The organism is Streptomyces sp. HD (assembly GCF_028369295.1).
Classification (GTDB): Bacteria; Actinomycetota; Actinomycetes; order Streptomycetales; family Streptomycetaceae; genus Streptomyces.
In genome coordinates, this window is the sequence record NZ_JAQMYP010000012.1 from 1 (window position 1) to 57,006 (window position 57,006).

Annotated in this window: 48 protein-coding genes, 2 tRNA genes, 3 pseudogenes and 1 riboswitch (1 of these 54 only partly in view); of the genes and pseudogenes, 27 read left to right on the forward strand and 26 right to left on the reverse strand. The window is 70.0% G+C overall.

Features of this window, described 5'->3' with window-relative positions; genetic code table 11:
• The 3 genes from POF73_RS13970 to POF73_RS13980 form a co-directional block, all read left to right on the forward strand.
• A partial coding sequence (locus tag POF73_RS13970; protein WP_272115037.1) for an AIM24 family protein occupies positions 1–1,027 on the forward strand: 1,027 nt, incomplete at its 5' end.
• Positions 1,028–1,040: 13 nt separating this feature from the next.
• Positions 1,041–1,721: an AIM24 family protein gene (locus POF73_RS13975; RefSeq protein ID WP_272115038.1), complete on the forward strand. Its 681-nt coding sequence runs from the start codon at positions 1,041–1,043 to the stop codon at positions 1,719–1,721.
• Positions 1,722–1,740: 19 nt separating this feature from the next.
• Positions 1,741–2,496: an AIM24 family protein gene (locus tag POF73_RS13980; RefSeq protein WP_272115040.1), complete on the forward strand. Its 756-nt coding sequence runs from the start codon at positions 1,741–1,743 to the stop codon at positions 2,494–2,496.
• 65 nt (positions 2,497–2,561) lie between these two features.
• Here POF73_RS13980 and POF73_RS13985 read toward each other — a convergent pair whose 3' ends face one another.
• Both POF73_RS13985 and POF73_RS13990 read right to left on the reverse strand, forming a co-directional pair.
• Positions 2,562–3,083, reverse strand: a complete 522-nt coding sequence (locus POF73_RS13985) for an NUDIX hydrolase (protein ID WP_272115042.1) — start codon at positions 3,081–3,083, stop codon at positions 2,562–2,564.
• Positions 3,080–4,510 carry a zinc-dependent metalloprotease gene (locus POF73_RS13990; RefSeq protein ID WP_272115044.1) on the reverse strand — a complete coding sequence of 477 codons (1,431 nt, stop codon included), beginning with the start codon at positions 4,508–4,510 and terminating at the stop codon, positions 3,080–3,082. The genes POF73_RS13985 and POF73_RS13990 overlap by 4 nt, the downstream gene beginning before the upstream one ends.
• A gap of 193 nt (positions 4,511–4,703) precedes the next feature.
• Here POF73_RS13990 and POF73_RS13995 point away from each other — a divergent pair, with 193 nt between their 5' ends.
• From POF73_RS13995 to POF73_RS14010, 4 genes are all read left to right on the forward strand, one after another.
• Complete coding sequence (locus POF73_RS13995) at positions 4,704–5,816, forward strand: SDR family oxidoreductase (protein ID WP_272115045.1); 1,113 nt, start codon at positions 4,704–4,706, stop codon at positions 5,814–5,816.
• A 182-nt stretch (positions 5,817–5,998) separates the two neighbouring features.
• Entirely contained in the window at positions 5,999–6,460 is a 462-nt protein-coding gene (locus tag POF73_RS14000; RefSeq protein WP_272115046.1) for a molybdenum cofactor biosynthesis protein MoaE, read from the forward strand.
• Between the two features lie 174 nt (positions 6,461–6,634).
• Entirely contained in the window at positions 6,635–6,799 is a 165-nt protein-coding gene (locus tag POF73_RS14005; RefSeq protein WP_272115047.1) for a hypothetical protein, read from the forward strand.
• A gap of 85 nt (positions 6,800–6,884) precedes the next feature.
• Positions 6,885–7,982, forward strand: a complete 1,098-nt coding sequence (locus POF73_RS14010) for a YlbL family protein (protein WP_272115048.1) — start codon at positions 6,885–6,887, stop codon at positions 7,980–7,982.
• Between the two features lie 91 nt (positions 7,983–8,073).
• On the opposite strand, the gene POF73_RS14015 is transcribed toward POF73_RS14010, so the two are convergent.
• Entirely contained in the window at positions 8,074–8,616 is a 543-nt protein-coding gene (locus tag POF73_RS14015; protein WP_272115049.1) for a PPA1309 family protein, read from the reverse strand.
• A gap of 164 nt (positions 8,617–8,780) precedes the next feature.
• Between POF73_RS14015 and POF73_RS14020 the strand changes: the two genes are divergently transcribed.
• The 4 genes from POF73_RS14020 to POF73_RS14035 all read left to right on the forward strand — a co-directional run bounded on the left by POF73_RS14020 (position 8,781) and on the right by POF73_RS14035 (position 14,205).
• Positions 8,781–11,735: a UPF0182 family membrane protein gene (locus POF73_RS14020; protein WP_272115217.1), complete on the forward strand. Its 2,955-nt coding sequence runs from the start codon at positions 8,781–8,783 to the stop codon at positions 11,733–11,735.
• A gap of 57 nt (positions 11,736–11,792) precedes the next feature.
• Positions 11,793–11,866 (forward strand) — tRNA-Met (locus POF73_RS14025).
• A gap of 227 nt (positions 11,867–12,093) precedes the next feature.
• Complete coding sequence (locus tag POF73_RS14030) at positions 12,094–14,013, forward strand: tetratricopeptide repeat protein (protein ID WP_272115050.1); 1,920 nt, start codon at positions 12,094–12,096, stop codon at positions 14,011–14,013.
• 118 nt (positions 14,014–14,131) lie between these two features.
• Positions 14,132–14,205: transfer RNA gene (locus POF73_RS14035), tRNA-Met, on the forward strand.
• 49 nt (positions 14,206–14,254) lie between these two features.
• Here POF73_RS14035 and POF73_RS14040 read toward each other — a convergent pair.
• The 6 genes and pseudogenes from POF73_RS14040 to hisN form a co-directional block, all read right to left on the reverse strand.
• Positions 14,255–15,350 (reverse strand): annotated as a pseudogene (locus POF73_RS14040) (ABC transporter substrate-binding protein).
• Between the two features lie 125 nt (positions 15,351–15,475).
• Entirely contained in the window at positions 15,476–16,339 is an 864-nt protein-coding gene (locus tag POF73_RS14045) for an ABC transporter permease (RefSeq protein WP_272115051.1), read from the reverse strand.
• Positions 16,336–17,197, reverse strand: a pseudogene (locus POF73_RS14050) (ABC transporter ATP-binding protein). Before POF73_RS14050 ends, POF73_RS14045 begins: the two are co-directional and overlap by 4 nt.
• A 214-nt stretch (positions 17,198–17,411) precedes the next feature.
• Positions 17,412–17,828 carry a Fur family transcriptional regulator gene (locus tag POF73_RS14055; RefSeq protein WP_272115052.1) on the reverse strand — a complete coding sequence of 139 codons (417 nt, stop codon included), beginning with the start codon at positions 17,826–17,828 and terminating at the stop codon, positions 17,412–17,414.
• A gap of 202 nt (positions 17,829–18,030) precedes the next feature.
• The gene (locus POF73_RS14060) at positions 18,031–18,423 is read right to left on the reverse strand and encodes a CBS domain-containing protein (RefSeq protein WP_272115053.1); all 393 of its coding nucleotides are present in this window, start codon (positions 18,421–18,423) and stop codon (positions 18,031–18,033) included.
• Between the two features lie 255 nt (positions 18,424–18,678).
• Entirely contained in the window at positions 18,679–19,479 is an 801-nt protein-coding gene (gene hisN / locus POF73_RS14065) for a histidinol-phosphatase (RefSeq protein WP_272115055.1), read from the reverse strand.
• A gap of 651 nt (positions 19,480–20,130) precedes the next feature.
• Between hisN and POF73_RS14070 the strand changes: the two genes are divergently transcribed.
• Positions 20,131–20,742 carry a TetR/AcrR family transcriptional regulator gene (locus tag POF73_RS14070; RefSeq protein WP_272115218.1) on the forward strand — a complete coding sequence of 204 codons (612 nt, stop codon included), beginning with the start codon at positions 20,131–20,133 and terminating at the stop codon, positions 20,740–20,742.
• A 75-nt stretch (positions 20,743–20,817) separates the two neighbouring features.
• On the opposite strand, the gene POF73_RS14075 is transcribed toward POF73_RS14070, so the two are convergent.
• The 4 genes from POF73_RS14075 to POF73_RS14090 form a co-directional block, all read right to left on the reverse strand.
• Entirely contained in the window at positions 20,818–21,141 is a 324-nt protein-coding gene (locus POF73_RS14075; RefSeq protein WP_272115056.1) for a DMT family transporter, read from the reverse strand.
• A 188-nt stretch (positions 21,142–21,329) separates the two neighbouring features.
• Positions 21,330–22,340 carry a ribosome small subunit-dependent GTPase A gene (gene rsgA, locus POF73_RS14080; protein WP_272115057.1) on the reverse strand — a complete coding sequence of 337 codons (1,011 nt, stop codon included), beginning with the start codon at positions 22,338–22,340 and terminating at the stop codon, positions 21,330–21,332.
• 11 nt (positions 22,341–22,351) lie between these two features.
• Positions 22,352–23,668: a 3-phosphoshikimate 1-carboxyvinyltransferase gene (aroA, locus tag POF73_RS14085; protein ID WP_272115058.1), complete on the reverse strand. Its 1,317-nt coding sequence runs from the start codon at positions 23,666–23,668 to the stop codon at positions 22,352–22,354.
• Positions 23,669–23,768: 100 nt separating this feature from the next.
• On the reverse strand, positions 23,769–24,491 hold the full coding sequence (locus POF73_RS14090) for a M50 family metallopeptidase (protein ID WP_272115059.1): 723 nt from the start codon (positions 24,489–24,491) through the stop codon (positions 23,769–23,771).
• A gap of 50 nt (positions 24,492–24,541) precedes the next feature.
• On the opposite strand from POF73_RS14090, the gene POF73_RS14095 reads away from it, so the two are divergent.
• On the forward strand, positions 24,542–25,357 hold the full coding sequence (locus tag POF73_RS14095) for an SOS response-associated peptidase (RefSeq protein WP_272115060.1): 816 nt from the start codon (positions 24,542–24,544) through the stop codon (positions 25,355–25,357).
• A 282-nt stretch (positions 25,358–25,639) separates the two neighbouring features.
• On the opposite strand, the gene POF73_RS14100 is transcribed toward POF73_RS14095, so the two are convergent.
• The 3 genes from POF73_RS14100 to POF73_RS14110 are packed head-to-tail and all read right to left on the reverse strand — an operon-like array spanning position 25,640 to position 28,146.
• The gene (locus tag POF73_RS14100; protein WP_272115061.1) at positions 25,640–26,353 is read right to left on the reverse strand and encodes an aspartate/glutamate racemase family protein; all 714 of its coding nucleotides are present in this window, start codon (positions 26,351–26,353) and stop codon (positions 25,640–25,642) included.
• 1 nt (position 26,354) lies between these two features.
• On the reverse strand, positions 26,355–27,131 hold the full coding sequence (locus POF73_RS14105; protein WP_272115063.1) for a sulfite exporter TauE/SafE family protein: 777 nt from the start codon (positions 27,129–27,131) through the stop codon (positions 26,355–26,357).
• On the reverse strand, positions 27,124–28,146 hold the full coding sequence (locus tag POF73_RS14110) for a TauD/TfdA family dioxygenase (protein WP_272115065.1): 1,023 nt from the start codon (positions 28,144–28,146) through the stop codon (positions 27,124–27,126). The genes POF73_RS14105 and POF73_RS14110 overlap by 8 nt, the downstream gene beginning before the upstream one ends.
• A 299-nt stretch (positions 28,147–28,445) precedes the next feature.
• Here POF73_RS14110 and POF73_RS14115 point away from each other — a divergent pair.
• A pseudogene (locus POF73_RS14115) lies at positions 28,446–29,480 on the forward strand (benzoate/H(+) symporter BenE family transporter); the annotation flags it as partial.
• A 12-nt stretch (positions 29,481–29,492) separates the two neighbouring features.
• On the opposite strand, the gene POF73_RS46225 reads toward POF73_RS14115, so the two are convergent.
• Complete coding sequence (locus POF73_RS46225) at positions 29,493–30,557, reverse strand: helix-turn-helix domain-containing protein (protein WP_443049513.1); 1,065 nt, start codon at positions 30,555–30,557, stop codon at positions 29,493–29,495.
• Between the two features lie 166 nt (positions 30,558–30,723).
• Between POF73_RS46225 and POF73_RS14125 the strand changes: the two genes are divergently transcribed.
• The 9 genes from POF73_RS14125 to POF73_RS14165 all read left to right on the forward strand — a co-directional run bounded on the left by POF73_RS14125 (position 30,724) and on the right by POF73_RS14165 (position 39,950).
• The gene (locus POF73_RS14125) at positions 30,724–31,350 is read left to right on the forward strand and encodes an alpha/beta hydrolase family protein (RefSeq protein WP_272115219.1); all 627 of its coding nucleotides are present in this window, start codon (positions 30,724–30,726) and stop codon (positions 31,348–31,350) included.
• A 257-nt stretch (positions 31,351–31,607) separates the two neighbouring features.
• Positions 31,608–32,303 (forward strand): RNA polymerase sigma factor SigR, encoded by a 696-nt coding sequence (sigR, locus tag POF73_RS14130; RefSeq protein WP_272115220.1) that lies wholly within the window; start codon positions 31,608–31,610, stop codon positions 32,301–32,303.
• Positions 32,300–32,602, forward strand: a complete 303-nt coding sequence (gene rsrA, locus POF73_RS14135; protein ID WP_093906706.1) for a mycothiol system anti-sigma-R factor — start codon at positions 32,300–32,302, stop codon at positions 32,600–32,602. Before sigR ends, rsrA begins: the two co-directional genes overlap by 4 nt.
• A gap of 107 nt (positions 32,603–32,709) precedes the next feature.
• The gene (locus POF73_RS14140; RefSeq protein WP_272115068.1) at positions 32,710–34,020 is read left to right on the forward strand and encodes an HD-GYP domain-containing protein; all 1,311 of its coding nucleotides are present in this window, start codon (positions 32,710–32,712) and stop codon (positions 34,018–34,020) included.
• Positions 33,933–35,270, forward strand: coding sequence for an HD-GYP domain-containing protein (locus tag POF73_RS14145; RefSeq protein WP_272115069.1), 1,338 nt, complete (start codon positions 33,933–33,935; stop codon positions 35,268–35,270). Before POF73_RS14140 ends, POF73_RS14145 begins: the two co-directional genes overlap by 88 nt.
• Before the next feature lie 109 nt (positions 35,271–35,379).
• The gene (locus POF73_RS14150) at positions 35,380–36,360 is read left to right on the forward strand and encodes a tetratricopeptide repeat protein (protein ID WP_272115070.1); all 981 of its coding nucleotides are present in this window, start codon (positions 35,380–35,382) and stop codon (positions 36,358–36,360) included.
• A 180-nt stretch (positions 36,361–36,540) separates the two neighbouring features.
• Positions 36,541–37,191: a peptide deformylase gene (gene def, locus POF73_RS14155; RefSeq protein WP_272115071.1), complete on the forward strand. Its 651-nt coding sequence runs from the start codon at positions 36,541–36,543 to the stop codon at positions 37,189–37,191.
• 297 nt (positions 37,192–37,488) lie between these two features.
• Positions 37,489–38,574: an epi-isozizaene synthase gene (gene cyc1, locus POF73_RS14160; RefSeq protein WP_272115221.1), complete on the forward strand. Its 1,086-nt coding sequence runs from the start codon at positions 37,489–37,491 to the stop codon at positions 38,572–38,574.
• On the forward strand, positions 38,571–39,950 hold the full coding sequence (locus tag POF73_RS14165; protein ID WP_272115072.1) for a bifunctional albaflavenone monooxygenase/terpene synthase: 1,380 nt from the start codon (positions 38,571–38,573) through the stop codon (positions 39,948–39,950). Before cyc1 ends, POF73_RS14165 begins: the two co-directional genes overlap by 4 nt.
• A gap of 29 nt (positions 39,951–39,979) precedes the next feature.
• Here the strand turns inward: POF73_RS14165 and POF73_RS14170 are convergent, their stop codons facing one another.
• Positions 39,980–40,945 (reverse strand): helix-turn-helix domain-containing protein, encoded by a 966-nt coding sequence (locus tag POF73_RS14170; RefSeq protein ID WP_272115073.1) that lies wholly within the window; start codon positions 40,943–40,945, stop codon positions 39,980–39,982.
• Between the two features lie 92 nt (positions 40,946–41,037).
• Between POF73_RS14170 and POF73_RS14175 the strand changes: the two genes are divergently transcribed.
• Positions 41,038–41,277, forward strand: a complete 240-nt coding sequence (locus POF73_RS14175) for a hypothetical protein (protein ID WP_272115075.1) — start codon at positions 41,038–41,040, stop codon at positions 41,275–41,277.
• Here POF73_RS14175 and POF73_RS14180 read toward each other — a convergent pair.
• The 3 genes from POF73_RS14180 to POF73_RS14190 all read right to left on the reverse strand — a co-directional run bounded on the left by POF73_RS14180 (position 41,190) and on the right by POF73_RS14190 (position 45,411).
• The gene (locus POF73_RS14180; protein ID WP_272115076.1) at positions 41,190–42,203 is read right to left on the reverse strand and encodes a ribonucleotide-diphosphate reductase subunit beta; all 1,014 of its coding nucleotides are present in this window, start codon (positions 42,201–42,203) and stop codon (positions 41,190–41,192) included. The two genes, POF73_RS14175 and POF73_RS14180, sit on opposite strands and share 88 nt — an antisense overlap.
• Positions 42,203–44,590 carry a ribonucleoside-diphosphate reductase subunit alpha gene (locus POF73_RS14185; protein ID WP_272115077.1) on the reverse strand — a complete coding sequence of 796 codons (2,388 nt, stop codon included), beginning with the start codon at positions 44,588–44,590 and terminating at the stop codon, positions 42,203–42,205. The genes POF73_RS14180 and POF73_RS14185 overlap by 1 nt, the downstream gene beginning before the upstream one ends.
• A 125-nt stretch (positions 44,591–44,715) precedes the next feature.
• Positions 44,716–44,852, reverse strand: a riboswitch (cobalamin riboswitch).
• A 52-nt stretch (positions 44,853–44,904) separates the two neighbouring features.
• Positions 44,905–45,411: a GNAT family N-acetyltransferase gene (locus tag POF73_RS14190; protein ID WP_272115078.1), complete on the reverse strand. Its 507-nt coding sequence runs from the start codon at positions 45,409–45,411 to the stop codon at positions 44,905–44,907.
• 154 nt (positions 45,412–45,565) lie between these two features.
• Between POF73_RS14190 and POF73_RS14195 the strand changes: the two genes are divergently transcribed.
• Entirely contained in the window at positions 45,566–49,093 is a 3,528-nt protein-coding gene (locus POF73_RS14195; protein WP_272115080.1) for an ATP-binding protein, read from the forward strand.
• A 294-nt stretch (positions 49,094–49,387) separates the two neighbouring features.
• Here POF73_RS14195 and mctP read toward each other — a convergent pair whose 3' ends face one another.
• From mctP to POF73_RS14220, 5 genes are all read right to left on the reverse strand, one after another.
• On the reverse strand, positions 49,388–50,986 hold the full coding sequence (mctP, locus tag POF73_RS14200) for a monocarboxylate uptake permease MctP (protein ID WP_272115081.1): 1,599 nt from the start codon (positions 50,984–50,986) through the stop codon (positions 49,388–49,390).
• Positions 50,983–51,249 (reverse strand): DUF3311 domain-containing protein, encoded by a 267-nt coding sequence (locus tag POF73_RS14205; protein WP_272115082.1) that lies wholly within the window; start codon positions 51,247–51,249, stop codon positions 50,983–50,985. Before POF73_RS14205 ends, mctP begins: the two co-directional genes overlap by 4 nt.
• 126 nt (positions 51,250–51,375) lie before the next feature.
• Positions 51,376–51,591, reverse strand: coding sequence for a YbdD/YjiX family protein (locus POF73_RS14210; protein ID WP_272115083.1), 216 nt, complete (start codon positions 51,589–51,591; stop codon positions 51,376–51,378).
• A complete protein-coding gene (locus POF73_RS14215; RefSeq protein WP_272115085.1) occupies positions 51,545–53,701 on the reverse strand; it encodes a carbon starvation CstA family protein in 2,157 nt (718 codons plus the stop codon). Before POF73_RS14215 ends, POF73_RS14210 begins: the two co-directional genes overlap by 47 nt.
• A gap of 229 nt (positions 53,702–53,930) precedes the next feature.
• A complete protein-coding gene (locus tag POF73_RS14220; protein ID WP_272115086.1) occupies positions 53,931–54,695 on the reverse strand; it encodes a GntR family transcriptional regulator in 765 nt (254 codons plus the stop codon).
• Between the two features lie 307 nt (positions 54,696–55,002).
• Here POF73_RS14220 and POF73_RS14225 point away from each other — a divergent pair, with 307 nt between their 5' ends.
• Together POF73_RS14225 and POF73_RS14230 are read left to right on the forward strand one after the other, a co-directional pair.
• A complete protein-coding gene (locus POF73_RS14225) occupies positions 55,003–56,280 on the forward strand; it encodes an extracellular solute-binding protein (protein ID WP_272115089.1) in 1,278 nt (425 codons plus the stop codon).
• A gap of 101 nt (positions 56,281–56,381) precedes the next feature.
• On the forward strand, positions 56,382–57,006 hold the 5' portion of the coding sequence (locus POF73_RS14230) for a carbohydrate ABC transporter permease (protein ID WP_272115091.1). Its footprint extends 362 nt past the window's final position; the window shows 625 of its 987 coding nt (coding positions 1–625); its start codon is at positions 56,382–56,384; the stop codon falls past the right edge of the window.

Sequence of the window (57,006 nt, forward strand, 5' to 3'; positions counted from 1 at the left end):
GTCGGTGCACGCCCAGCCCACCATCGTCGCGCCCATGACGCCGCCCGGCGGCGCCCCGCCGCCCCCGGCTCCGGCGCCCGCACCCTACGGACAGCCGGGCCAGCAGCCGTACGGTCAGCCCGGGCAGCAGCCGCCCTACGGCCAGCCCGGACAGCAGGCGCCGTACGGCCAGGCCCCCGCTCCGACCGCTCCGCCGCCTCCCGGCTATGCCCAGCCCCAGGCCCCGCAGGCCCCGGCCCCGCCGCCCGGTTACGGCCAGCCGACTCCGCCTCCGGGTTACGGTCAGCAGCCGCCTTACGGCCAGGCCCCGGGCCAGCCGGCACCCTACGGAGCCCCTCAGGGTGCCCCTCAAGGCGCGCCTCAGGGCCCCGGCGTTGCCGCCGCGCTCCAGCAGTTCAAGGAGACGCCCACCGGTCAGCGCTGGACGCAGCAGAACAAGAAGCTGGTCCGGGTCGACCTCGGTATCGGCGGCCAGCCCGTGCTGGCCCGCCAGGGCAGCATGGTGCTCTACCAGGGCAAGGTGGATTTCAGCTACAAGGGAGCCGGCTTCGCCGGCCGGATCGTGGGCAACGCGACCGGCCAGGAGATGCAGCTGATGCGCTGTACCGGCCAGGGCCAGGTGTTCCTCGCCGAGAACTCCACAATGCTGCACCCCATCGAGCTCCAGGGCGACGGCCTCTGTGTCTCCGCGGAGAACGTCCTCGCCTTCGACGAGAGCCTCCAGTACGAGGTCCGCCGCATCGAGGGGCACGGCATCCCCGGTGGCGCGCTGTTCACGATGCAGTTCACGGGCACCGGCACGATCGTCGTCAAGACGCACGGCACGCCCGTGGTGCTGCCGGTGACGCCCACGACGTTCGCCGACTGCAACGCCGTCGTCGCCTGGTCGTCGGCCGCCCAGGTGGTCGTCTCCAGCCAGGTGCGTATGCGCCGCAACGCCTACCCCGGCGACACCGGAGAGAGCGTCAACCTCCAGTTCCGGGCCGCTCCCGGCAACTTCATCGTCGTCCAGCCGTACGAGATCTGAGGGAGAGCCCGTCATGAACCAGCCGCTCGCGGGCTACGCCCCCGCACCCGTCACCGCCCGCATGGAGAACCACGGCAACCACATGCTGAAGGTCGCCATGCAGACCGGGCACGACCTCCTCGCGCGCGTGGGCTCGATGGTCGCCTACGAGGGCTTCGTCCAGTACGAGCCCAACCCGCCGGCCGTGCGCCAGATCGCCAAGGACTGGCTCACCGGCGAGGGCGCGCCCCTGATGAAGTGCTCCGGTGACGGCCTGCTCTACCTTGCCGACTACGGTGCCAACGTCGTCGTGATCAACCTCAACGGCGACGGCATCTCCGTCAACGCCACCAACCTGCTCGCCTTCGACGCCCACCTCACCTGGGGCGTCGAGCGGGTGAAGGGCCTGGCGAAGTTCGCCGGGCAGGGGCTGTGGAACACCAAGATCTCCGGGCAGGGCTGGGTCGCGCTGACCTCCCGGGGCAAGCCGATCGTCGTCGACTGCGGCGGCGGCGAGGACGAGACCTACGTCGACCCGGACGCGCTCGTCGCCTGGTCCCCGAACCTCAAGGTGAAGGGCAAGCGCAGCTTCAAGGCGCAGTCGCTCATCGGCCGGGGCAGCGGCGAGGCCTACCAGATGGCCTTCTCCGGCCAGGGCATCGTCGTCGTCCAGCCGAGCGAGGACAGTACCGACCGCCTCCGGGTCCGGGGCTGAGGGGGAGCACGAGAACGCCATGCAGAGCCCGATTTTCGCCTTCAACGACCAGCAGACCCAGGACCGCTGGAGCCTGCAGAACAAGCAGATGCTCCGCGTCAACCTGGAGGGTCACGACGACATCCTCGCCCGCAAGGGCACGATGGTCGCCTACCAGGGACTCGTCGAGTTCGACGCCGAGTACCAGAGCAACCAGCAGGGACGCGCGCGTGCGCACACCGGCGAGGGTCTGGACCTCATGCGCTGTCACGGACAGGGCACGGTCTACCTCGCCAACCTCAAGCAGCACGTCCACCTCATGGACGTCGACCAGGACGGGCTGACCGTCGACAGCAGCTATGTGCTGGCGATGGAGTCCTCGCTGCATCACGAGGTCATCGCGGTGGACAGCCTCTACGGCATCTCCGGCTCGGGGAAGTACCAGCTCAACATCACCGGCCGCGGCAAGGTCGCCCTCATGACCTCCGGCATGCCGCTGATGATGCAGGTGACGCCCGACAAGTACGTCAACTGCGACGCCGACGCGATCGTCGCCTGGTCCACCTCGCTGCGTGTGCAGATGCAGGCCCAGACGCACTCCTCCGGGGTGTGGCGGCGTCGCGGCAGCACCGGTGAGGGCTGGGAGCTGAGCTTCATGGGCTCGGGCTACGCGCTCGTCCAGCCCAGCGAACTGCTGCCGCCGCAGAACGCCCAGATCGGCTCGGGCCTCGCCGCGCAGTACGGCATGGGACAGCAGGGGGCCCGGGGACAGAACCAGGGCAACGTCTGGAGCTGATCCGACGGGGCCGTCCGGAGAGCAAACGTAAGGGGCGACCGTCCTTGTGGTCGCCCCTTACACGTTCAGATGCGGGCGCGGGTCGTTTCCAGCAGTCGTACGACCGACTCGTCCGCCACGTCCGCCACCTCGTCGTAGGCGAACCAGCGCAGGTCCAGTGACTCGTCGCTGATTGCCTGAACGGCGTCCGGCGGGGCCATGACCGCGTACTGGACGTCGTAGTGCCAGTGGCACGGTGCCGGGATCGGATGCCGGTCGAGGCGCACGGGGCCGCCCGGCAGCAGCGCCAGCCCCTCGATGCCGGACTCCTCCGTGGCCTCGCGCAGCGCCGCCGCCTCCAGGCTGGTGTCCCCGGGTTCGCAGTGGCCGCCCATCTGAAGCCACATCCGCAGCTTCTTGTGGAGGGTCAGCAGGACCCGCCCGCGCGACGGGTCGATCACCAGCGCGCTCGCCGTGACGTGCCCGGCGCGGCACGCCTTCCACATGCCGTCCGGGTGTTCCGCGAGATGGTCCAGGTAGGCCTGGCGCAGCTCTTCCTGGTCCTCGTACCCCTTGAGTACGAGGACCGCGTCGTCGTGAAGGCTCACTCGGCGTCGTCGCCCTTGTCGTCCTCGTCCTTCTTCAGGTTCGGCTTCTCGGAGCCGCCCGCGGCCTCGCCGAGCATCTTGTCCAGCTCGGAGAAATCCAGGTGCTCGCGGTGCACGAAGCCGTCCGGGTCGTCGAGGTCGGTGGCCGTCGGCAGCATGTCCGGGTGGGCCCACAGGGCGTCCCGGCCGTCGACACCGCGCGCGTCGGTGAGCGAGGCCCACAGACGGGAGGCGTCGCGCAGGCGGCGGGGACGCAGCTCCAGGCCGATCAGCGTGGCGAACGTCTGCTCCGCCGGGCCGCCCGAAGCGCGGCGGCGGCGCAGCGTCTCGCGCAGGGCGTCCGCGGACGACAGACGGGGCTTCGCGGCCGCGTGCACCACGGCGTCCACCCAGCCCTCGACGAGCGCCAGAGCCGTCTCCAGACGGGCCAGGGCCGCCTTCTGCTCCGGGGTGTCCTCCGGCTGGAACATGCCCTGCTGCAGGGCGTCCTGCAGCTGCTCCGGGTTCTGCGGGTCGAACTGGCCGACCACGTCCTCCAGCTTGGCGGTGTCGACCTTGATCCCGCGCGCGTAGCCGTCGACAGCGCCGAACAGGTGCGAGCGCAGCCACGGCACATGCGCGAAGAGGCGCTGGTGGGCGGCCTCGCGCAGGGCGATGTACAGCCGCACCTCCTCCTTCGGTACGCCGAGGTCCTTGCCGAACGTCTCGATGTTCACCGGCAGCAGCGCCGCCTTGCCTGCCGGGCCGAGCGGCAGACCGATGTCGGAAGAGCCGACGACCTCGCCCGCGAGCACGCCCACGGCCTGCCCGATCTGCGTGCCGAACATGGCGCCACCCATCGAGCGCATCATGCCGATCAGCGGGCCGGCCATGGCCTGCATCTCCTCGGGCAGGACGTCGCCCATCGCCGTGCCGACCCGCTCGGCGACCGGGTCGACGAGCTCCTGCCACGCGGGCAGGGTCGCCTCGACCCACTCCGCGCGGCTCCACGCGACGGCGGTGCCGGCGCCGGACGGCAGTGACGTCGCGTCGTCGAGCCACAGGTCGGCCAGGCGGACGGCCTCCTGGACGGCGGTGTGCTCGGTCGGGCCGATGCTCGCGTCCTTGGTGCCGTCCGCGGTGCCCTGGGAGACCGTCTGGCGGGCGATCTGCTTGGCCATGTCCCAGTTCACCGGGCCGCCCTCGTAAGAGAGCATCTGCCCCAGCTGCTGGAACGCGGCGCCCAGGTCGGTGGGGTTCAGCGAACCGAACATGGCCGCGAACGGATTGTCCGCGCCGCCCCCCGGGCCCCCGGCACCGGGCGACCCGAAACCGAACGGGTTGGCCGGCCCCTGACCACCACCGCTCTGCTGGTCCTTCTTCTTGCCCTCGTCGCCGTCTTCCGGCTCCTCCGGCGGAAGGCCGAATCCGAATGGGGTGTCACTCACGGGATTCCTCGGCTGGTAAGGCCACCGGTCTGGAACCGGCGGCACGACTGCCCGATAACACCACCCAGCGTAGACACCGCGAGCCGTTCGGGCCTCGGTGCTTCGCCGACTCTTGGCCTGCGGCAGGATGGATGCCACCTGGTACGTACGCGTCACTAGCGTTCGTACTGAAGACAACCGCTGGAGACGCCCGGTGAGTTCCCCTGATCCGCAGGTTCGCGCAGCGCGAAACCGGTCAACCCCGCCCGCCGCCCGCGGGCCCGTCGTCGCGGTGACCGGTGCCGCGTCCGGTATCGGTGCGCTGCTCACCGAGCGGCTCGTCGAGTCGGACGAGGTCAAGCAGGTCATCGCCATCGACGAGCGGCGTGGTGAGTGCGCGGCGGCGCAGTGGCACATCCTGGATGTGCGGGATCCTGCCATCGCCGAGAAGCTGCGGGGTGCGGACGTGGTCGTGCACCTGGCGCTCGACCTGGATCTGGAGACGGATTCAGCCGCGCGCACGGCTTACAACGTTCGGGGGACGCAGACCGTGCTGACGGCCGCGGCGGCGGCCGGGGTCCACCGGGTGGTGCTGTGCACCTCCTCGATGGTCTACGGGGCACTGCCCGACAACGAGTTGCCGCTGTCCGAGGACGCGGAGCTGCGGGCGACGGCGGAGGCCACTGGCGTCGGCGACCTGCTGGAGATCGAGCGCCTCGCGCGCAGGGCGCCGCGGGCCCACCCGGGACTCAATGTCACCGTTGTGCGGCCGGCGGTCCTGGTCGGCGGCACCGACACCGCGCTGACCAGGTACTTCGAGTCACCGCGGCTGCTCGTCGTGGCCGGGTCGCGGCCCGCCTGGCAGTTCTGCCATGTCGAGGACCTGTGCAGCGCCCTGGAGTACGCCGTCCTGGAGAAGGTCGACGGGGAGCTCGCCGTCGGATGCGACGGGTGGCTGGAGCAGGAGGAGGTCGAGGAGCTCAGCGGGATCCGGCGCATGGAACTGCCGTCGACGGTCGCCCTGGGCGCGGCGGCCCGGCTGCACCGGATCGGGCTGACCCCCTCACCGGCCGGGGACCTGGCCTACACGATGTATCCCTGGGTGGTCAGCGGTAGCCGGCTCCATGACGCGGGGTGGCGGCCGCAGTGGACCAACGAGGAAGTGCTCGCGGAGCTGCTGGAGGAGGTCTCCGGACGGCACACGGTCGCCGGCCGGCGGCTGGGTCGCAAGGACGCGACGGCGGCCGGAGCCGCGGGCGCGACGGTGGCCCTGCTCGGTGCGGCGGCGGTGGTGCGGCGGGCGCGGAAGGCCCGGCGGCGGATCTGAGGGGCCGGGCTCGCGCGATGGCCCGTACCGCTCGGCGTCCCGCTGACGCTCCACGGCCTGCCGTCGCTCGACGCTCTGCCCGACACCTTGCCCGCCCCCTGTAGGAGGCTCCAACCCGCACGCGCGTGTGCCGGGCGATGACGCTATTCCCCGTCCTCGCGCGTGTGGGGCACGATGGAGCCATGGCACCTACCAACGATCACCCCGGTGAGCAGGGCGCTCAGGACCCCATCAAGCTCATCGGCATTCGCGAGACGGCCCTCTCCCTGGACGAGGTCTTCCGGGCCGTCGGGGACGATGCCGCCGGTGGGACCGCGCTGTTCGTGGGGACCGTGCGGAACCACGACGGGGGTGCCGATGTCGACGAGCTCGGCTACTCGTGCCATCCCAGTGCCGAGGCCGAGATGCGGCGGATCGCGGAGAAGGTCGTCGCCGAGTATCCGGTGCGGGCGCTCGCGGCCGTCCATCGCGTCGGCGATCTCCAGGTCGGGGACCTCGCCGTGGTCGTCGCCGTCTCCTGCCCGCACCGCGGTGAGGCCTTCGAGGCGTGCCGGAAGCTGATCGACGATCTCAAGCACGAGGTGCCGATCTGGAAGCATCAGAAGTTCTCGGACGGCACCGAGGAGTGGGTCGGCGCCTGCTGATCGCGCCGTCCGGTTCCCCCTGATTGGGCCGCCCGGCCCTCCTTGATTGCGCCGCCCGGACCCTTCCGTACCACTCAGGTTGCGTAACCGCACCCCTGGCGTGAGCGTTGTCAGTGCCAGTGGTTAATCTGCTGATCAGTCAGTTGCGGTCGCTCATGGGGATGGGAGGACGGCATGGCGGCGCTAGCCTGGTTGTTGATTCCGCTCGGGGCTGCGGTCGGCGCCGGTCTGTGGGGCAGTTGGGCCAACCGAACCCGGAAGGCCCGGGGCGACGGACCGGAGCTCGACGGGTATGCCCGGTTCCGCGAGGCCATGGAGAAGCCCACCTCCCGTACATGATCGCGGTGGGGGGCCACTGAGCCGGCAATTCACTGTCGGGCGGCCCTGACGGGGCGCTGACAGGAGTGTCACGTACTGTCTTGTCATGCCACGCCGCACCGCGACGATGCTCGCCTCCACCTTGATGCTGATCGCGCTCCTGTGCGCGGGAGTGTTCATCACCGTGCCGTACTCGGAGATGTCCCCGGGGCCGACGGTGAACACCCTCGGCGAGCATGACGGCGAGCCGGTGCTGCAGGTCTCCGGGCACAAGACCTACCCGACGACCGGTCACCTCAACATGACCACGGTCCGGGTCACCAGCGCCGACTACAAGATGAACCTCGTGGAAGCCGTGTACGGCTGGCTCGCGCACGACAACAAGGTCGTGCCGCACGACACCCTCTACCCGGACGGAAAGACCGAGGAGCAGTCCACCCAGGAGAACGCCGAGGAGTTCAGCCAGTCCCAGGAGAGCGCCAAGGTCGCCGCCCTGAAGGCGCTGGACATCCCGGTGCAGAGCTGGGTGATCGTCGCGACCGTGGTGAAGGGGACGCCGGCCGAGGGCAAGCTGCACGCCGGTGACGTGATCAAGGCCGTCGACGGTACGGCGGTGAAGGAGCCCGCCGACGTCGCGAAGCTGGTGACCAAGCACAAGCCCGGTCAGGACGTCGTCTTCACGATCGTGCCCGCCAAGGAGCAGGTGGCCGCCGAGAAGGAGCGCAGGACGCCGACGAAGACCGAGAAGATCACCATCAGGACCGCCGAGTCCGACGACAGCTCCGAGAAGCGCGCCATCGTCGGGATCTCCGCCGGGACCGATCACACCTTCCCGTTCAGCATCGACATCAAGCTCGCCGATGTCGGCGGCCCCAGCGCCGGCCTGATGTTCTCGCTCGGGCTCTACGACAAGCTCACCCCGGGCAGCCTCACCGGCGGCAAGTTCGTCGCCGGTACCGGCACCATCGACGACGAAGGCAAGGTCGGCCCCATCGGCGGCATCGAGATGAAGACAGTCGGCGCACGCGAGAAGGGCGCCCAGTACTTCCTCACCCCCGCCGACAACTGCGCGACCGCCGCCAGGGACGTCCCCGACGGCCTCACCCTCGTCAAGGTCGGCACCATCTCCGACGCCCTCGACGCACTGAAGGACATCCGCTCCGGCGACACCGCCGACCTGCAGAAGTGCACCACCAAGGGCTGAGACAGACCTGGGTACGACGACGGGGGCGCCCTTCACCTCAAGGGCGCCCCCGTCGTCGTACCGCAGGAGTCGGTCCTCGTACCGGAAGAACTCAGTCCGCGAACGTCGCCGACAGTGCTTCCGCCAGGCCGGGGACCAGGTCCGGGCCGGTGAGGACCTCCGTCGGGGTGTCCTTCTCGCGCAGGCGCAGGGCCGACTCGCGGCCGCCGTCGCGCAGGACCGCGACCGTCATCCGGACCTCCTGGCGGTCCGGATGGTCCGCCACCCACTTCGTGAGCTTGGACCCGCTCAGGCCCTGCGGGACCTGCGCCTCGGCGGACGGGGGCAGCATCAGGCGCTCGACGGTCAGCGCGCAGCCGACCACCGCGTCGGGCCAGGCGATCGTGCCGAGGAACTCGTCGAGCGCCTTGCCCGTTGGAAGTTCGTCCTGCTCGATCGGGGTCAGGCCGGAGGACTCCTGCTCGTCCCCCAGGCCGAGCTGGGCGGCGAGGCCGGGTTCCTGGACCTGCAGCCGTGCGGTGTCTACGAGGGCGAAAAGGCGGGCGGGCTGGTCCCAGCCGAGGCCGGAGGCGTACTCGTCGATCTCAAGAACGGCCCGGGTCAGCGGGCTCGCCGCCATGGGAGTGTTGGACATGGTCACAATCCTGCCTCGTTCATGGCCGGAATCGGGAACTGAGTAAACGGTGAGTAAGTTGCATAGGTGTGGGCCCACGATCACGGGGGGCCACGGAGGGTCCACGAAGACGCGGGCCTGACGGACCAACAGCGAACCTCGGGGTGCGAACCTTGGCTTTCCAGATGCCGGACCGCGGCGGAGGCCCGACCGGGCCACGGATCAGAGTGGGCCGCCCGTCCCGGCGTGTCCGGACGCTGCTCATGACACTGGGCGTCCTCGCCGTCCTCGGCATGGTCTTCACCATGTTCGCGGGGTTCTGGACGGACTGGCTCTGGTACCGGTCGGTCAACTACTCGTCGGTGTTCACGACGACGCTGTGGACGAAGATCGGGCTGTTCTTCGTCTTCGGTCTGTTCATGGCCCTCGCGGTCGGCTTCAACATCTGGCTGGCGCACCGGCTGCGCCCGCCGCTGAGCGCCATGTCCATGGAGCAGCAGAACCTCGACCGCTACCGCATGGGCATCGCGCCGTACAAGAAGTGGCTGCTGCTCGCGATCACCGCCCTGGTCGGCCTGATCGCCGGCGCCTCCGCCTCCAGCCAGTGGCGGACCTGGCTGATGTGGGTCAACGGCGTGCCGTTCGGCGAGAAGGACCCCCAGTTCCACCTCGACGTCGGCTTCTACGCCTTCGACCTGCCCTGGTACCGGTTCCTGCTCGGCTTCGGCTTCGCCGCCGCGATCCTCTCCGTGATCGCCGCCGCGCTCACCCACTACCTGTACGGCGGGCTGCGCATCACCAGCCCCGGCGCGCGCGCCACGGCCGCCGCCACCGGCCACCTCTCGGTCCTCATCGGCATCTTCGTCGCCCTGAAGGCGGTCGCGTACTGGCTCGACCGGTACGGACTGGCGGTGAAGTCCAGTGACTTCAAGGCGACCGACAACTGGACCGGCCTGAGGTACGTCGACGCCAACGCCTATCTGCCGGCCAAGACGATCCTGTTCTGCATCGCCGTGATCTGCGCGCTGCTGTTCTTCGCCACCCTGTGGCGGCGCACTTGGCAGCTGCCCGTCATCGGCTTCGGCCTGATGGTGCTGTCGGCGATCCTCATCGGCGGCCTGTACCCGGCGATCGTGCAGAAGTTCCAGGTCCAGCCCAACGAGCAGGCCAAGGAAGCGCCGTACGTCGAGAAGAACCTGAAGGCGACGCGCGAGGCGTACGGCATCGACGGCGCCCAGGTCACCGAGTACCCGGGCACGAGCAGCACCCAGGACAAGACCCAGCTGCGCGACGACGTGGACTCCACGGCGAGCATCCGGATCATGGACCCGAACATCGTCTCGCCGACGTTCCAGCAGCTCCAGCAGATCAGGAACTACTACGCGTTCCCGACCAACCTGGACGTCGACCGGTACACCCAGGGCGGCAAGGACCAGGACACCGTCATCGGTCTGCGTGAGATCAACCTCAACGGCATTCCGAAGCGGAACTGGATCAACGACCACTTCCGTTACACCCACGGTTACGGTGTGGTCGCCGCCGAGGGCACCAGCGCCGACTCCCAGGGCCGGCCGGACTTCACCGAGTCAGATCTGCCTTCCAAGGGTGACCTCGGGAAGTACCAGCAGCGGGTCTACTACGGTGAGAAGACCACCATGTACTCGATCGTCGGCGGTCCCCAGAAGGAGATCGACTACTCCGACGACAGCGGTGAGAAGACCTACAGCTACCAGGACGACAGCGGGGTCAGCCTCTCCAACCCGGTCAACCGGGCCGCGTACGCGGTGGCGTTCGGTGAGCCGCAGATCCTGTACTCCGGTGCGATCGGCGACGGTTCGCGCATCCTGTACAACCGCACGCCGAAGGAGCGCGTCGAGGCGGTCGCCCCGTGGCTGACCATCGACGGTGACGCCTATCCGGCGGTCGTGGACGGCCGTATCCAGTGGATCGTCGACGCGTACACGACGACGAACGGCTATCCGTACTCCTCGCGCACGACCCTCGGCGACACGACGGCCGACTCTCTCACCGCCACCAACAACAACCGTGCGGTGGTGGCCCAGCAGAACCAGGTCAACTACATCCGCAACTCGGTGAAGGCGACCGTCGACGCCTATACCGGCGAGGTCAAGCTCTTCCAGTGGGACACCAAGGACCCGGTCCTGAAGACCTGGATGAAGGCGTTCCCGGACACGGTGGAGCCCAAGAGCAAGATCTCCAAGTCGCTGATGGCCCATCTGCGGTACCCGCAGGACCTGTTCAAGGTCCAGCGCGAACTGCTCACCCGCTACCACGTGAAGGACGCCACGACGTTCCTCAGCGGCAGCGAGGTCTGGCAGGTGCCGGACGACCCGACCAACAAGTCGGGCAGCGCGGTGCCGCCGTACTACCTGAGCATGAAGATGCCCGACCAGAAGGCACAGGCGTTCTCGCTGACGACGACGTTCACGCCGAACGGCCGGGACAACCTCAGCGCGTTCATGGCGGTCGACGCCGAGGCGGGCACCCCCGACTACGGCAAGATCAGAGTTCTCAAGCTGCCGACCAACACCACGGTCAACGGCCCCAGTCAGGTCCAGAGTCAGTTCAACTCCGAGCAGAACATCGCCGAGACGATCAGGCTGCTGAGAGGCGGCGACTCGGAAGTCGAGTACGGCAACCTGCTGGCGGTCCCGCTCGACGGCGGACTGCTCTACGTGGAGCCGGTCTACGTACGCGGTGGCGGGCTCAAGTACCCGCTGCTGCGGAAGGTGTTGGTGTCCTACGGCGGCAGCACCGCTTTCGAGGACACCCTCGGCGAGGCCCTGAACAAGGTCTTCGGAGCGGAGGGCCCGACCACCGAGCCACCGGACGAGGGCGACCAGGACGGCGGCGGTACGAAGCCTCCGCCGACGTCGACCAACCCGACGGTCCAGGACGCGCTCGACGACGCCCAGAAGGCCTTCACGGCCGGCCAGGACGCCCTGAAGAAGGGTGACTGGGAGGCGTACGGCAAGGCGCAGAAGGATCTTGAGGACGCCCTGAAGCGGGCCGAGGACGCGCAGGCGCAGGCCGACAAGACCGGCGGCGGTGGCGGCAGCGGCAGCAGCGCGAAACCGAGTACGAGTCCGAGCCCGAGCAGCAGTCCTACCGGCACTTAGGGACGACGGTTGATCAAATAGCTCCCCCCGCGCCGTGATACGGTTGCTTCACAACGGCGCGGGGTGGAGCAGCTCGGTAGCTCGCTGGGCTCATAACCCAGAGGTCGCAGGTTCAAATCCTGTCCCCGCTACTGAAGTCGGCGAATATTTCGTACGACAGCGAAGGCCCGGATCCTCCAAGGATCCGGGCCTTCGTGGTGTGCGAACGCATGTGCCGCGGGGCGAGGCGGCCACGCCACCGAGGGGAGTTCGGGGAACTGTGTTTGACTTGTCTCTCTGTGGGCATGTCGACAAAACGCTGAAGTGACCTCACTGGCTGCGGTATACCAGGTGTACCCAGGTTGCAGGTGGTGCGACGATGGACGTTATGGGGGACAAGGCAACTCTGTTGGAGACAGGGCGGTTTGTGCAGCCTGCCGACTTTGTGCGGCCGACAGGCGATTTCGTGCAGCCGACGGACAGTGCCTCGCAGCCGGTGGGTGACCTCGCGCAGCCGGAGGGCGACTTCGCCTTTGACCGGCCGGTCGACCGGGACGAGGCGGGGGATGTGGTCGAGGAGGCGAGGCAGCGGCTCGCCGCCGAGACCGGCGACGTCGAGGCCATGAGCGTCCTCGGGGCCATGCTGCTGCGTCGTGGTGATCTCGACGGAGCCGAGCCTCATCTGCGTGCCGCCACCGCCGCCGGGGACCGGGCCGCCGCCAACAACCTGGGAGTCCTTCTTCATCAGCGTGGATACGCCGACGAGGCCGCCGGCTGGTGGCGGATCGCCGCCGTGGCCGGGTCGGCCGCGGCCGCGCACGCGCTGGGACGCCATCACCGTGAGCGGGGCGACGAGCCGGCCGCCGAGTACTGGCTGCGGCAGTCCGCCGAGCAGGGGCACACGCTGGGCGCGTACGCGCTGGCCGATCTGCTGGAGCACCGCAGTGACGGCGGGGCCGAGCGGTGGATGCGGGTCGCGGCGGAGCGCGGGCACCGTGAAGCGGCGTACCGGCTGGCGCGTGTGCTGGACCGACAGGCGGTGCGGGCGGGCGAGGACGGGGCCGACAACGGTGTCGACGCGGACGAGGCGCTGCTCGACCAGACCGAGCAGTGGTACCGGCAGGCCGCCGCACGCGGGCACCGCAGGGCCGCGCTGCACCTCGGGGCGATCCTGGAGAAGCGCGGGGAGCTCAAGGAGGCCGGGCGCTGGTATCTGACGTCCGCCAAGGACGGGGAGGCGAGGGCCGCCTGTGCGCTCGGGTTCCTGCTGCGGGACGCCGGGGACAGCGAGAGCGCCGCCGTGTGGTGGCTGCGGGCCGCGCAGGACGGTGACGGCAACGCCGCGAACGCGCTGGGCGCGCTGCACGCCGAGCGCGGCGAGACGCAGACCGCCGAGCGGTGGTACCGGGCCGCGATGGACGCCGGTGATGTGAACGGGGCGTACAACCTCGGGCTGCTCTGCGCCGAGCAGGGCCGTATCGCGCCCGCCGAGCAGTGGTACCGGCGGGCGGCTTACGCCGGGCACCGTGAGGCGGCCAACGCGCTGGCGATCCTGCTGCTCCAGGGTGGGGACGCGACCGGCGCCGAGCCGTGGTTCTCCAAGGCCGCGGAGGCGGGGAGCGTGGACGCCGCGTTCAACCTGGGGATCCTGTACGCCGGGCGGGGCGAGGAGCGGGCCGCGCTGCGGTGGTACGAGCGGGCAGCTGCCGCCGGGCACACGGAGGCCGCGCTGCAGGTCGGGATCGCTCGGCTGCGGGACGGTGACGAGGCCGCGGCGGAGCGGCATCTGCGGTGCGCGGCCGGGGGCGGCAGCGCGGAGGGGGCGTATCGGCTGGCGACGCTGCTGGACGCCCGGCGGCCGCCCGAGCCGGCGCATGAGCTCGGGGAGCAGGTGCACGAGAAGACCGAGTGCGAGGAGTGGTACGAGCGGGCGGCCTCCCAGGGGCATCGGCGCGCGCAGGTGCGGGTCGGGATGCTGGCGGCCGCGCGCGGGGACGTGGTGGAGGCGGCCCGGTGGTATCGGGAGGCCGCGGAGGCAGGGTCGCGCAACGGCGCGTTCAATCTGGGGCTGCTGCTTGCCCGGGAGGGCAGTGAGCCGGAGGCCGCGGTGTGGTGGACACGGGCGGCTGACGCCGGGCACGGGCGGTCGGCGTTGCGGCTCGCTCTGGTCTACGCGCGTCGCGGTGAGCTGGCGGAGGGGCAGCGGTGGGCCGACCGGGCCGTGACGCTGGGGCCCGGGGAGGTTTCCGAGCGGGCTGCCCGATTGAGGGATGCGTTGCGAGAAGAGCTTTCGGCCTGAGGCCGTTGTGCGGCTGCCGCGCCGTTGTGGCTGGTCGCGCAGTTCCCCGCGCCCCCAGGGGGTGGAGTTAAGCGATTTGCTTCTTGCTGCGTCCCTCACGTAACGTTGCATTCAACGACGCGGGGTGGAGCAGCTCGGTAGCTCGCTGGGCTCATAACCCAGAGGTCGCAGGTTCAAATCCTGTCCCCGCTACTGAAGGCCTGGGGCCGGAATCCGAAAGGGTTCCGGCCCCAGGTTGTTTTCAGGGTTTGTGGCCCACCGCCTCCTCGTACAGGGCGCGGGTCACCGTCTCCGACTCCGGCAGCGGGCTGCCCTCGGCCACTCCCTGGGCCTCGTAGGCCGACTGGAGGCGTGTGGTCGTGCCGTCGCGGATCTCCCAGTCCATGCGCAGGGGTGGCGTGGACTTGAGGATCGGCTCCTCTGTCTTGAGGAGTTTGGAGAGGTATGTGACGAAGGTCGCATCCTGCTTGTAGTCCGACGCGAAGTAGGTGTTCACCGTGCGGATGTAGGCCCTGAGCAGGGCCACGCCCGCATCCACGTCGTCCTGGAGGAGCGCGTGGCCGTAGAGCATGCCGCCCAACGGTTCGCCCGGCGGCTGGCCGCCCAGGAAGGCGTAGCCCTTGTCGCCGTCCACCTTGCGCCAGACCGGGTCCAGTAGCCATGCCGAGTCGACGCCGCCGTTCTGCAGGGCGGTGAGGACGTCGGCCGAGCCCAGTTGTTGGTACTGGATGTCGGCCAGGCCGCCGCCGTGCTTCTGCAGGGCCTTCTCCATGGGGTAGGCGATGACCGAGCCCTTGCCGATCATCGTGCCCAGCTTGCGGCCGGCCATGGTGACGTGGGTCGCGCTCTCGCCCTCCTTCACACGGACCCACAGGCCGCACTTCGACTTCGGGTCGGGTGAGAAGTTCCCCGCGACCCACTTGATGTCGAAGCCGCCCTTCACTCCGTTCATGACCGCAGCTTCGGGGGCCGCCCACAAGGCGTCGATGTCGCCCTTGGCCAGCAGGGGGAGCGCGTCCGGGGTCGGGAGGACCTGCAGCTTGACGTCCAGGCCCTCCTTCTTGAACTCGCCCTTGTCGAGCGCCACTTGGAGCGGGGCGACGTATTCGGCGCTCAGCGTTCCCGTCGCGATCGTCAGCTCGCGGGGCTCGGGCAGGGGCCGTGGGGCGGGGGCTCCTGGGGCGCAGCGGGCCGGGGTGCGGGTCGGGGAGAGGTCCTTCGGGGCCGTCCAGGACTTCGCGCCGCAGCCCTTGACCGGGCGGATGGTGCGGTGGGCTGCCGCCGCCTTCGACGAGGAGGCCGAATCGTGGGGGGGACGAGCACGCTGTCGAGACCAGGAGCGCCGTCGTGGCTACAGCGGTGCCGTAGGCAATGCCGCTTCCGCTCCTGCTCCACCTGCCCCAGCTACTCCACCTGCCCCAGCTACTCCACCTGCTCCAGCTACTCCACCTGTTTCTCCCTCTCATGACTGGCCCCTTCCCTGGTCCCTCGGTGCCCACGGGGTGAGCAGGCGGCCCGCGAAACGGATCAGTTCGGAGAAGAGGACTCCCAGGATCGCCACGCAGACGATGCCGACGAACATCACGTCGTTCTGGAACAGTGCGCGCGAGTCGAAGATCAGATGCCCGAGGCCGTTCGTCGCGGCGATCTGCTCCGACGCGACGATGACCAGGACCGCCACGCCGGCCGCGATACGTGCCCCCACCAGGACCGACGGCAGTGACGCGGGGAGGAGTACATGGCGGAACATCTGCCGACGTGAGGCGCCGAAGACCTGGCCCGCGTCTCGGTGTCCGGAGGGGATCGCGATGACCGCGGACATGGTCGAGATCCAGACGAAGAAGAAGACCGTGGTCGCCACCAACGCCACCTGCGGGCCCTCGCCGAGGCCGAACATGTTCAGGAAGATCGGCAGCAGGGCCAGTTTCGGTACGACGTACAGGGCGTCCAGTAGTGGTTCCAGTGCTGCTCGTACCAGGGAAAGGGAGCCCATCAGCAGGCCCAGGGCGTAGCCCGTCGCCGTGCCGGCCGCGTATCCGGCCAGGACTCGCTTGAGCGTTGCCCAGACGTCCGGCCACAGGTCGCCGGCCGCGGCGCGGTCCCAGCCGTCGGCGAGGATCGTGGACGGGGCCGGGTAGACGCGGTCGTCGATCCAGGCCTGGGTGGCCGCCAGTTGCCAGAGCAGGATCAGCGACAGGGGGACGGCGAGTGCCAGCGAGAGCTCCAGCGCGCGTCTGCGGCGGTGGGTGCGTGTGGGGTGGAGTTCCTGTGGGCCGGGGCGGCGGATCAGGACCGCGTCGGCGGGTGGCTTCGTGAGGGTCGTCATGCCGGTACCGCCTCCTTTCGGAGCAGATCCCACAGTTCGCTTCTCAGAGCGGTGAACTCGGGTGTGGCGCGGATGTCGCCGGTGCGCGGGCGGGGGAAGGGCGGGCGGTGCTCGGCGATGATCCGGCCGGGGCGCGCGGACATGACCAGGACGCGGTCGCCGAGGACGATCGCCTCCTCCAGGCTGTGGGTGATGAAGAGGGTGGTCGTCCGCAGGGACTGGGTGATGTCCAGGAGTTCGTCCTGGAGGATGGTGCGCAGTTGGGCGCCCAGCGCCGCTGGGGGCACCTCCCACGCCCGTTCAGGGCAGTGGGGGAGGCTCGTCCATCAGCAGGAGTTCGGGTTCCACCGCCAGGGCGCGGGCGATCGCCACGCGCTGGCGCATACCGCCGGAGAGGGTGGCCGGGTAGGCGTCCGCGAAGTCCGACAGGGCCATGCGGGCCAGCCAGTCGTCGGCGCGGGTGTTGGCCTCGCGGCGCGGGACGCGCTGGATGTCCAGGCCGAAACGGACGTTCGCGCGGACGGTCTTCCAGTCGTAGATGCCGTAGTCCTGGAAGATCATGGCCGCGGGGCGCCGGTTCGAGGTGCGGATCTCCAGGGTGCCGGTGCTCGGGCGGAGCAGGCCTGCGGCGATGCGGAGGAGGGTCGACTTGCCGCAGCCGGAAGGGCCGACGACGCAGACGAACTCGCCGGGGGCGACGGTCAGATCGAGGGGGCCGAGGGCTTGGACCGTGCGGGGCGTTCGGCCGAAGGTTCGGGTGAGGTCGTGGGCCTTGAGTTTGGGGTGCGGTGGGTGGGGCGGGTGAGGTGCGTGTGGCGGCTGCGGCTCTCCGGGGGCAGTCGGTGTCGGCTCTCCCACTTCGGTCTCCTCGCGGAGTGCGGACGGACGTGTGGGTGTGTGGGGGTGCGTGGGGGTGACGTACTGGTGGGTGTCGTTGACCATATGACGACCCGTCAGATTCTGGAACCCCGTACGTGGGCGGAGCCGGGAGCGCCCTGCGGGTGCGCGTCTCCGTGTGTGCGCAGCACAAAGCCCCGGCGCACAGCGGTGCCGGGGCTCGTGGGTGGCTGTATCAGGCCGTCGCGCAGTTCGGGCAGATGCCGCGGTACGTCACCTCGACGTCCGAGACCGTGAAGCCGAAGCGCTCGGTGTCGGGGAGGTCGGCCATCGGGTTGCCCGTCGGGTGGACGTCCCGGATCGCGCCGCACTGGGCACAGACCAGGTGGTGGTGGGGACGATGGGCGTTCGGGTCGTACCGCTTCGCCCGCTTGTCGGTGGAGACTTCGAGCACCTCGCCGAGGGTGACCAGTTCGCCCAGCGTGTTGTAGACGGTCGCCCGGGAGATCTCGGGCAGCTTGGCGACGGCTCGCGCGTGCACCTCGTCGGCCGTCAGATGGACGTGATCGCCGGCGAGCACCTCGGCCACGACGCGTCGCTGCGCGGTCATCCGCCATCCGCGTCCGCGCAGCCGTTCCAGAAGGTCACTCATGGAGAACACCTTAACAGCAGAGCGACCAGGTTCCGAATGGGTGTGAATTTGGAGGTCGACTTGATTTAGATCAAGTCCAGTGTGGAATGGAAGCCGACTTTGCCTGCCGGGGGGCGGTCCGCTTCGAACGGGAGTGGAATCCGGTGGGGTCCCCCATGCCCTTTTGGGGCTGTGGGGGACGGTAGGCGGCAGGTGTGTGTGCTCAGGCGGGGGCGTGCTGGCGGACCGGGGCCCAGCAGCGGATGATGTCGCGGACCGAGACGATGCCGACGGGTTCGCCGTGGTCCAGGACGATCAGATGGCGGAAACCGCCGTGCGCCATGGCGCGGGCCGCCTCCTCCAGGGTCCATGACGGGGCCGCGAACACGACGTCCGTAGTGGTGTGGTCGTGGGTGCGCTCGATGTCCGGGTTCTGTCCGAGGCCGACGGAATTGAGGATGTCGCGTTCGGTGAGGATGCCGATACCGCCGGCGTCGGGGTCGTGGACCACGGCCGCGCCGACCCGACGGGCGGACATGAGCGCGGCGGACTGGCGAAGGGTGTGAGTGGGGCCGATGGTGAGGACCACGGTGCTCATGGCGTCACGTACGAGCATGGATGGAGCCACCTCCTGAAGTGCCCCCGCACCGTTTGTTCACCGATTCACAAATTCACAAGTGGGGGGACTCTCAGGTTGGCAGGTAAAGCGCGGGTCAACAAGGGGGCGCGTGAAGCTGGGTTCGGGGCGTATGGAGCACTCGGTGCGCGTGGTGCGCCCGAGCCAGGGCAATAGCGCTGGTTGCCGCTTCGGTGGCGCTGGGCGCTGCCTCGGTAATGCCAGTGACGCTTGAACGCTGGTGACGCTCGAACGCTAGTAACGCTCGTTGAGGTATCCCAGGAGCTCGTCGTGCAGTACGCCGTTCGACGCGGCCGCGTTGCCGCTGTGCGGGCCCGGGCGGCCGTCGAGGCCGGTGAAGGTGCCGCCGGCCTCCGTGACGACGATCGCGGTGGCGGCCATGTCCCAGAGGGAGAGCTCGGGCTCGGCGCAGATGTCCACCGATCCCTCGGCGACCATCATGTACGGCCAGAAGTCGCCGTACGCGCGCGTGCGCCACACCTCGCGGGTGAGGTCGAGGAAGCCGTTGAGGCGTCCCTGCTCCTCCCATCCGCTCAGCGAGGAGTACGCGAACGAGGCGTCCGTCAGTTTCGAGACGCGGGAGACCTGCAGGCGGGTGGCGGAGGAGAGGCTGCGGCCGGAGAAGGCGCCGTGGCCCTTCGCGGCCCACCAGCGTCGGCCCAGGGCGGGTGCGGACACGACGCCCACGACCGGCTGGAAGCCGCCCTCGCCTGCCTCCATCAGGGAGATGAGGGTGGCCCAGACCGGGACGCCGCGTACGTAGTTCTTGGTGCCGTCGATCGGGTCGATGACCCAGCGGCGGGGGCCGGTGCCCTCGACGCCGTACTCCTCGCCGAGGATCGCGTCTCTTGGGCGGGCGCGCTGGAGTTGACCGCGGATCAGTTCCTCGGCGGCCTTGTCGGCCTCGCTCACCGGGGTCATGTCCGGCTTGGTCTCGACCTTGAGGTCGAGGGCCTTGAAGCGGGCCATGGTGGCGGCGTCGGCGGCGTCCGCGAGGACGTGGGCGAGGCGTAGGTCGTCGAGGTAGTCCGGCATGGGACGAACCGTATCTGTCGTGCTTGGGGTGGGGCTACATGGCCGGGGATCATGGGCGGGTTGCGTGACGGGGGATTTCGCCCCCGCCGCCCCTACCCGTCCCATCCGCCAGGGGCGCTGCCCCTTCGACCCCGGGGGGCTTCCGGGGGCTGCCGCCCCCAGACCCCCGCTTCGGCCCCTGAAGGGCCTTGTCCTCAACCGCCGGACGGGCTGGAAGGGGCTGGTCGGCGTTGGGGAGTGGGCGTGCTTGTGGGTGGGGGCGGTGGGTCTCTGTCCTCAACCGCCGGACGGGCTGGGAGGGAGTTGGCCGGTGTTGGGGAGTGGCCGCGCATGCCTCCGAACGCGGATGGCTGCGGGATGTGGGCGGCGTTCTGAGTCGGGCGGTGAGGGTTTGGGGTGGAGTCTGTCGGGGGTGCGTGAGGGCTGGAGTGGCGTGGGTTTGTTCTTGGGGGTGGGGCGGCTGAATTGTGTGGGTCGGGCTGAGGGTCCTGGTGGGTCGTAGCGGGCTGACGGGCTAGTCCCTGCCCCTGTCCCGGTGTCGGAGGCCCGCGCGTCGCGGTGGAATGGCGCCCCCGCATGCGCTCGCGAACCCTTGACAGTGCCTCCGTGCGCGTCAAATCTGGGCGCAGAGCCGCTCGGTCCTGGGAGGCGATGATGCCTGCAGCGCGGGAATCTCTGCTGGACTCCGCTTATACGGCGCTGGCGCGCCGGCCGTGGTCCGCCGTGCGGATGGTGGACGTGGCCTCGGCGGCCGGAGTGTCCCGGCAGACGCTGTACAACGAGTTCGGGAGCAAGGAAGGCCTCGCCCGTGCGCTTGTGCGCAGGGAGGCCGACGGTTATCTCGCCGGTGTGGACCGCGCTCTCGCCACACACAGCGACGCCCGCGATCGCCTCACCGCCACCGCCGAGTGGATCGCCGGACTCGCCCGCGACAACGCCCTGGTCCGCGCCATGCTCACCGGCTGCTGGAGCGAGCGCCTGCCCTCGCCGACCCTCTCCGCCGTGCCGTCCTCCTCCGCCGTACCGGCGCAGCGGCGGGCCGACGGGCCGCTTCCGTCGCCCGGCGACTTCGTGGCCCTCGTCCGCGACCGCGCCGTGTCGGTCCTTTCCGGGCCCGGCGTCAACAAGTCCGACAGCGCCGACCTCGCCCGCTCCTGCGAACTGGTCGTCAGGCTGGCGCTGTCCTGCGTCGCCGCGCCACCCGGGGAAGGGGGTGTCTCCGATCTCGTGCGGAGCGCGTTGCACCGGCAGTTAGCCGGCTGACCGTCCCGCGGCGGCCTGCCCGTTGACCCGCGGCGGTCTGCCTGTCGCGGCCTGCGGTGTTCCCGGGGGACCCTCTCAGTGCGACGAGCCCGACAGTTGCAATCCGATGACGCCCGCGATCACCAGGCTGATCGACACGATCTTCAGCGTCGACACCAGGTCCCCGAGGAAGATCATCCCGTAGATCGCCGTACCCGCCGCTCCGATGCCCGTCCACACCGCGTACGCGGGGCCCACGTCCAGTTTCTTCAATGAGAGCGTCAGGAGTCCGAAGCTGCCGAGGGCGAAGATGCAGAAGGCGACGGTCGGCCAGAGTCGGGTGAAGCCGTGCGACAGCTTGAGGCAGACGGCGAAGCCGGTTTCGAGCAGACCCGCCACTATGACCAGCAGCCACGCCATGTGCTGTCCTCCCGTGTCCCCGCGTACCTGTGACCGCTTCGTCAGGCTTTGGTCAGGCTTGCATCCGGCTTGGTGCGATTATGCCCTTACCGGACTCGCAGGGAGACAAACAACGCGGAGGTCAACCGACTGGTCAACCGGCTTCCTCGGTCCCCTTCCCAGGGTCCCCTTCCCCCGGGTCCTCTTCCTCAGTCCCCCTCCGTGCGCTCCCGCGTCGCCAGCAGTCGGCGCAGTGAGTACAGGCGGGCCGGGTCGGCGTGCCCCTCTTCCACCCACTGGTCCAGCGCGCACTCCGGCTCATCATGACTGCACGCACGCGGACAGCCCTCGGTTCCCGGTTCCAGGTCGGGGAACGCGTGGATCACCTGGGACGGATCGATGTGGGCCAGACCGAAGGAACGGACGCCCGGGGTGTCGATCACCCAGCCGTCGACATACGTCAGCGGCAGCGCCAGCGCGGACGTCGTGGTGTGCCGGCCGCGCCCCGTCACCGCGTTCACATGCCCGGTCGAGCGCCGGCGCTCCTCCGGCACCAACGCGTTCACCAGCGTCGTCTTGCCCACGCCGGAGTGGCCGACGAACGCCGTGACCTTGCCGTCCAGATACTCCCGGACCCGGTCCGCGGCGCCGCCGTCCGCCAGTTCCTCGCGGCTGGTGACGACATGGGGAATGTCCAACGCCCCGTACAGCTCCAGGAGTTTGTCCGGCGGCGCCAGGTCCGACTTCGTCATCACCAGCAGCGGTTCCAGACCGCCGGCGAACGCCGCCACCAGACAGCGGTCGATCAGCCGAGGCCGCGGTTCGGGGTCGGCGAGGGCGGTGACGATGGCGAGTTGGTCGGCGTTCGCCACCACGACCCGCTCGAACGGGTCGTCGTCGTCCGCGGTACGGCGCAGCAGCGACGACCGCTCCTCGATGCGCACGATGCGCGCCAGCGTGTCCTTCTTGCCGGACAGGTCGCCGACCAGGGCCACCCGGTCCCCGACCACCGCCGCCTTGCGGCCGAGCTCGCGGGCCTTCATCGCCAGTACGATCCGGTCCTCGACCAGGCAGGTCAGCCGCCCCCGGTCGACGGTGAGGACCATGCCCTCGGCGGCGTCCTCGTGCTTGGGCCGGATGTTCGTCCGGGGGCGGGTGTTCCGACGTCCGGGGCGGGTGCGGATGTCGTCCTCGTCGGTGTGCTTGCCGTAGCGGCGCATGGCGGTGTCCCCTACGCCCCGAGCATCCCGGTCCACAGCTCGGTGAAGTCCGGCAGGGTCTTCGCCGTCGTCGCCACGTTCTCGATCCGGACGCCCTCGACCGCGAGGCCGATGATCGCGCCGGCCGTCGCCATGCGGTGGTCCTCGTAGGTGTGGAAGACACCGCCGTGCAGTCGACGCGGGCGGATGTGCAGGCCGTCGGCGGTCTCGGTGACGTCGCCGCCGAGCTCGTTGATCTCCTTGGTGAGGGCGGCCAGGCGGTCCGTCTCGTGCAGGCGCAGGTGCGCGACCCCGCGGAGCGTGGACGGGGAGTCCGCGAGGGCGGCGACCGCCGCGATGCCCGGGGTGAGTTCGCCGACCTCGCTCAGGTCCACGTCGATGCCGTGGATGGCACCCGAACCGGTGAACACGAGCCCGTACTCGGTGAGTTCGCAGGAACCGCCCATCTCGGTGAAGATCTCCCGCAGCCGGTCACCGGGCTGGGTGGTCCGGGACGGCCAGTCCGGGACGAGGACCTTGCCGCCGGTCACCAGCGCCGCCGCCAGGAACGGCTGGGCGTTGGACAGGTCCGGCTCGATCGTCAGATCGCGGCCGAGCAGGGCGCCCGGCGTGACCCGCCAGACGTTCGGCTCGCCGCCCGACTCCGGGGTGTCCACCTGGGCACCGACCGAGCGCAGCATGTCCACGGTCATGCGGATGTGCGGCATGGACGGCAGGGCGGAGCCGATGTGGCGGACCTCCACGCCCTGGTTGAAACGCGGGCCGGACAGCAGCAGCGCCGACACGAACTGGGACGACGACGAGGCGTCGATCTCCACCGGGCCGCCCTCCAGCGCACCCCCGCCGTGCACCGTCAGCGGCAGCGCGCCCCGGCTGTCGTCGTCGATCCGGGCGCCGAGGACGCGCAGGGCGTCGATCACGCCGTTCAGGGGGCGCTCGTACGACCTCGGGTCGCCGTCGAAGCGGATGGGGCCGTCGGCCAGCGCGGCGACCGGCGGCAGGAAGCGCATCACCGTGCCGGCGTTGCCGACGTCGACCGTGGCCGGGCCGCGCAGCCCCGCGGGGAGCACGCGCCATGCCTCGCCGGTGCCCTCGGGGCCCACGCCCTCCTCGATGCCGACGCCCATCGCGCGCAGGGCGCCGGCCATCAGCAGGGTGTCGCGGGAGCGCAGCGGGCGGCGCAGCCAGCCTGGTTCGCTCGCGAGGGCGGCGAGGACGAGGGCTCGGTTGGTGACCGACTTGGACCCGGGCACGTGGACCGTCGCGTCGACGGCTCCGCTCGCGTGCGGGGCGGGCCAGAGGGCGGTGGGTGCGTCGTTCGGGGCCATGGCCCCCACTTTATAAGCAGGCGGTCGTTCGGGTGCGGCGCCGTTGGGGCTGGTCGCGCAGTTCCCCGCGCCCCTATGACCTGCGCCCCTTCGGGGCGCGTCATAGGTCCAAAAGCCACCTTCCCCCGCCTATCAGCGAGCACAGCGACACCGCGTGGAACAGGAAGAACCACAACCCCGCCGGTACGTGCGTCAACCGCGACAGCTGGTCCGCGTCCGAGTCGCCGGCTCCTCCCCGCGCCCTCTTCGCCTGCAGCTCGAACGCCGGCCTGACCCCGCCCAGCAGCAGGAACCACACCACCACGTACGCGAACGCCGCCTGCACCTGTGGCCCCGTCAGCCAGCTCACCAGGACGAACGTGCCGCCTGCGACGAACACGGTCAGGGCGCCGTACGCGTTGCGGATCATCACCAGCATCGCCACCAGCAGGGCCGTCGCCAGCCACAGGAGCAGGGTGATGCGGCCGGCGGCCAGCAGGGCGGCGCCGCCGAGGCCCAGGAGCGGGGGAGCCGTGTAGCCGGCGGCCGCGGTGAGGATCATGCCGATGCCGTGCGGCTTGCCACGGCTGACGGTGAGGCCGCTGGTGTCGGAGTGCAGGCGTATGCCGGTCAGCGTCCGGCCGGTCAGTAGCGCGACCAGACCGTGGCCGCCCTCGTGGGCGATGGTGATGGCGTTGCGCGAGATGCGCCACAGGCCGTGCGGGACGATCACGACGAGCGCCACGACCAGGGTGACGATCACGACCCACACATCGGGGTCGGGCTGAGTACCGGAGACCTCGTCCCAGAGGGAGGCGAGGGAGGCGGATGCGGTCCTGTCCATGTGCGGTGATGGCTCCCTGTGGTCGTCTGGAATCTGGCAGTGTTGCACGTATGTGCGGACGGTATGCAGCCAGTCGTGGGCCCGAGGATCTCGCAGGAATCTTTGAGATCGAGAAGTGGGAGCCCGAGGAGACCCTTGAGGCGGACTACAACGTGGCTCCGACCAAGGAGGTCCACGTCGTCCTCGACCGTCCCTTGAAAGACGTGGCCGAGCCGCGGCCGGTTCGACAGCTGCGCAAGCTGAAATGGGGGCTGGTGCCCAGCTGGTCCAAGACCCCCGAGAGCGCCTTCAAGATGATCAACGCGCGCGCGGAGACGGTGCACGAGAAGCCGTCGTACCGGCGGGCGTTCTCCTCCCGGCGCTGCATCATCCCCGCCGACGGCTACTACGAGTGGGTCACCGGTACGCAGGAGCGGGACCTGGAGGTCGAGGGGAAGAAGAAGCGGCCGCGCAAGCAGCCGTACTTCGTGCTGCCCGCCGACGGGTCGGTGTTCGCGATGGCGGGGCTGTACGAGTTCTGGCGGGACCGGACGCTGCCCGACGACCATCCCCAGGCCTGGTGGGTGACCTGCTCCGTGATCACGACCGAGGCGGAGACGACCCCGCTCGCCGTGGCGCCCGAGGAGGGCCCGCACACGCTCGCCGAGATCCACCCCCGGATGCCGCTGATGCTGACCCCGGACCGCTGGGACGCCTGGCTCGACCCGAGCCGCACGGACTCCGAGGACCTGCGCACCCTCCTCGACCCGCCGCCGCCCGGCCTGATGCGCGCCTACCCGGTCTCCACGCTGGTCAGCAACGTCCGCAACAACGGCCCCGAGCTGCTGAAGGAGCTGGACGGGCCGGAAGAGGGCACCCTTTTCTGACCTGACACCCGCGTCCGACGTGACACCCGCGTCCGACGTGACGACCGTGTCCGACGTGACATCCGTGTCCGACGTGACATCCGCGTGCGACGTGACATCCGCGTGCGACGTGACGACCGCGTGCGACGTGACGACCGCGTCCGACGCGACATCCACGTCCGACGTGCGACCGAGACCGTCGGTACGGACGCGAATGCGCGCCCGGCGCGGCGGTGGGAGGACACCATGCCACGCCGAGCGCACGCGGACCGCACCCACGCGGACCGCCGGGACCGGGGCCGCTCAGGCGGCGCCGGCCGGAGTCAGGGCCGTCAGGGCCTCCCGTACCGTCGCCCGGGCCAGCGCTGCCGTGGGGTCCACCACCGGGAGGCCGGCGCTCAGGTCACCGAGCAGCAGGGGCAGCTCGGTGCAGCCCGCCACCAGCAGGCCCGCCCCTCGGGCCGCCAGTTCCTCGGCGGCGCGCTCGATCAGGCAGACCGTGGCCGGGCCGAGGTCGCCCGCTTTCACCCGGCGGATGGCGCCCGTAACGGCCTCGCCCTGGGAGAGCTCGCCGGGCACCACCACCCGCAGGCCCGCCGCCGCCAGGGCGCGCTGATAGAGCTCGGCACGCACCGTGCCGGTCGTGGCCAGGAGCCCGACGGACGCGACTCCCTGGTGGTGGCGGCGGATCTCGGCGACCGTCTCCGCGATCATGTCCAGCATCGGGACGCGCACGCTGCTCCGTACCCCGTCGAGGAAGGCGTGCGCGGTGTTGCACGGGGTCGCGATGACCCGCGCCCCCATCGCCTCCAGCCGGTGCGCACCGCGCACGAGCCAGGGCGTCGGGTCGGGGCCGCGCCCGGTCAGCGCCGCCGAGCGGTCCGGGACCGTCGGGTCGGCCCAGACCACGACCGGCAGATGGTCCTGGTCGACGCCGGCCGGGGTCGCGTCGATGACCTTCCGGTAGAAGTCGACCGTGGCCAGCGGGCCCATTCCGCCCAGGATTCCGATGGTCATCTCACGTTCCCCATTGGTCGAGTGCCAGCTTGCCGACCAGCACGGTCACGACGACGAGCAGCACCGCCCGCACGAATCCGCTGCCGCGCTTGAGTGCCATACGGGCGCCCACCGAGGCGCCCGCGAGGTTGAACAGCGCCAGGAAGGGCGCGAGCGCCCACAGCACCGTTCCCTGGTACGCGAACATCGCGAGCGCGCCCAGGTTCGTCCCGACGTTGACGACCTTCGCCGTAGCCGAGGCCGTGACCATGTCCATGGACAGGACCGCGACCAGGCCGATCACCAGGAACGTCCCGGTGCCGGGGCCGAGCAGCCCGTCGTAGAAGCCGATGCCCGCGCCGACGACCACGACCGCGGTCAGCACCCGCTGCCGGGTCACGGCGCCGCCGGGCCGCTGTCCGAACTGCGGCTTCAGGACGACGAAGGCGGCGACGGAGACCAGCAGCACCATGATCACGGGGCGCAGCACCTCGCTGTTCACCCCGGCCGCGAAGAACGCCCCGCCCACCGCCGCCAGCGCCGCGACCGAGCCGAGCCGGGCCGCGAGCCGCACGTCGACGCGGGCTCTGCGGGCGTACGTCACCGCGGCCGCCGAGGTGCCGACGACGCCGACGGCCTTGTTGGTGCCGAGGGCGTACGCCGGGGCCAGATGCGGGAAGGCGATGAGCAGGGCGGGCACCTGGAGGAGCCCGCCACCGCCGACCACCGCGTCCACCCAGCCCGCGAGCGCGGCGGCGACGCAGAGCAGCACCGCCGAGGTGAGGGTCAGGTCATGCACGGGCGTAGCTGTCCTTGCTGAGCACGCGGCCCCCGGCCCGCACCAGGACCTCGGCCCGCAGCTCGCCGGGGTACGGGTAGAACCGGCGCAGCCAGCGGTCCTGGCCGTCGTAGCGCGGAGTGAAGTCACTGCGGCCGTGCACCACGATCCGGTTGTCGACCAGGAGCAGTTCACCCCGGTCGGCGCGCACCGCGCGGTGCACCGTGTGCATGGCACGGTTGAGGCGCTCCAGGGCCGCCTGCGCCTCGGGGTCCGTACCGAAGGTGTTGTGCATGTTGAACCGCACCCGGGTGCCGGGGGCGTCGGCCGGGCCGTCCATGAGCACCGGGTGCGGCTCGGTCACCGGTCGCTCCTCCTCGGCGAGCCCTCGGGTGAAGGAGAGGGGGAAGCGGCTGCGGTAGCGGTCGGTGCGCAGCAGCTCCCGGTCGGCGGCCGTGAGCAGCGGCTCGGCCTCGCGGACCGAGGCGACCATGGTGGCGGCCCGCCGGTCGTGGTCGGGGCGCAGGCACAGCAGGCCCAGGTGCGAGGGCCGTACCGGATGGTGGACGTTCTCGGTGTGGAAGTCGAAGAGCGTGGAGCCGGAGTTCAGGGGCTTCGCCGCGTCGGTGGGGACCGGGTACACGTCATGCACGAGCGCCCCGGACTTCTCGTCCTCGTAGCCGATCAGCCCGCCCAGCGGGTGGGCCACCAGGGCGACGAGCAGGCTGGAGGGGTGCGTCTCGCCGAGGACGTTGGAGCCGTACGCCGACGGGGTCGTCGGGATGTCGCCGACGGGCAGTCCGCGCACCACGAGCAGGCCGTGGTCCGGCGGGGTGTCACGGAAGGACTCGATGCCCTCGCGCAGCCGGGCCGGCAGCCTCTCGGCGAGCACGGCGAAGGCCTCGGTCTGCAGGCTCTCTTCCAAGGGCCCCGTCAGCCGCGCCGCGACCTGGACCAGCCCCTCCAGGCGCTTGGTGTCGGCCGGGTCGAGGGTGAGGGCGGCGAGGTCCGCACGGGGTTCCGCAGTAGTCGTCATGCCGAAGATCATTCGGCCCCAACAAGTGCTGTGACCAGGGGAGTTGATCGTCCGGAAACGTCCATGACCCGCACCGGTCACACCTGGCACCTGTCCGGTAGGGGACGCGGCCTGATGCGGACGCGCCCCGGCATGTCGTCGCCTGCGTGCGGTGCGGCAGCATGTGGGGTGGCGCGGCAATGTCTTCGGGGGAGGTGTCCGCCATGTCTGAAGTTTCCTTGTTCTCCTTCATATGGGGATGATCGGTGCGATCGATGCGGTCCGTGTCCTTGTCCGCGGTCAATGCCGGCGTGGTGGCGATGGCGGTCTCCTACGCGGGACCGCTCGCCCTGGTCCTGGCCGCCGCCGACGCGGCCGGTCTGAGCCCGGCGCAGAGTTCGTCGTGGGTGTGGGCGATATCCATCGGCGCGGGCCTGACCTGCGTGGGGCTCAGCTGGTGGAGCCGCACCCCGGTCATCACGGCGTTCTCGACGCCGGGGGCGGCCATCCTGGTCACGGCCCTCGCCCAGCACGACTACGCCGAGGCCGTCGGCGCCTTCCTCGTCGCGGGTGTCGCGGCCACGGTGCTGACCGCCACGGGGGTGTTCGCCCGGGTCCTCGCCCGGATTCCGGACGGAATCGTCTCGGCGATGCTCGCCGGGATCCTCTTCTCGTTCGGCACGGCGATCTTCACGTCGCTGCGCTCGGCCCCGCTGCTCGCGGGCGCTATGGTGATCGGCTACCTGGTCGCCAAGCGGCTGTGGCCGACCTACGCCGTGATGTGCGCGCTCGCCGTGGGGCTCGCCGTCGCCGCGGCCGACGGCGGTCTCGGCCTGGACATCGAGGGCCCCGGCCTGGCCGTGCCGCACCTCACGACCCCGCACTTCTCGGTGGGGGCGCTCATCGGCATCGGCGTACCGCTGCTCGTCGCCACGCTCGCCGGGCAGTACGCGCCGGGCATGGCGGTGCTGCGCGCGGACGGCTACCAGCCCCGTGAGCGCGTGATCTGCGGTACGACCGGTGCGGTGTCGACCCTGCTCGCCCCCTTCGGCTCGCACGCGATCAACCCGGCGGCCATCACCGCCGCGATCTGCACCGGCCCCGAGGCGCACCGAGACCCGGCCAGGCGGTGGATCGCCGGCGTGAGCTGCGGCGTCGGCTATCTGGTCGTGGGCTGCTTCGGCTCCACCCTCGTCGCCCTGTTCACCGGACTGCCGCGGGCGCTCGTGGCGACCCTGGCCGGAGTGGCGCTGCTCGGCGCGCTCTCCGGCAGCCTGGCCCGTACGGTCGCCGACGAACGCCACCGCGAGGCCTCCGTCATCACCTTCCTCGCGACCGCCTCCGGAGTGACGGTCGCCGGCATCGGCTCACCGTTCTGGGGACTGCTCGCCGGGGTCCTCGCGCACGTCCTGCTCAAGATCGGCGGACGCGAGCCAGCCGGCCCGCTCGGCGAAGACGGCGACCTGGAACCGGCTGGTGGCGCCGAGCACGGACGTCAGCTCGTTGACCATGCGGCGGACGGTGCGGTCGGAGACACCGAGGCGCCGAGCGACCGCCTCGTCGGTCAGCCCCTCCGCCAGTAGCCGCAGGACCGCCCGCTGCCGCCGGTCGGGCCGGCCCTCCGGGGCCTCGTCCCCGGCGGTGCGCGCCCCGGTGTCGAAGGCGGCGGCGTGCGCCCATGCGTGCTCGAACTGGCTGCGGAACACCTCGACCAGGGAGGGGTCGTAGACGACGACGGCCGCCTGCTGCCCGTCCGTGCCGGTGGCGGGCACGATCGCCAGATGCCGGTCGACGACGATGAGCCGGTGCGGCAGCGTCACGGCGGTACGCACCTGCCCGCCCGCCTTCCGCAACTCCCGTAGATACGCCGCCATATGGGGCAGCGCGGCCGTCGAGGCGAGATGCACGGTACGCATCACGACACCGCGCCGCAGCGCCCGCCGGTCGCGCGCGAGCCCCTCCTCCACCATGTACTCGGGCACCCCGCGGCCCGGGTGCAGCGAGATCACCTCGTCGTGGGCCTGCTGGGCGGCGTCCTCCAGGGCGGCCGCGATGTTGGTCGTGCCCTCAACGAGCTGGGCCTGGGTGCCGGACAGACGCATGGCGTGGATGGGATGGAAGTCGGTGAGCATCCGCACCATCGCCTCGCGGGTGCGGGCGGTCTGCTCGATGAGCTCGGCGACGCGGCGGGCATCGGCGGCGAGGAGGTGGTCGAGCGCGGACTCGGACGACACACAGGCCCACCCGCTGGGCGTGGCGGTGGTCCGCACCAGCAGGCCGAGCCCGGACAGGACCTGGATGGCCACCGCGTACTCGTCGCTGCTCCAGCCGAGCCGCCGGCACACGGCCGCCGGTGTCCAGCCGGCGTCCTGGACGGCGATCCCGTAGAGACTCTGCCCGAGCTTGTGCTCCAGCACGGTGCTCCTGGTCACTGCTTCCCCCTCGTCGACGCTGCCCCCGGACGCGAGGAAAGGCCGCCCTTCCCGCCCGGGGACGTGACGGCCTCGTCACACAGCCGATCACCCTACGCCGAACGGAGCGGGCGGCATCGGCCCGCAGAGGGCAGACTCTTCTGACGTGACGACCGAGTCTGACGTGATGACTGAGATCATCGGTACGGATGCGGGGGACGCCCGCATCACCTGGCACCGGGCGCAGCAGCCCCGGCTGGTCCTGGCGGTGAGCCATGGCGCCGGCGGCGGCATCGGGGCGCGGGACCTCGTGGCGCTCGCGAGAACCCTCCCGGCCCAGGGAGTGACCGTCGCCCTCGTCGAGCAGCCCTGGCGGGTGGCCGGCAAGAAGGTGGCGCCCGCGCCGAAGACGCTGGACGTCGGCTGGCGGGGCCTGTGGCCCGCGCTCGCCGCGCCCGGGCTGCCCGTGATCTCCGGCGGGCGCAGCGCCGGGGCCCGCGTCGCCTGCCGTACGGCCGTCGAGCTGGGCGCCCGTGCCGTGCTCTCCCTCAGCTTCCCCCTGCACCCGCCCGGCAAGCCCGAGAAGTCCCGCGCCGACGAGCTGCTCGGAGCCGGGGTGCCCACCCTCGTCGTCCAGGGCGGGAACGATCCGTTCGGCAAGCCCGAGGAGTTTCCCGAGGGCGATCACGAGCTGGTCGAGGTGCCGTACGGCGATCACGGGTTCGCCGTGCCCAAGCGGGCGCCCCTCGATCAGGACGAGGCCGTGGCGATCGTCACGGACGCGGTGGCCAAGTGGGTCGAGTCACTCGGGTAAAGGTTCGGGAATGTCTCAGACCCGGCCTTGGTTGTGGCGGACAGCGGTGCTGAACCACCAGCGCCGACGTCGTAGGAGAGGAAGTCCGCCGCATGGGTTCGACCTTCTGCCCGGCCCGCAGCAGCCGTTCCGACCTGGACTGGACGGTGCTGCACGCGGCCAGGACCGCTCCTATTCGAGGGGCGGTCGGTACGGCAGGTCGTCTATCCTCCGATTCAGGCGGGACCGGATTCGGCCCTGCCCGCAATCTTGAGGAGGTGGGTCCGGTTCCCGGTACCGACGCAGGGACCGACAACGGCCAGGCGGAGCAGCCCGAGGGCCTGGGCACGAGCGTGGACACGTCCACGGAGTCGACCGCCGAGCGCAGCGCGCGCTTCGAGCGGGACGCGCTCGAATTCCTCGACCAGATGTACTCGGCCGCGCTGCGCATGACGCGCAACCCGGCCGACGCCGAGGACCTGGTGCAGGAGACCTACGCCAAGGCGTACGCGTCCTTCCACCAGTTCCGCGAAGGCACCAACCTGAAGGCGTGGCTGTACCGGATCCTCACCAATACCTTCATCAACTCCTACCGCAAGAAGCAGCGTGAACCGCAGCGTTCGGCGGCGGAGGAGATCGAGGACTGGCAGCTCGCGCGCGCCGAGTCGCACATGTCGACCGGTCTGCGCTCCGCCGAGTCGCAGGCGCTCGACCACCTGCCCGACTCGGACGTGAAGGAAGCGCTCCAGGCGATCCCCGAGGAGTTCCGCATCGCTGTCTACCTCGCCGACGTAGAAGGCTTTGCGTACAAGGAGATCGCGGACATCATGGGGACACCCATCGGTACGGTGATGTCCCGGCTGCACCGGGGCCGCCGTCAACTGCGCGGCATGCTTGAGGACTACGCCCGTGAGCGCGGCATGGTCCCGGCCGGCGCCGGAGAGTCGAACGAAGCGAAAGGCTCGGGCTCATGAGCTGCGGAGAGCCGCACGAGACGGATTGCAGTGAGGTACTCGATCATCTCTACGAGTTCCTCGACCGTGAGATGCCCGACGCCGACTGCACCAAGTTCGAGCAGCACTTCGAGGAGTGCTCGCCGTGCCTGGAGAAGTACGGGCTTGAGCAGGCCGTGAAGAAGCTGGTCAAGCGGTGCTGCGGCCATGACGACGTGCCGACCGACCTGCGCGCCAAGGTGCTGGGGCGGCTCGACCTGATCCGTTCCGGCCAGGCCGTGCCCGAGCACGACGTGACCGCGACGCCGCAGGAATCCTGAACGAACAGTCGTCACTCGAACGTGCTAATCCCCCGGTCATAAGACCGCGGACCTCCCCCTGGCCGCTCTAGGCTTCCGTGCTTGAAGCGCGTGGCCGGGAGGGGCGTATGGAGGCGACACCCGCACCGGCACATGTCTACGTCGGCTGTGTCGTGCTCGCTGCCCTGTACTGCCTGCACCCGATGGCGTCGACTCCCGTCCCCTGGTGGGCGGTCGCCCTGCTCGCCGCGCTGTATGCCGGGGGCGAGCGGATCGCCGCCCGGGGCAGGCTCTCGGGCACCTTCTATCCCGTGCTCCTCGCCGGGGCCTTTCTGCTGCCACCGGCCGCCGCCGCGCTGGTCGCCATGCCGGGGGCGCTGGTCGCCCCGGTCGGCGGACGGACGCGTCTGCTGCGGCGGGTGTGGCGGGCGGCCCAGCTCGCGGTCGCCGTGTGGACGGCGGCCCGGGTGCACTGGACGCTCGGCGAGCACGACGCCGTGGACGCCTCCGACTTCCCGTACGAACTCGCGCCCGCCGGAGCCGCGGTGCTCGCGTTCTGCCTGGTCCTCACCGTGCTGGACGGCGGCATCCTGGCGCTCGCCGAGCGGGTGCCCGTCCGGCGCGCCTGGCGGGGGCTGTTCCTGCGCTCCCTCGCCCCCATCGCCGTACACGGACTGGCCGGGCTGATGATGGCCGTGCTGTGGCGCAGCCCGTACGGCCCGGTCGCCGCGCTGCTCGTGCTGCTGCCGATGTGTGTGTCGTGGTGGGTGTTCGCCCAGTACCACCGGGAACGCGCGGCGCATCAGGCGACCATCCGGGCGCTCGTCCAGGCCGTCGACATCAAGGACGGCTACACCCGCGGCCACAGCGAGCGGGTCGGGCAGGCCTCGATGATGATCGCCCGTGAGCTGGGCATGGAGGACGAGCGCGTCGAGGTGGTGCGGTTCGCCGGGATCCTGCACGACGTGGGGAAACTGGGCGTGCCCACCCGGCTGCTGCGCAAGGACGGGCCGCTCACCCCCGAGGAGCGCCGGGTGATCGAGCTGCATCCCGAGTACGGCCACGAGATGGTCCGCGGGATCTCCTTCCTCGGCGAGGCCCGGGCGGCCGTGCTCCATCACCATGAGCGGCTGGACGGGAGCGGCTACCCCTACGGGCTGAGGGGGAACCAGATCCCGGAGCCGGCCCGGGTGGTGGCGGTCGCGGACGCGTTCGACGCGATGACGTCGACCCGGTCCTACTCACGGGCCCGTCCCGTGTCCGTCGCCCTGCGCGAGCTGGAGAGATGCGCGGGCGCGCAGTTCGACCCCCGGATGGTCACGGCCCTGGCCCGAGCCGTGGGCCGGCACGGATGGCATCCCGCGGTGACCGCCGACGAGACCAGCACGCCCGTTCCCCGTCCGCCGGTCGCCGGGGTAACCGGGGGAGCGCACCGTTGAGTCCCCCCTGTACGGCCGGCGGACCGCCTCGCCTTCTCGCCCTCGTGCACACGGCCGCCGCCCTCCTGGCCGCCGTCTCCCTCCTCGGCACCCTGCGGCACGGCCTCGACGAACGCGGTACGGCCCTCGCCTTCGGCGTCCTGGTCGTCGTCGGCGAGCTCACCCGGTGGACGGGCACGGAGGGCAGGGAGGCCGCACCGCTGGGCGCCGCCGCGGCACTGTCGTACGCCCTGCTCGGGGAGGACGGCGGGCACCCCACCCATCACGGCGTCCAGCAGGTCGTCGCCGTCGTCCTCGCCGCCTCGCTCCTCGGCAGCGTGCCGCACATCGCGCGCGGGCGCCCCGTGCTCGACCACATCGCCCGGCGGGTGCTCACCGTCGGTTTCGCCGCCGTCTGCTTCCAACCCCTGTACAACCAGGGCACGTTCCACGGCTGGGGCACCGCCTACGCCCTTCTCCTGCTGGCGATCCTCACCCTCACCGCCCTGTGCGACGCCCTGCTCGCCGCCGCACTGGCGCGCTCGCGCACCCGGTGGCCGTTCGGGCCGCTGCTGCGGGACGAGATGCGGGCGACCCTCGGCATCGGGTCGGCCGTCTGCGCGACGGGCGCGGTGATGGCGCTGGCGGTCGCCGTGGTCGGGCTGTGGGCGCTGCCCGTCTTCTCGCTCCCGCTGCTGCTCACCCAGATGTCCTTCCGCCGGTACGCCGGGGTGCGGGCCACCTACCGGCAGACCATCGCCTCTCTGGCCCGGGCCACCGAGATCGCCGGGTACACGCCGGCCGGACACGCCCGGCGGGTGGCCGCGCTCAGCCGGGAGGTCGGGCGGGACCTGGGCCTGTCCGAGGCCGAGCTCACCGTGCTGGAGTACGCGGCCCTCATGCACGACATCGGGCAGCTCAGCCTGGTCGACCCGGTGCCGGCCGGGGCCACCGCCGTGCTGCCCGTCGAGGAACAGCGGCGGATCGCGCTGCTCGGTGGGGCCGTCGTACGGCAGACCGGGGTGAATCCGCAGGTGGCAACGGTCGTGGAGCGCCTCGCCGACCCCTGCCCCGAGCAGCCCGTCGCCGCGCGGATCGTGCGGGCCGTGAACGCATACGAGGAGAAGGCGCGCGACGCGGGTCCCGGAGGGCCGCTGAAGGCGCTGGAGGAGCTGCGGCTGGGTACTGCCGGGGAGTATGCGCCGGAGGTGGTGGGGGCGCTTGCGCGAGTGCTGGCCAGAGACAGTCTGGGTATGCCTATGGGTGGGTAACCCATGGGTAATGAGCGCCCTTCCAGCCGTACGTGGTTGGATGCGAATGAGAGTGTGTCCGGGGGCGAGCACTAGCCAGCCCACTCCACGGAACTGGCAGGCGGGAATCGTGAGGATCTTCGGCAAGGGACGGCACCGGCCCTCCGCCTCCTGGCGGCAGGCCACCGACCGGGCGTTCACGCTCATCGGCGACGGCCGGTACGAGGACGCGGGCGCGCTGCTTACACGTGCCGCCGATCTGGAGCCCTGGCTGTCGGAGTCCTGGTTCAACCTCGCGCTGCTGCACAAGTTCCGGCACGACTGGGAGCAGGCCCGGGCGGCCGGACTGCGTGCCGTGGCGCTGCTGGACCGGGAGACCGGGGCGCCCGACTGGTGGAACGTCGGCATCGCGGCCACCGCTCTGCAGGACTGGCCGCTGGCCCGGCGGGCCTGGCAGGCGTACGGACTGCGGGTGCCCGGCGGGGCGGCCGCGTCCGGTGAGCCGGTCGGGATGGACCTGGGCAGCGCGGCCGTACGGCTGTCCCCCGAGGGGGAGGCCGAGGTGGTGTGGGGGCGGCGCCTCGACCCCGCCCGGATCGAGGTGCTGTCCATTCCGCTGCCGTCCTCGGGGCGGCGCTGGGGCGAGGTCGTGCTGCACGACGGGGTGCCGCATGGTGAGCGGACCACGTCCGCCGGGCACGCCTACCCCGTCTTCGACGAGATCGAGCTGTGGGCGCCGTCGCCGGTGCCGACCTGGGTGGTGCTGCTGGAGGCCGCCACCGAGGCCGACCGGGACGCGCTGGAGCAGCTCGCCGCCGACGCCGGGTTCGCCGCGGAGGACTGGTCGTCGTCCGTGCGGCTGCTGTGCCGGATGTGTTCCGAGTCACGGATGCCGTCGGACGAGGGCGACGGGGAGCATCTGGATCCGCACGATCACAGTGAGCCGGGGCATCCGGGGCCGCTGGGGCATCGGACCGACGGGCAGCTGTGGGTGCCGGAGCGGGAGTGTGGCGTTGCCGCCCCGGCCGCCCTGGTGCGGGGGTTGCTGGACGGGTGGGTCGCCGACAGTCCGGATTCTCGGGATTGGCGGGATTTGGAAGAAGTCTGCTAGTCGCCGTCGGCGCGCGGCGGTCCGCAGGCCGCGGGCTGTGTGTGGCTGGTCGCGCCCCTGCGGCGGAGCCGGATATCGACACAGTCCCGCGCACCTGACGGGGCGCGCTCGCCGTACCCTGTATCAGCATCACACCCACTCTTTGACTCTTTGGTTTGTGCAGGAAGGCATACGTCGGTCATGGCCCAGCAGGACACCGAGCAGCAGCACGCGGGCGTGCTCCCCGTGGACGACGAGGGGTTCGTCGTCGACACCGAGGACACGGAGGAGCGCGAGAACGCCTGGCATGAGCGCGGCACCTCGCGGCCGATCACCGTCGTGGGGAACCCGGTGCTCCACAAGGAGTGCAAGGACGTCACCGAGTTCGGCGCCGAGCTGGACCAGCTGGTGGCGGACATGTTCGCCTCGCAGCGCACCGCCGAGGGCGTGGGCCTGGCCGCCAACCAGATCGGCGTCGACCTGAAGGTCTTCGTCTACGACTGCCAGGACGACCAGGGCGCACGGCACGTCGGTGTCGTCTGCAACCCCAAGCTCGTCGAGCTGCCCGCCGACCAGCGCCGCCTGGACGACAGCAACGAGGGCTGCCTGTCCGTGCCGACGGCCTACGCGCCGCTGGCCCGCCCCGACTACGCCGAGGTGACCGGGCAGGACGAGAAGGGCAACCCGATCAAGGTGCGCGGCACCGGGTACTTCGCTCGGTGTTTGCAGCACGAGACGGACCACCTCTACGGCTACCTCTACATCGACCGGCTGTCGAAGCGGGAGCGCAAGGACGCGCTTCGCCAGATGGCCGAGAACGAGCCCCGCTACCCGGTGGTCGCGAACGACTGAGGACCGTCGGCAGGTCCCACAAGTCCCTTGCGCACGGCGTCTGTTCAGGATCCCCGTCCTGGCCGGGCGCCGTTCGCATGTCTGTCGCACGTTCGATCCCTTATATGCGGATTGTGATCCAGAATCGGTCAGGTAGGGGAGGTTCTCGGCACTGTGGGGTAGTGAAAGAAGCAAATCCGTTCCCAGAACGGTCAGTTGTGGTGCTGAATGGAAGTGCGGGGATACGCGACGGCGCACGCCCGGTACGGCGGGACGGTGTGCAGCACTGCACAACTGGCGGCTGAGAGGGGTTTGTCCGTGCATGCTTTCTCACACAGCACCACGTCGACACCGACGGCGGTCCCGGTCCCACCATCGCTCTCTCTCCCGGTGATCGAAACAGCGTTTCCCAGGCAACTCCATCCGTATTGGCCCCGGCTCCAGGACAAGACCCGCACCTGGCTCCTTGAAAAGCGGCTGATGCCGGCCGACAAGGTCGAAGAATATGCCGACGGACTTTGCTACACCGACCTCATGGCGGGGTACTACATTGGCGCCCCCGAGGAGGTGCTCCAGGCGATTGCGGACTTCAGCGCGTGGTTCTTCGTCTGGGACGACCGGCACGACCGCGACATCGTCCACTACCGCCCTGCCGCCTGGCGGCGGCTGAGGTTCCGCCTGCACGCGGCCCTCGACTCCCCCGTGGAGCATCTGCACCACGGAGATCCGCTGGTCGCGGGGTTCGCGGACAGTCTGGTGCGGCTGTACTCGTTCCTGCCCCGCACCTGGAGGGCCCGGTTCGCCCGCCACTTCCACACGGTCATCGAGGCGTACGACCGGGAATTCCGCAACCGTACCGAGGGAATCATCCCCACCGTCGAGGAATACCTCGCACTGCGCCGGCTCACCTTCGCGCACTGGATATGGACCGATCTGCTTGAGCTGAGCGCGGGGCTGGCCCTCCCGGACCGCGTACGAAAACATCCGGCATATCGGCGGCCGGCGTTGCTGAGTCAGGAATTCGCCGCCTGGTACAACGATCTGTGCTCATTCCCGAAGGAAATAGCGGGCGATGACGTACACAATCTCGGGATCAGTCTCATCACCCACAAAGGGCTGTCCCTGGAAGAAGCGGTGACGGAAGTCAGACAACGGGTCGAGGGCTGCATATCCGATTTCCTTCTGGCCGAGCAGGTGGCCCTGGAATTCGCCGACTCCCTGTCCGACGGCACGCTGTGGGGAAAGGAACTCAGTGCCGCCGTCCGGGCCTGCGTCACCAATATGCGCAACTGGTTCAGCTCGGTCTACTGGTTCCACCACGAGTCCGGCCGATACCGGGTCGACAGCTGGGAGGACCGGTCCACGCCCCCGTACGTCGACAACGAAGCGGCAGGTGAGAAATGAGCGTCGAGTCCGTAAGGCCGCAGGACCGACCCGGTACGGCCACGGAGCTGCGTGAGCCGCCCCTCGCGGGCGGAGCGGTTCCGCTTCTCGGTCACGGCTGGAAGATGGTCCGCGATCCGCTGGCCTTCATGGCCGCGCTGCGGGAACACGGTGACGTCGTACGGATCAAGCTCGGGCCGAAGACGGTGTACGCCGTCACCACGCCGGACCTCACCGGCGCGCTGGCGCTGAGTACCGACTTCGAGATCGCCGGGCCGCTGTGGGAGTCCCTGGAAAGCTTGCTCGGGAAGGAGGGCGTGGCCACTGCCAACGGCCCACGCCACCGCCGTCAGCGGCGCACCATCCAGCCCGCCTTCCGGCTCGACGCGATCCCCGGGTACGGGCCGATCATGGAGGAGGAGGCGCATGGGCTGGCCGAGCGCTGGCAGCCCGGCGAGACCATCGACTGCACCGCCGAGTCCTTCCGGATCGCCGTGCGGATCGTCGCCCGCTGTCTGCTGCGCGGCGCGTACATGGACGAGCGGGCCGACCGGCTGTGCGCGGCGCTGGACACCCTCTTCCGCGGCATGTACCGACGGATGGTGATCCCGCTCGGGCCGCTTTACAACCTGCCGCTCCCGGCCAACCGTGCATTCAACGGAGCTCTGGCCGATTTTCATCTCCTGGTCGACGAGGTCGTCGCCGAACGCCGCGCATCCGGTCAAAGGCCGGACGATTTGCTGACGGCATTGCTGGAGGCGAAGGACGAGAATGGCGACCCCATCGGGGAGCAGGAGATCCACGATCAGGTCGTCGCGATATTCACCGCCGGAACCGAAACCGTGGCCTCCACGATCTTGTGGCTGCTCCATGTACTCGCGGAACACCCGGAACACGCAGACAAGGTACGCACGGAGGTCGAATCAGTCACCGGTGGGCGGCCCGTGGCATTCGAGGACGTCCGCGGGCTGCGGCACACCAACAATGTCATCGTGGAGGCGATCCGTTTGCGCCCCGCGATCTGGATTCTGACCCGGCGGGCGGTGACCGATACGTCACTCGGTGGCTATCGCATTCCGGCCGGGTCCGACATCGTCTACAGCCCCTACGCGATCCAACGCGACCCGAAGTCGTATGCACGCAACCTTGACTTCGACCCCGACCGCTGGCTTCCGGAACGCGTCAAGGACGTACCGAAATACGCCATGAGCCCGTTCGGCGTCGGCAACCGCAAGTGTCCGAGCGACCACTTCTCCATGGCGATGCTGACACTGATCACGGCGGCCCTGTCCGCCCGCTACCGCTTCGAGCAGGTGCCCGCCTCGAACGACACCACCCGGGTGGGCATCACCCTGCACCCGCACACACTGCTGCTGCGGCCGGTGGCCCGGCCCTAGACGACGAGGGCCTGGCCGCCGGTGATCGGCTACGCGGCGGTCGGGCCCTGGAACGTGCGGCGGTAGGTGTTCGGGGTCGTGCCCAGTGCGCGGACGAACTGGTGGCGCAGTGCGGCCGCCGTGCCGAACCCTGTTCGACCGGCGATCGTGTCCACCGTCTCGTCCGTCGCCTCCAGCAACTCCTGTGCCAGCAGCACTCGTTGGCGCAGGATCCAGCGGTAGGGAGTCGTGCCGGTCTCCTGCTGGAAGCGGCGGGCGAAGGTGCGCGGGGACATGTGCGCGCGCTCGGCGAGCTGCTCGACGGTGACCTCCTCGTCGAGGTGCTGCTCCATCCACGCCAGCACCTCGCCGACCGTGTCGCACTGGGAGCGGGGCAGCGGGCGCTCGATGTACTGCGCCTGCCCGCCGTCCCGGTGCGGCGGCACCACCATGCGCCGGGCGATCTTGTTGGCCACCTCGGGCCCCTGCTCCTGCCGCACGATGTGCAGACAGGCGTCGATGCCGGCGGCGGTGCCGGCGCTGGTGATCACCGGCCCCTCGTCGACGTAGAGCACGTCCGGCTCGACGATCGCCTTCGGGTGCCGTCGGGACAGTTCCCCGGCCTGCCGCCAGTGCACGCTGCACCGCCGCCCGTCGAGCAGTCCGGCCGCGCCCAGCACGAACACGCCGGAGCAGACGCTGAGCACTCGCGCACCCCGGTCCACGGCCCTGACCAGGGCGTCCAGCAGCTCGGGCGGATAGGCGCGGGTGATGTAGCCGTCCCCGGCCGGCACGGCGATCAGGTCGGCCTCCTCCAGCCGCTCCAGGCCGTGCGGCGTGGAGACGGTGAGTCCGCCGACATGCGTGCCCAGTGCCGGTCCCTCGGCCGAGGCGACGGCGAAGTCGTAGGTGGGCAGCCCCTCGTCACTGCGGTCGAGCCCGAAGACCTCGCAGACGACGCCCAGTTCAAAGGGGTGCACACCGTCCAGGAGTACGGCGGCCACGTTTCTCAGCATGCTGCCAGTGTGCCTCGCGGCTGGCAGTAAATCGAGGGTGTGCGGCAGTCCTGCCACTGTTCGTAAGGAGTGTCCGGCGCGACAGTGGTGTCATGACTGCAGAACAGACCCAGACACTGCTCGCCATGGTCGCCGTGCTCGGCATGTTCGTCCTCCTGGTCCTCCCGTCAGTGATCGGGATCGTGCACGACCGGCGCATCGACCGTCAGATCAGGGAGGCCCAGGAACGCGACGAGAGCGAGGCTCAGAAGTCCTCGTCCAGGTCGACGGTGCCCTCCACCGCCACCTGGTACGCCGACGGACGCCGCTCGAAGAAGTTGGTGAGCTCCTGAACACCCTGCAGCTCCATGAAGCTGAAGGGGTTCTCGGAGCCGTACACCGGAGCGAAGCCGAGGCGCGTCAGGCGCTGGTCGGCGACACACTCCAGGTACTGCCGCATCGAGTCGGTGTTCATGCCCGGGAGGCCGTCACCGCACAGGTCGCGCGCGAACTGCAGCTCGGCCTCGACGGCCTCCTTCAGCATGTCGGTGACCTGCTCCTGGAGCTGGTCGTCGAAGAGCTCCGGCTCCTCCTTGCGGACGGTGTCGACCACGTCGAACGCGAAGGACATGTGCATCGTCTCGTCGCGGAACACCCAGTTGGTGCCGGTGGCCAGACCGTGCAGCAGACCCCGGCTGCGGAACCAGTAGACGTACGCGAAGGCACCGTAGAAGAACAGGCCCTCGATGCACGCGGCGAAGCAGATCAGGTTCAGCAGGAAGCGACGCCGGTCGGCCTTGGTCTGCAGGCTCTCCAGCTTCTCGACCTCGTTGATCCACTTGAAGCAGAACTCGGCCTTCTCGCGGATCGAGGGGATGTTCTCGACGGCGTCGAAGGCGGCCGCCCTGTCCTCCGGGTCGGGGAGGTAGGTGTCCAGCAGCGTCAGATAGAACTGGACGTGCACGGCCTCCTCGAAGAGCTGGCGCGACAGGTACAGGCGCGCCTCCGGGGAGTTGATGTGCTTGTACAGCGTGAGCACCAGGTTGTTCGCCACGATCGAGTCGCCCGTAGCGAAGAACGCGACCAGCCGGCCGATCATGTGCTGCTCACCCTCGGACAGCTTCGCGAGATCGGCGACGTCCGAGTGGAGGTCGACCTCCTCCACGGTCCAGGTGTTCTTGATGGCGTCCCGGTAGCGCTCGTAGAAGTCCGGGTAGCGCATGGGACGCAGGGTCAGTTCGAAGCCCGGGTCGAGAAGGTTGGCGTTACGGGTACTCATTACTGGCAGGCCTCGCAGGACTCGGGGTTTTCCAGGGAGCAGGCGACGGCGTCGGGCTCGGCGACCTGCTGGACGGGGATGGTCTTCTCGGGCTGGGCGCTCTGGCCCTGGGCGGCGCGGGCGATGCGGGTCGCCGGGCGTGAGCGCAGGTAGTACGTCGTCTTCAGGCCCGACTTCCAGGCGTACGCGTACATCGAGGAGAGCTTGCCGATGGTCGGCGTCTCCAGGAAGAGGTTCAGGGACTGCGACTGGTCCAGGAACGGGGTCCGGGCGGCGGCCATGTCGATGAGCCCGCGCTGCGGGATCTCCCACGCCGTGCGGTACAGGGCCCGTACGTCCGCCGGGATCCAGGCGAAGTCCTGCACCGAGCCGTTGGCCTCGCGCAGCGCCTCACGGGTGCGGGCGTCCCAGACGCCGAGCGCCTTCAGCTCGTCGACCAGGTAGGAGTTGACCTGGAGGAACTCGCCGGACAGCGTCTCGCGCTTGAACAGGTTGGAGACCTGCGGCTCGATGCACTCGTAGACACCGGCGATGGACGCGATGGTGGCGGTCGGCGCGATGGCGAGCAGCAGGGAGTTGCGCAGACCGGTCGTGGCGATACGGCTGCGCAGCGCGGCCCAGCGCTCCGGCCAGGTCAGCTCGACGTCGTAGTGGTCGGGGTGCAGCACGCCCTGGGCGGTACGGGTCTTCTCCCAGGCCGGCAGTGGGCCGCCCCGCTCGGCGAGGTCGGCGGACGCCTCGTACGCGGCGAGCATGATGCGCTCGGCGATACGCGTGGAGAGCGCCTTCGCCTCGGCCGAGTCGAAGGGCAGCCGCAGCTTGAAGAAGACGTCCTGGAGGCCCATCGCGCCCAGGCCCACCGGCCGCCACTTGGCGTTGGAGCGGCCCGCCTGCTCGGTCGGGTAGAAGTTGATGTCGACGACACGGTCCAGGAAGGTGACGGCCGTGCGGACGGTGGCGTCCAGCCGCTCCCAGTCGATGTCACCGGTCGCCATGTCGACAAAGGCGCCCAGGTTGACCGAGCCCAGGTTGCAGACCGCCGTCTCCCCGTCGTCGGTGACCTCCAGGATCTCCGTGCAGAGGTTGGAGGAGTGCACGACATGGCCCGGCAGCGCCGTCTGGTTGGCGGTGCGGTTGGCGGCGTCCTTGAAGGTCATCCAGCCGTTGCCGGTCTGCGCGAGGGTGCGCATCATGCGGCCGTACAGGTCACGGGCCGGGATGGCCTTCTTCGCGAGCCCGGCGGCCTCGGCCTTCCGGTACGCCGCGTCGAACTCCTCGCCCCACAGGTCGACCAGCTCGGGCACGTCCGACGGGGAGAAGAGGCTCCACAGCTCGTCGGCGTTGACCCGGCGCATGAACTCGTCCGGGATCCAGTGCGCGAGGTTCAGGTTGTGCGTACGCCGGGCGTCCTCACCGGTGTTGTCCCGCAGCTCCAGGAACTCCTCGATGTCGGAGTGCCAGGTCTCCAGGTACACCGCGGCAGCACCCTTGCGCCGGCCGCCCTGGTTCACCGCGGCGACGGAGGCGTCGAGGGTCTTCAGGAACGGGACGATGCCGTTGGAGTGCCCGTTGGTGCCCCGGATCAGCGAACCGCGGCTGCGGATGCGCGAGTACGAAAGACCGATGCCGCCGGCGTGCTTCGAGAGGCGGGCGACCTGGTGGTAGCGGTCGTAGATGGAGTCCAGCTCGTCCAGGGGGGAGTCCAGGAGGTAGCAGGACGACATCTGGGGGTGCCGGGTGCCGGAGTTGAAGAGGGTGGGGGAGGAGGGGAGGTAGTCGAGGCGGCTCATGAGCCCGTAGAGCGCGGCGACTTCGTCCACCGACCGGGTCGTGTCGTCCTCGGCGAGGCCCGCGGCGACGCGCAGCATGAAGTGCTGGGGCGTCTCGATCACCTTGCGGGTGAGGGGGTGCCGCAGGAGGTACCGGCTGTGCAGGGTGCGCAGGCCGAAGTAGCCGAAGCGGTCGTCGGCGCCGGTGTCGACCAGGGCGTCGAGGCGGGCCGCGTGCAGACGCGCGAAGTCGGCGGTGCGGTCGGCGATCAGGCCCTCGCGGTGGCCTACGGCGACCGACTCGGTGAAGGACGTCACGCCCTGCGAGGCGGCCTCGGCGGCGATGGAGATGGTCAGCAGCCGGGCGGCCAGCCTGCTGTAGGCGGGGTCCTCGGAGATGAGACCGGCGGCCGCCTCGGTGGCCAGCTCGCGCAGCTCCGCCTCGTCGGCCCGGGCGGACCGGCCGCGCAACGCGGCGGCGGCGACCCGGCCGGCGTCGGCGTCGGGGAGGTCGGCGGTCAGCTCGGTGAGGGTCCGCAGCAAGGCAGTTCCGGGGGCGTCCTCGTCGGGGGCGACGATCGGGACGGCTGAAGCCGGGTCTGCTGGCGCGATGGTCACGTGGGGGCTCTCCCTCGCTCGGCACGGGGGCCTTGCGGAGGGCAGGGGGCAGCACACGAGCGCACGGGGCGTCGCGTCCACCGGCCCATTCCACGAGGCCCGGACGTCAGGGCGCACCGGCCGGTCGGCCGGGCGCGCTGTCGACAGGTCCTCGGACTGACTCCTGTGCACGCTTCTGGGAACAGACATGCACAAGTACACCGTTGCGGGACAGTTCCGGATTCGCACCGGATTCCCCTGCGGCGACAGCGAGGACGAGCATACATCTTGTGCTCACCCGCCACGCCACCCCCAGATGTTGTGTCGCGCTGGTTTCAGAGCGTCAACTCGTAGGTGAGGAGAGTGATGTCGTCCAGCTGCGGGAGCGGATTCCAGTCGCGGTCGGGTGTACGAACGAAGCCCAGACGTTCGTAGATGCGGTGCGCGCCGTGCATGGTGCGCTGGGTCGACAGGACGATGCGTACGCAGCCCTCCGTGGCCCTCGCCCGGTCGACGCAGGCGCGCACCAGGGCCTCGCCGGCGCCGCGCCCGCGGGCCGTGCGGTCGACGGCGAGCATCCGGATCTCGGCCTCTTGGGAGCCGGCTATGTCGGCCATGGGCCCGCCGCTCGGCACGAAGGTCACGCCGCCCAGCAGCCGGTCGTCCTCGACGGCCACCAGCACCTCGGCGGCGGCCGCACGCTTCGCCACGTCCCTGAGCTCGCCGAGGTACTCGTCGCTCTCGCCGAAGTCGAGGAGGCCGTCCTGGAGGTAGGCCCGGGCGGTGATGTCGCCGAGGGTGTCGTATTCGCCGGGTTCCGCCTGCCGGATCACGAGGTCCATGGCCCCGAGTCTGCCGGAAGGGCAGGACCGAGGGCCTGGGGTTTTCGCAGGGGGCCGCCGGGTTGCGGGGCGTTGCGGGAGTGCTTCCATGGAGGTAGGTGCCGGCGCCCGTGGTCCCTCCGTTTCGAGAGCCCCTCTCGGAAGGAGACGCACGATGACGAGCTGGGCCGGGCGCGGGTTCGAGGGCCGCCGGCACACACGGGCGATCCGCACGGAGGCCCGACGCGGCACCACCCGCCCCAGGAAATGGCGCCGTGGGCTCTCCTACACCAACGTCACCCGGGCCATCTGGATCGTCGCCGCGCTGGCGTTGCTGGCCTGGATCGCGGAGGGCGTGTACATCCTGATCACGCAGGACACGACCCCCTTCGAGCGGTGGCGGGACGGGAACCTGGGCTTCGACACCGTCATGCGCTTCGTCGGCCCGGTGCTCACCGCGTCGATCGCCGCCACGCTGTTTCTGTTCTGGTGGTACCGATGGACCAAGCGGCGCTACCTCGCGAAGGCCCGCGAGGACCCGCACCGGCTGGTGCTCACCGCCGGATCGGACACCGCCGAGATCGTGGGCCGGGAGGAGATCGCCCAGGTCATCGCCGAGCGGCTGCGGGAGCGCGACACCCGCCGGCCCTATCTGCTGGTCGGCGGCGTCGGCGTGGGCAAGACCGCCGTACTGGTACGGCTCACCGAACTGCTGGCCGAGCAGAACGCCGTGCCCGTGCCGATCCGGCTGCGGGACGCGACCGGCGGAAACGACCTGAACTTCGAACGCATGGCGAGGGAGCGGTTCGCCGAGGAGGCACCCCGGGGCATCCTCGCCCGCAGCAAGACCGAGCGGGTCTGGCAGCAACTGCTCGCCGACGACAAGCCGGTCGTCATCGCCGACGGACTGGAGGAGGCCCTCCTCGGCGACGGCCTCCAGCAGAACCGGGACAACATCATCCGGCGGGCCATCGAGCGCGCCCACGAGGAGAAGCTGCCCCTCGTCATCGCCTCCCGGCCGCACAGCCCGCTGGAGAGCACCTCCGCCGCGATCGTGGAGCTGGAACCGCTCGGTGAGGAGGAGGCCCTGCGTTTCGTCCAGGCGCACGTCCCGGAGACGGACGAGCGCCGCGTGGACTGGATCGTGGAGACGGCCGAGGTGACCGAGTCGCCCGTCTACCTCCAGATCGCCCGCGAACTGCACCGCCACGGAGCCCTGGAGCACGACCGGCCGGACAACGATCCACAGCACATGAACACCCGCAGCCGGGACCGCGGCACGCTGCGCCTGTGGCTGCTGGAGACCTGGGACGAGGCGCTGTGCGAGGGCCGGCTGCGCGAGGGCGTCGCGCTGTCCCCGCAGGCACGCCGCGACACCCTCGAAGTGGTCTCCGCCCTGGCCTGCGTCGGCCTGCTCCAGGACAAGCTGGAGGTCGGCTTCGGGGAACTGCTCGACACGGACGTCCACCCCGGCCCGGCCCGGCGCGCACAGGCCCGGGCCGAGCACCTGTGGGCCGGCCGGCGGGGCTTCGACCGGTACGGCAGACGCGGGAACGACTTCTCCGAGTGGCACCGGCAGCAGATCTGGGACGTGCTCCTTGAGCGGCTCGGCGACGAGGAGAGGAAGCGGCTGCACGGGGGCAACATGGACCAGTGCCGCGCCGCCCTCGCCCGCTTCGCCAGCAACGCGGACAAGCTGGGACTGGTGGAGGGCTTCGAGCGGCGGGTCCGCTTCCCGCACAGCATCATCCAGGCCTACTTCGGCTACCGCGTCCTGAACCACCTCGGCGAGCGGGGCGCCGGCGAGCTCGTCGAACATTCGCTGCAACCGCCCGGGCCCAGCCGTGAACTGCTGATCGCGCTGGTGCTGTTGTCCCGTCGCAAGGCGGCGGAGCGCAGGGCTCCCGGGGGCGGGGTCCGAGCCGAGGCGAAGAAGGAGATCGAGGACCTGGTCCGCCGCTCACCCGTGCGGGGCCACACCCTGGCCCACCGGCTCTGCCGGGCCGCCAACCGCCGTACCGACGACCCGAAGGCCCTCGATCTGTACTCGGCCGCCGTGGAGATCGAGAGCGTGGAGGAGAACCCCAGACTGCTCGGCGTCATCGTCGACAGGGTGCGTACGAGCTGGGCCGGTTTCCGGGGCGACCGGCGCACCCTTGAGGACGCGAAACTGAGACTGCTCAAGCAACTCGGCGCCGCGCTGCGGAGGGTCTCGCACCGGATCGACTCCACCCCGCTGTACGACCAGTTCTTCGAGATCGGCATCCAGGACCCCTCCCACTCCATCCGGCTCGCCGCCGCCCAGGAGTTCGGCACCGGGGGTAACGCGGCGTTCGCCGTGATCCGCGGGCGGGTCGGACTCAACACCGATCCCGTGGAGGAGTACGAAGACCGGCTCGGCGAGCTGAAGGCCTGGAAGCAGAAGGAGTACGCCAAGTGGGCCGAGCACATGGGCCGGGCGAGGGCCGCCGGCGCGCCGTCACGGGCCACCGCCGACCGTATCGGCCGGCTCCAGCAGGACCGGCGCAAGGTCAACCAGGAGTACCGGAGGAAACGGGTCGATCTGTCCCGGGAGTTCGTGATGCGGGCCTGGATGATCCCCATGCTGCTGGGCTCCGTCGACGACGCCCACCGCGACGAGGCCCGCGAACGCCTCACCCTGTGGCTGCAGCACCTCGACCCGAAGGCCACCGGCGGCGTCCCCGACCTGCCGCTCGCCCTGGAGGCCGCACTGGCCCAGGGCTTCAAGTACGCGGCCAACCGGCGCAAACGGCACCCGCAGGTCTACCCGGGCGGTCGCGCCGACCTGATCCGGCAGGCCGAGACCGTGCTCCAGCAGTCCCGCTGCTGGTACTCGCAACTCGTCCTGTTGCAGGCCCTGTGTCTGTGGGAGCTCCCGGACAGCGTGGGCGCCCATGAGCGGGACCCGCACGAGGTGGTGGGCCGGGACGACCCCGACGGCGGCCACGAGCGGTCCCGGAAGCTGGGCGGGGCGACGGCCGTACAGACCGTGGAGCGCTGGCTGTCGATGGCCGGAACCGGCAGCGGGGCGCCCGGCTCTCCCGGTGCGAACGGCGACTCGCCCCGGCCGTCCCTGCATCCCTTCGTCGCCGAGGCGGGCGACCTGGTGACCCTCGCGCTGGAGACCGGGCAGCCCGAACGGTTCCTGTGGATCGACGAGACGGGCGTGGCCGACAACATCGGCGCGCGCACCGGCAACCCCGAGGGATACCGCAAGCACAGCCTGTGGATCCCGCCCTCGGTCGGCTGGAGCACCCTCGACGCACGCGCCCAGCGCCTGGTCGCCGATGTGCTGGTGATGCTGAACCTCATCGAACGGGACGGGCACCCGGACGAGGTCGAGGAGCGGATGGCCCGTGCCGAGCAGCCCGGGATGCCGCTCCCGCCGTGCCTGCGCAGCGACCGCGGCCCGCTCCGCCCCGACCTGCGGGTCGGCGTCTCGGACCCGCCCACACCGGGCGCCACCTGCCTGCCCGACTGCAAGTTCCAGCTCTGTCCGTATCCGCCCCGGGGCTGCGTACCGCGCGGGGAGATCCGCGAGCCGTTCTGCCGCCAGCAACAGGCCCTGCTGCCCGGCCGGGTACGCCGCCACCTGCGCGGAGGGACCCCGCACTGGGTCAGCATGCGCGCCCGGGAACTCGACGACTTCTGGCACGAGATGGCCGGACGTACACGCAGCTAGGGGCTGTTTTGAAAGTCCCGCACAGCACCCACGGCGCCCGGCACGCTCCCCCACTGCCTTAAGGGCGTGGGAGGTGCCCCCACTCGCCGCACCGGCCAAAGGCCCCAGTAGCTCCGCTACGAGGGCCTTCGTCCGGCACGCCGAGGGCACGCACCGGCTGTGACACCAGCCGCTGCCGCGGCGGGCGCGGGCACCGCACGGGACTTTCAAAACACCCTAGTGCGGTACGCCCGGCCGGTGAGCGGGTGACTCGGCTCGACGCGACGAACCGGCGCGATGAACCGGTGCGACGAACTAGTGGGCAGCCACCGGAAGTTCCGTCTTCACTCCCGGATCGCCCGCGTCCGCCGTGTAGTCCTCGGGCTTCGTCTCGTCGATGCCCTCGGGGGCCTTCAGCGCCTTGAGGACGAAGGTCAGGACCACGGTGACCACGACATTGAGCACGAACGCGGTGAGGCCGATGTAGCCGATCTCCCCGATGCCCGGGATCTCCTTCGCGGAGCCGCCGAAGTGCTTCTGCGTCGGAGAGGCGACGCCGTACGCGGCGACCGTGCCGTAGATCATGCCGACGGCCCAGCCGGCCAGCAGGGCCCAGCGATGGAACCAGCGGGTGAACAGGCCGCCGACCAGGGCCGGGAAGGTCTGCAGGATCCAGATGCCGCCCAGCAGCTGGAAGTTGATCGCGACCGTCTTGTCCATGGTCAGGACGAAGATCAGGGCGCCCACCTTCACCAGCAGCGAGACCAGCTTGGAGACCTTGGTCTCCTGCGCGGGTGTCGCGTCGGGCTTGATGAAGTCCTTGTAGATGTTGCGGGTGAAGAGGTTCGCCGCCGCGATGGACATGATGGCCGCCGGGACGAGCGCACCGATGCCGATCGCCGCGAAGGCGACGCCCGCGAACCAGGCCGGGAACATGTCCTCGAAGAGCTGCGGGATCGCCAGCTGGGGGTTGGTGGCCTGGACTCCGGCCGCGATCGCCATGAAGCCCAGCAGGGCCAGCAGGCCCAGCATCAGGGAGTACAGCGGCAGGATCGTGGTGTTGCGGCGGATCACCTCACGGCTGCGCGAGGACAGCGTCGCCGTGATCGAGTGCGGGTACATGAAGAGCGCGAGCGCGGAGCCCAACGCCAGCGTGGCGTACGTCCACTGGCCCGCCTCCGGCGGGACCAGGCCGCCCGCGCCGGCCTTCGTGTACTTCTCGCTCGCCGCGGTGAAGATCTCGTCGAACCCGCCCAGCTTGATCGGGATGTAGATGATCGCCACCGCGATGACGACGTAGATCAGCGTGTCCTTGACGAACGCGATCAGCGCGGGGGCACGCAGGCCCGAGGAGTAGGTGTACGCCGCGAGCACGCCGAAGGCGATGAGCAGGGGAAGGTCCTTGATGAACCAGTTGGTGTTCTCGCCGCCGCCGACACCCATCACGTCCAGCACCGCCTGGATGCCGACCAGCTGGAGCGCGATGTACGGCATGGTCGCCAGCAGGCCGGTGACGGCCACCGCCAGCGACAGCCCCTTCGAGCCGAAGCGCCCGCGCACGAAGTCCGAGGTCGTCACATAGCCGTGCTTGTGGGACACCGACCACAGCCGGGGCAGGAACGTGAAGATCAGCGGGTAGACGAGGATCGTGTACGGCACCGCGAAGAAGCCCGCCGCGCCGGCCGCGTAGATCGCCGCCGGGACCGCCACGAAGGTGTACGCCGTGTACAGGTCGCCGCCGAGCAGGAACCAGGTGACCCAGGTGCCGAACGACCGGCCGCCCAGGCCCCATTCGTCGAGGCTGTGCTCGTTCTCGGCCTTGCGCCAGCGCGCGGCCAGGAAGCCCATGACCGTGACGGCCAGGAAGAAGAAGATGAAGACGGCGAGTGCCACGCCGTTCACGCCGTCCTTCATTCCGACGCACCGCCCTTCTGTGCGGCGCGGGCACGCTGGTCACGCTGCCACAGCTTGTACGCGGCCATCGTGAGCAGCGTGGAGATGAGGACCCACAGCATCTGGTACCAGTAGAAGAACGGGATGCCGCCGAGCGCCGGGTCGGTCTTGGCGTACGAACCGACCCACAGCATCGCCACGAAGGGCGCCACCAGGCAGAGCGCGATGACGACCCGCACGGGCGTCACCACCGGCGCTCTGTTCACTTCCGAGGCATCTGACATCTGACGGCTCCGTCCCCTCACTGATCACCTGAAACGCGCAGGCAATGTAGGTGACGGTGCAACGAATGCGGAAGCCCCTGTCCGCATATCGGATGTGGAGGATTGGTGTGTACGGCAGACGTGCCTTCAGCAGCAGCGGAACCCCTGGCGTGGATCCGCCTCCTGACGGTCCGTCCGCATCCGTTCGAAGTCGCGCCGGGAGGGCACGTTCGCGTCCGGGTGCTCTTGCCGTACATGCGCGACATAGCGGTCGTACGCCGACTCGTCGGTCAGCTCCCGCACGTACCAGCGCACACTACTGAGGACCCGTCGAAGACCCGGTACCCGCCGAAGCGACCGCACGGCGCTCCTCCTCCTTCTCGTCCTTCGTCGGGAACAGCCCGGCCGGAGCGGTGATCCTCGACTCGACGTACGGCGCCTCGCTGAGCGTGGACAGGGCCGGGCGGCGGATGTGCCGGACGCAGACACGGGCCGCGTCGGCGATCACGACGACGATCAGGAGCGCGAGGACCGCCGAGAGGACGCCGTCCACCGTGGAGTTGGTGACCACGGTGTGCATGTCGTCCATGGTCTTGGCGGGCGGCAGGACCTCGCCGCGGTCGATGGCGTCCTGGAAGACCTGGCGCTGCTTGAGGAAGCCGACCTTGGGGTCGCTGGAGAACACCTTCTGCCAGCTCGCGGTGAGCGTCACAACGGCGTCCCAGGCGAGCGGAATCCCGGTGATCCAGGCCCACTTGAGGCGGCCCGACTTCACCAGCAGGGTCGTACAGACGGCGAGGGCGACCGCCGCGAGCAGCTGGTTCGAGATGCCGAAGATCGGGAACAGCTGGTTGATGCCGCCGAGGGGCTCGTGGACGCCCACCCACAGGAAGTACCCCCACAGGCCGCACACCGCCGCGCTGGTGATGACCAGGCCGGGCTTCCAGCTGACGTTCCTGAACGGCCGGTAGAGGTTGCCGAGCGTGTCCTGGAGCATGAACCGGCCCACGCGGGTGCCGGCGTCCAGGGCGGTCAGGATGAACAGCGCCTCGAACATGATGGCGAAGTGGTACCAGAAGGCGCGCAGGCCGCCGCCGGTGACCTGCGAGAAGATCTCCGAGACGCCGACCGCGAGGGTGGGGGCGCCGCCCGTCCGGGAGAGCAGGGACGCCTCCTGGACGTTCTCCGCCGCCCGCGCCAGCGCCTCGGGGGAGATCTGGTAACCCCAACTCCCCACCACCTGCGAGGCGTTCTGCACGGTGTTCCCGATGACCCCGGCGGGCGCGTTCATCGCGAAGTACAGGCCCGGGTCGATGATGCTCGCCGCCACCAGTGCCATCACGGCGACCGACGACTCCATCAGCATGGAGCCGTAGCCGATCATCCGGACCTGCGTCTCCTTCTGGATCATCTTCGGCGTCGTGCCCGACGAGATGAGCGAGTGGAAGCCGGACAGGGCGCCGCAGGCGATGGTGATGAACACGAAGGGGAACAGGGAGCCCGCGAAGACCGGGCCGTTGCCGCGCGAGGCGAAGTCCGTCACCGCGTCCATCTTCAACGTCGGCAGCGCGATGACGACGCCGAGGGCGAGCAGCGCGATCGTGCCGATCTTCATGAACGTCGACAGGTAGTCGCGCGGCGCCAGCAGCATCCACACCGGCAGGATCGAGGCGATGAAGCCGTACGCCACCAGCCAGACGACCAGCGTCGAGGGCGCCAGGGTGAAGGTGTCGGCCCACGACGACTCGGCGACCCAGCGGCCCGCGACCAGGGCGAGCAGCAGCAGCGCGACGCCGATCAGCGACACCTCGCTGACCCGGCCGGGGCGCAGCACCCGCAGATAGAAGCCCATCAGCAGGGCGATCGGGATCGTCATCGCGATGGAGAAGGTGCCCCACGGGGACTGTGCGAGGGCGTTGACGATCACCAGCGCCAGTACCCCGAGCAGGATGATCATGATGGCGAAGGCGGCGATCAGCGCCGCCGCGCCGCCGAACGGCCCGATCTCCTCGCGCGCCATCTGGCCGAGGGAGCGTCCGTCGCGGCGGGTGGAGAAGAACAGCACCACCATGTCCTGGACCGCGCCCGCGAAGATGACGCCCACGATGATCCAGATGGTGCCCGGGAGATAGCCCATCTGCGCCGCCAGGACCGGCCCGACCAGCGGTCCGGCACCCGCGATCGCCGCGAAGTGGTGGCCGAGGAGGACTCGGCGGTCGGTGGGATGGAAGTCGATGCCGTTGTTGAGGCGTTCGGCCGGGGTGGCCCTGGTCCTGTCGACCTTCAGGACCTTGTACGCGATGAACTTGGCGTAGAAGCGGTAGGCGATGGCGTACGAGCCGAGGGCGGCCGCGACCATCCAGGCGGCCGAGACGTCCTCGCCGCGCGAGAGTGCGAGCACGGTCCAGCCGGTCGCGCCGACGAGCGCGACGAGCGTCCAGATGAGGATGGTTCGGGGGTTCGCGGTACGCACCGGGTGGTCCTCCCGTCCATGCGGCGACGGGAGGAACGTAGAACAGGAACAGTTGATGCGCTACACCGCGTGCACTACCTCAAGTGGCTTATTCCTGTGGCTGCTTGAGTCTCTAGTCCTGCGGCCGCTTCAGCCGTGCCACGCTGTGTTGTCCCGGGGGGCTGAATTGGATATGCGGCTACCGCCGCGCGGCCCCGGACCCCCCAGCCGCCCCGGCTGCCACCGCGTCTCAGTCCTGCGGCCGCTTCAGCCGCGCCACGAACTTGTAGCGGTCCCCGCGGTACACCGACCGCACCCACTCCACCGGCTGGCCCTCGCGGTCCAGGGAGTGGCGGGAGAGCATCAGCATGGGCAGGCCCACGTCGGTGCCGAGGAGGCCGGCTTCGCGTGGGGTGGCCAGGGAGGTCTCGATGGTCTCCTCGGCCTCGGCGAGATGGACGTCGTAGACCTCGGCCAGCGCGGTGTACAGGGAGGTGTATTTGGCCAGGGAGCGCCGCAGCGCCGGGAAGCGCTTCGCGCTGAGGTGGGTCGTCTCGATGGCCATCGGCTCGCCGTTCGCCATGCGCAGCCGCTCGATGCGCAGCACCCGGCCGCCGGCGGTGATGTCGAGCAGGTCGGCGAGGCGGTCGTCGGCGGTGATGTAGCCGATGTCGAGGAGCTGCGAGGTCGGCTCCAGGCCCTGGGCCCGCATGTCCTCGGTGTACGAGGTGAGCTGGAGTGCCTGTGACACCTTCGGCTTGGCCACGAACGTGCCCTTGCCCTGGATGCGCTCCAGACGCCCCTCGACGACCAGCTCCTGAAGGGCCTGGCGCACGGTCGTGCGCGAGGTGTCGAACTCCGCGGCCAGGGTGCGCTCGGGCGGGACCGGGGTGCCCGGTGCCTGTGTCTCCGTCATGTCGAGGAGGTGCTTCTTCAAGCGGTAGTACTTGGGCACGCGGGCGGTACGGACAGTGGCGCCGTTCTCGTTCTCGGCACTGCTGACGTCGGTGCTCATGCTTGGCCTTCCCGGCTCCGGATGCGGGGTCACGTCGTGATCCCTTCTATATACCGTCGCCCCCGCTTTTGGTCTAGTCCACAGAGGTAAGTGGTCTAGCGGACGAGAGTACTCCGGCGCTGCTGTTTTCGCTGGCTTCTTACTTAAAGGTTCCTTCATATGTAGGTCGCATAACGGCTGGTCAGAGCCGTTTCCGACACCCTTGACAGGGCTTTTGGTCTGGTCCAAGCTCCCGGTACTGGTCTACACCATTGGTCCAGGTCCCGGCCCATGGGCGGGAGGTGTGGGCATCCCTGAGGAGGGTGGCGTGAAGCGCAAGCTGATAACCGCGATCGGTGTCGCGGGCATGATGATCTCCCTGGCGGCGTGCGGGGGCGACAACGGCGACGGCGACGGCAAGGCGGGCGCCGACGGCTACGCGGGCGAGACGCTCACGGTGTGGGTGATGGACGGCTCCTCCCCGGACCAGTGGCAGAAGGATGTCCAGGCCGCGTTCGAGCAGAAGACCAAGGCGAAGGTCAAGTTCGAGGTCCAGCAGTGGAACGGCATCCAGCAGAAGCTGACCACCGCCCTGTCGGAGGAGAACCCGCCGGACGTCTTCGAGATCGGCAACACCCAGACCCCGGCCTACGCCAAGACCGGCGGCCTCGCAGACCTCGCCGACCTCAAGACGCAGATCGGCGCCGACTGGGCCGAGTCCCTCAACGAGTCCTCCATCTATGACGGCAAGCAGTACGCCGCCCCCTGGTACTTCGCCAACCGCGTCGTCCTCTACAACAAGAAGATCTGGGCCGAGGCGGGCATCAAGGACACCCCCAAGACCCGCGACGAGTTCTACGCCGACCTCAAGCAGATCGGCGAGAAGACCGACGCCGAGCCCATCTACCTGCCCGGCCAGAACTGGTACCACTTCGTCGGCCTGACCATCGGTGAGGGCGCCGAGCTGGTGAAGAAGGACGGCGACAAGTACGTCTCCAACCTCGCCGACCCGAAGGTCGCCGCCGCCATGGAGACGTACAAGAAGTTCCAGGCGCTCTCCAAGGCGCCCAAGGACAAGGACGAGGCCACCCCGCAGCAGGGCGAGGTCTTCGGCAAGGGCAACGTCGGTGCCTTCATCGGCATGGGCTGGGAAGCCGGCATCGCCACCAAGGCCAACCCGAAGATCGAGAAGGAGATCGGCTACTTCACCATCCCGGGTGCCACGGCCGACAAGCCCGAGGGCGTCTTCCTCGGCGGCTCCAACCTCGCGGTCGCCGCGGGCAGCAAGAAGCAGGAGCTGGCCAAGGAGTTCCTGAAGATCGCCCTGTCCGACAAGTACGAGGGCGAGCTGGCCAAGCTCAACGGCGTCATCCCGAACAAGGAGGCGCTGCAGACCAACCTCAAGGGCAACGCCGTCGCCGAGGCCGCCGCGCCGGCCGCCGCCGGCGGTGGCACCACGCCGCTGATCCCGGAGTGGGCCGCCGTGGAGAACGCGCCCAACCCGGTCAAGACGTACATGACCGCCGTGCTGAACGGTAAGTCGCCGGCCGAGGCGGCCAAGCAGGTCGAGGACGAGTTCAACAAGCGTCTGGCCCAGCAGCAGTAACGGCACCGGGTCGCGCCGGGGCGGGGGAAGCGCGTGACGCCCCCCGCCCCGGCGACCGTACGCGGGTCCTCGTACGTAGGTCGAGAAGAGAGATCGCGAGCATGACCGTGCAGACCGAACGGCCGCCCTCCGGTCCGGTGGACGTGGTGAACAAGGCCCACAGCGGCTCCGCCGGACCAGGCCCCCGAGCCGCGTCCCGCGTGGGCGCCCTCACCCCGTACCTCCTGCTGCTGCCGGCCTGCGCGGCCACCGTGCTGCTGCTCGGCTGGCCGCTGCTGAAGGACGTCCTGCTGTCGTTCCAGAACCTCAACATGGCGCAGCTGATCCAGCACGTCACCGAGTGGAACGGCATCGACAACTACAAGGAGGTCCTCACCGGTGAGGACTTCTGGCGCGTCACCCTGCGCTCGATCCTGTTCACGGCGGTCAACGTCGCCCTCATCATGGTCCTGGGCGCCCTGATCGGCCTGCTGCTCGCCCGCCTGGGCCGGCGGATGCGGGTCATGCTGCTGGTCGGGCTCGTGCTGGCCTGGGCGATGCCCGTGGTCGCCGCGAGCACCGTCTACCAGTGGCTGTTCGCGCAGCGCTTCGGCGTCGTCAACTGGGTCCTGGACAAGCTGGGCTGGCACTCGATGGCCGACTACAGCTGGACCAGCAGCCAGATGTCCACGTTCTTCGTGGTCACGCTCCTGATCGTCTGGATGTCCATCCCGTTCGTCGCGATCA

What these genes read in the sequence shown, in the direction of transcription:
- rsgA (WP_272115057.1), bottom strand. Translation starts at nt 22,340, where the DNA reads ATGCGCCGCTACGGCAAGCACACCGACGAGGACGACATCCGCACCCGC.
- POF73_RS14170 (WP_272115073.1), bottom strand. Translation starts at nt 40,945, where the DNA reads ATGCTGAGAAACGTGGCCGCCGTACTCCTGGACGGTGTGCACCCCTTT.
- POF73_RS14220 (WP_272115086.1), bottom strand. Translation starts at nt 54,695, where the DNA reads ATGAGCACCGACGTCAGCAGTGCCGAGAACGAGAACGGCGCCACTGTC.
- POF73_RS14005 (WP_272115047.1), top strand. Translation starts at nt 6,635, where the DNA reads ATGGCGGCGCTAGCCTGGTTGTTGATTCCGCTCGGGGCTGCGGTCGGC.
- POF73_RS14000 (WP_272115046.1), top strand. Translation starts at nt 5,999, where the DNA reads ATGGCACCTACCAACGATCACCCCGGTGAGCAGGGCGCTCAGGACCCC.
- POF73_RS14095 (WP_272115060.1), top strand. Translation starts at nt 24,542, where the DNA reads ATGTGCGGACGGTATGCAGCCAGTCGTGGGCCCGAGGATCTCGCAGGA.
- POF73_RS14090 (WP_272115059.1), bottom strand. Translation starts at nt 24,491, where the DNA reads ATGGACAGGACCGCATCCGCCTCCCTCGCCTCCCTCTGGGACGAGGTC.
- POF73_RS13980 (WP_272115040.1), top strand. Translation starts at nt 1,741, where the DNA reads ATGCAGAGCCCGATTTTCGCCTTCAACGACCAGCAGACCCAGGACCGC.
- POF73_RS14045 (WP_272115051.1), bottom strand. Translation starts at nt 16,339, where the DNA reads ATGACGACCCTCACGAAGCCACCCGCCGACGCGGTCCTGATCCGCCGC.
- POF73_RS14030 (WP_272115050.1), top strand. Translation starts at nt 12,094, where the DNA reads ATGGACGTTATGGGGGACAAGGCAACTCTGTTGGAGACAGGGCGGTTT.
- POF73_RS14015 (WP_272115049.1), bottom strand. Translation starts at nt 8,616, where the DNA reads ATGTCCAACACTCCCATGGCGGCGAGCCCGCTGACCCGGGCCGTTCTT.
- aroA (WP_272115058.1), bottom strand. Translation starts at nt 23,668, where the DNA reads ATGGCCCCGAACGACGCACCCACCGCCCTCTGGCCCGCCCCGCACGCG.
- POF73_RS14140 (WP_272115068.1), top strand. Translation starts at nt 32,710, where the DNA reads ATGGAGGCGACACCCGCACCGGCACATGTCTACGTCGGCTGTGTCGTG.
- POF73_RS14055 (WP_272115052.1), bottom strand. Translation starts at nt 17,828, where the DNA reads ATGAGTGACCTTCTGGAACGGCTGCGCGGACGCGGATGGCGGATGACC.
- hisN (WP_272115055.1), bottom strand. Translation starts at nt 19,479, where the DNA reads ATGCCGGACTACCTCGACGACCTACGCCTCGCCCACGTCCTCGCGGAC.
- POF73_RS14195 (WP_272115080.1), top strand. Translation starts at nt 45,566, where the DNA reads ATGACGAGCTGGGCCGGGCGCGGGTTCGAGGGCCGCCGGCACACACGG.
- POF73_RS14100 (WP_272115061.1), bottom strand. Translation starts at nt 26,353, where the DNA reads ATGACCATCGGAATCCTGGGCGGAATGGGCCCGCTGGCCACGGTCGAC.
- mctP (WP_272115081.1), bottom strand. Translation starts at nt 50,986, where the DNA reads ATGAAGGACGGCGTGAACGGCGTGGCACTCGCCGTCTTCATCTTCTTC.
- POF73_RS14020 (WP_272115217.1), top strand. Translation starts at nt 8,781, where the DNA reads ATGCCGGACCGCGGCGGAGGCCCGACCGGGCCACGGATCAGAGTGGGC.
- rsrA (WP_093906706.1), top strand. Translation starts at nt 32,300, where the DNA reads ATGAGCTGCGGAGAGCCGCACGAGACGGATTGCAGTGAGGTACTCGAT.
- POF73_RS13975 (WP_272115038.1), top strand. Translation starts at nt 1,041, where the DNA reads ATGAACCAGCCGCTCGCGGGCTACGCCCCCGCACCCGTCACCGCCCGC.
- POF73_RS14010 (WP_272115048.1), top strand. Translation starts at nt 6,885, where the DNA reads ATGCCACGCCGCACCGCGACGATGCTCGCCTCCACCTTGATGCTGATC.
- POF73_RS14175 (WP_272115075.1), top strand. Translation starts at nt 41,038, where the DNA reads ATGACTGCAGAACAGACCCAGACACTGCTCGCCATGGTCGCCGTGCTC.
- POF73_RS14070 (WP_272115218.1), top strand. Translation starts at nt 20,131, where the DNA reads ATGATGCCTGCAGCGCGGGAATCTCTGCTGGACTCCGCTTATACGGCG.
- POF73_RS14145 (WP_272115069.1), top strand. Translation starts at nt 33,933, where the DNA reads ATGGCATCCCGCGGTGACCGCCGACGAGACCAGCACGCCCGTTCCCCG.
- POF73_RS14075 (WP_272115056.1), bottom strand. Translation starts at nt 21,141, where the DNA reads ATGGCGTGGCTGCTGGTCATAGTGGCGGGTCTGCTCGAAACCGGCTTC.
- POF73_RS14190 (WP_272115078.1), bottom strand. Translation starts at nt 45,411, where the DNA reads ATGGACCTCGTGATCCGGCAGGCGGAACCCGGCGAATACGACACCCTC.
- POF73_RS14110 (WP_272115065.1), bottom strand. Translation starts at nt 28,146, where the DNA reads ATGACGACTACTGCGGAACCCCGTGCGGACCTCGCCGCCCTCACCCTC.
- POF73_RS14180 (WP_272115076.1), bottom strand. Translation starts at nt 42,203, where the DNA reads ATGAGTACCCGTAACGCCAACCTTCTCGACCCGGGCTTCGAACTGACC.
- def (WP_272115071.1), top strand. Translation starts at nt 36,541, where the DNA reads ATGGCCCAGCAGGACACCGAGCAGCAGCACGCGGGCGTGCTCCCCGTG.
- POF73_RS14060 (WP_272115053.1), bottom strand. Translation starts at nt 18,423, where the DNA reads ATGCTCGTACGTGACGCCATGAGCACCGTGGTCCTCACCATCGGCCCC.
- POF73_RS14205 (WP_272115082.1), bottom strand. Translation starts at nt 51,249, where the DNA reads ATGTCAGATGCCTCGGAAGTGAACAGAGCGCCGGTGGTGACGCCCGTG.
- POF73_RS14165 (WP_272115072.1), top strand. Translation starts at nt 38,571, where the DNA reads ATGAGCGTCGAGTCCGTAAGGCCGCAGGACCGACCCGGTACGGCCACG.
- POF73_RS14125 (WP_272115219.1), top strand. Translation starts at nt 30,724, where the DNA reads ATGACTGAGATCATCGGTACGGATGCGGGGGACGCCCGCATCACCTGG.